The organism is Clostridium sp. HMP27, from assembly GCF_000765165.1.
GTDB lineage: Bacteria > Bacillota > Clostridia > Clostridiales > Clostridiaceae > Clostridium_AK.
In genome coordinates this window covers 57672-115342 of sequence record NZ_JMFY01000002.1, presented here as the reverse complement: position 1 = coordinate 115342, position 57671 = coordinate 57672, and the positions used below count along the sequence as shown (strand labels likewise).

Annotated in this window: 65 protein-coding genes and 2 riboswitches (1 of these 67 only partly in view); of the genes, 10 read left to right on the top strand and 55 right to left on the bottom strand. The window is 32.1% G+C overall.

What is annotated here, in order from left to right:
• The 15 genes from DP68_RS01940 to DP68_RS01875 all read right to left on the bottom strand — a co-directional run.
• Nucleotides 1-21, bottom strand: the 5' end (the start) of a protein-coding gene (locus DP68_RS01940; protein WP_035305295.1) for an ABC transporter permease. Its footprint begins 744 nt before the window's first position; only the first 21 of its 765 coding nucleotides appear in the window; its start codon is at nt 19-21; the stop codon falls past the left edge of the window.
• Complete coding sequence (locus tag DP68_RS01935; RefSeq protein WP_035305292.1) at nt 22-783, bottom strand: ATP-binding cassette domain-containing protein; 762 nt, start codon at nt 781-783, stop codon at nt 22-24.
• A gap of 114 nt (nt 784-897) precedes the next feature.
• Entirely contained in the window at nt 898-1086 is a 189-nt protein-coding gene (locus DP68_RS19125) for a cysteine-rich KTR domain-containing protein (protein WP_081957056.1), read from the bottom strand.
• 112 nt (nt 1087-1198) lie between these two features.
• Nucleotides 1199-1549 (bottom strand): DUF1048 domain-containing protein, encoded by a 351-nt coding sequence (locus tag DP68_RS01930; RefSeq protein ID WP_035305289.1) that lies wholly within the window; start codon nt 1547-1549, stop codon nt 1199-1201.
• Nucleotides 1550-1558: 9 nt separating this feature from the next.
• Nucleotides 1559-1906, bottom strand: coding sequence for a DUF1048 domain-containing protein (locus tag DP68_RS01925; RefSeq protein WP_035305286.1), 348 nt, complete (start codon nt 1904-1906; stop codon nt 1559-1561).
• The gene (locus DP68_RS01920; protein WP_035305283.1) at nt 1906-2229 is read right to left on the bottom strand and encodes a PadR family transcriptional regulator; all 324 of its coding nucleotides are present in this window, start codon (nt 2227-2229) and stop codon (nt 1906-1908) included. Before DP68_RS01920 ends, DP68_RS01925 begins: the two co-directional genes overlap by 1 nt.
• Nucleotides 2230-2634: 405 nt before the next feature.
• Nucleotides 2635-4083 (bottom strand): serine hydrolase, encoded by a 1449-nt coding sequence (locus DP68_RS19120; RefSeq protein ID WP_081957055.1) that lies wholly within the window; start codon nt 4081-4083, stop codon nt 2635-2637.
• 24 nt (nt 4084-4107) lie between these two features.
• Nucleotides 4108-5013, bottom strand: a complete 906-nt coding sequence (locus DP68_RS01910) for a HAMP domain-containing sensor histidine kinase (RefSeq protein WP_035305280.1) — start codon at nt 5011-5013, stop codon at nt 4108-4110.
• Between the two features lie 22 nt (nt 5014-5035).
• Complete coding sequence (locus DP68_RS01905; RefSeq protein WP_035305276.1) at nt 5036-5806, bottom strand: ABC transporter permease; 771 nt, start codon at nt 5804-5806, stop codon at nt 5036-5038.
• A complete protein-coding gene (locus DP68_RS01900) occupies nt 5799-6722 on the bottom strand; it encodes an ATP-binding cassette domain-containing protein (protein ID WP_035305274.1) in 924 nt (307 codons plus the stop codon). The genes DP68_RS01905 and DP68_RS01900 overlap by 8 nt, the downstream gene beginning before the upstream one ends.
• Before the next feature lie 83 nt (nt 6723-6805).
• The gene (locus DP68_RS01895) at nt 6806-7498 is read right to left on the bottom strand and encodes a response regulator transcription factor (RefSeq protein WP_035305272.1); all 693 of its coding nucleotides are present in this window, start codon (nt 7496-7498) and stop codon (nt 6806-6808) included.
• Nucleotides 7499-7812: 314 nt separating this feature from the next.
• A complete protein-coding gene (locus DP68_RS01890; RefSeq protein WP_035305270.1) occupies nt 7813-8676 on the bottom strand; it encodes an AraC family transcriptional regulator in 864 nt (287 codons plus the stop codon).
• 123 nt (nt 8677-8799) lie between these two features.
• Nucleotides 8800-9183, bottom strand: coding sequence for a hypothetical protein (locus tag DP68_RS01885; protein ID WP_291546873.1), 384 nt, complete (start codon nt 9181-9183; stop codon nt 8800-8802).
• 535 nt (nt 9184-9718) lie between these two features.
• Nucleotides 9719-10048, bottom strand: a complete 330-nt coding sequence (locus DP68_RS01880) for a tRNA-binding protein (RefSeq protein WP_035305268.1) — start codon at nt 10046-10048, stop codon at nt 9719-9721.
• Nucleotides 10049-10247: 199 nt separating this feature from the next.
• Nucleotides 10248-10970, bottom strand: coding sequence for an AraC family transcriptional regulator (locus DP68_RS01875; protein ID WP_035305266.1), 723 nt, complete (start codon nt 10968-10970; stop codon nt 10248-10250).
• 302 nt (nt 10971-11272) lie between these two features.
• Here DP68_RS01875 and DP68_RS01870 point away from each other — a divergent pair, with 302 nt between their 5' ends.
• From DP68_RS01870 to DP68_RS01855, 4 genes are all read left to right on the top strand, one after another.
• Nucleotides 11273-12400: a zinc-dependent alcohol dehydrogenase gene (locus tag DP68_RS01870; RefSeq protein WP_035305263.1), complete on the top strand. Its 1128-nt coding sequence runs from the start codon at nt 11273-11275 to the stop codon at nt 12398-12400.
• A gap of 389 nt (nt 12401-12789) precedes the next feature.
• Complete coding sequence (locus DP68_RS01865) at nt 12790-13311, top strand: NAD(P)H-dependent oxidoreductase subunit E (protein WP_291546871.1); 522 nt, start codon at nt 12790-12792, stop codon at nt 13309-13311.
• A gap of 22 nt (nt 13312-13333) precedes the next feature.
• On the top strand, nt 13334-15223 hold the full coding sequence (locus DP68_RS01860; protein WP_035305260.1) for an NADH-quinone oxidoreductase subunit NuoF: 1890 nt from the start codon (nt 13334-13336) through the stop codon (nt 15221-15223).
• A 20-nt stretch (nt 15224-15243) separates the two neighbouring features.
• Entirely contained in the window at nt 15244-17022 is a 1779-nt protein-coding gene (locus DP68_RS01855; RefSeq protein WP_052085591.1) for an NADH-dependent [FeFe] hydrogenase, group A6, read from the top strand.
• 49 nt (nt 17023-17071) lie between these two features.
• Here DP68_RS01855 and DP68_RS01850 read toward each other — a convergent pair whose 3' ends face one another.
• From DP68_RS01850 to DP68_RS18790, 8 genes are all read right to left on the bottom strand, one after another.
• A complete protein-coding gene (locus DP68_RS01850) occupies nt 17072-17974 on the bottom strand; it encodes a multicopper oxidase domain-containing protein (RefSeq protein ID WP_035305258.1) in 903 nt (300 codons plus the stop codon).
• 158 nt (nt 17975-18132) lie between these two features.
• Nucleotides 18133-18735: a DUF421 domain-containing protein gene (locus DP68_RS01845; protein ID WP_035305254.1), complete on the bottom strand. Its 603-nt coding sequence runs from the start codon at nt 18733-18735 to the stop codon at nt 18133-18135.
• Nucleotides 18736-18858: 123 nt separating this feature from the next.
• Nucleotides 18859-20334 (bottom strand): protein adenylyltransferase SelO, encoded by a 1476-nt coding sequence (locus tag DP68_RS01840; RefSeq protein WP_291546868.1) that lies wholly within the window; start codon nt 20332-20334, stop codon nt 18859-18861.
• 188 nt (nt 20335-20522) lie between these two features.
• Entirely contained in the window at nt 20523-21116 is a 594-nt protein-coding gene (locus tag DP68_RS01835; protein ID WP_081957054.1) for a GNAT family protein, read from the bottom strand.
• A 108-nt stretch (nt 21117-21224) separates the two neighbouring features.
• Nucleotides 21225-21524, bottom strand: a complete 300-nt coding sequence (locus tag DP68_RS01830; RefSeq protein WP_035305249.1) for a CD3324 family protein — start codon at nt 21522-21524, stop codon at nt 21225-21227.
• A 400-nt stretch (nt 21525-21924) separates the two neighbouring features.
• On the bottom strand, nt 21925-22695 hold the full coding sequence (locus DP68_RS01825; RefSeq protein ID WP_035305247.1) for a DUF2087 domain-containing protein: 771 nt from the start codon (nt 22693-22695) through the stop codon (nt 21925-21927).
• Between the two features lie 366 nt (nt 22696-23061).
• Nucleotides 23062-24018 (bottom strand): tRNA-dihydrouridine synthase family protein, encoded by a 957-nt coding sequence (locus DP68_RS01820; RefSeq protein ID WP_035305245.1) that lies wholly within the window; start codon nt 24016-24018, stop codon nt 23062-23064.
• 135 nt (nt 24019-24153) lie between these two features.
• The gene (locus DP68_RS18790; protein ID WP_052085590.1) at nt 24154-26232 is read right to left on the bottom strand and encodes a cell wall-binding repeat-containing protein; all 2079 of its coding nucleotides are present in this window, start codon (nt 26230-26232) and stop codon (nt 24154-24156) included.
• Nucleotides 26233-26499: 267 nt separating this feature from the next.
• Between DP68_RS18790 and DP68_RS01805 the strand changes: the two genes are divergently transcribed.
• Nucleotides 26500-27516, top strand: coding sequence for an alpha/beta hydrolase (locus DP68_RS01805; RefSeq protein WP_035305241.1), 1017 nt, complete (start codon nt 26500-26502; stop codon nt 27514-27516).
• A 168-nt stretch (nt 27517-27684) separates the two neighbouring features.
• Here the strand turns inward: DP68_RS01805 and DP68_RS01800 are convergent, their stop codons facing one another.
• The 6 genes from DP68_RS01800 to DP68_RS01780 all read right to left on the bottom strand — a co-directional run bounded on the left by DP68_RS01800 (nt 27685) and on the right by DP68_RS01780 (nt 32440).
• Complete coding sequence (locus tag DP68_RS01800) at nt 27685-28872, bottom strand: acetylornithine deacetylase (protein WP_291546865.1); 1188 nt, start codon at nt 28870-28872, stop codon at nt 27685-27687.
• 132 nt (nt 28873-29004) lie between these two features.
• Nucleotides 29005-29133 carry a hypothetical protein gene (locus DP68_RS19420; protein WP_278281183.1) on the bottom strand — a complete coding sequence of 43 codons (129 nt, stop codon included), beginning with the start codon at nt 29131-29133 and terminating at the stop codon, nt 29005-29007.
• A 49-nt stretch (nt 29134-29182) separates the two neighbouring features.
• Nucleotides 29183-29569: a cytidine deaminase gene (locus tag DP68_RS01795; protein ID WP_035305239.1), complete on the bottom strand. Its 387-nt coding sequence runs from the start codon at nt 29567-29569 to the stop codon at nt 29183-29185.
• A 225-nt stretch (nt 29570-29794) separates the two neighbouring features.
• On the bottom strand, nt 29795-30505 hold the full coding sequence (locus DP68_RS01790) for a 4Fe-4S double cluster binding domain-containing protein (RefSeq protein WP_035305237.1): 711 nt from the start codon (nt 30503-30505) through the stop codon (nt 29795-29797).
• Nucleotides 30506-30578: 73 nt separating this feature from the next.
• Nucleotides 30579-30896 (bottom strand): TIGR04076 family protein, encoded by a 318-nt coding sequence (locus tag DP68_RS01785; protein ID WP_035305233.1) that lies wholly within the window; start codon nt 30894-30896, stop codon nt 30579-30581.
• 143 nt (nt 30897-31039) lie between these two features.
• The gene (locus DP68_RS01780) at nt 31040-32440 is read right to left on the bottom strand and encodes an aldehyde dehydrogenase (protein WP_035305230.1); all 1401 of its coding nucleotides are present in this window, start codon (nt 32438-32440) and stop codon (nt 31040-31042) included.
• Between the two features lie 329 nt (nt 32441-32769).
• Here DP68_RS01780 and DP68_RS01775 point away from each other — a divergent pair, with 329 nt between their 5' ends.
• On the top strand, nt 32770-33873 hold the full coding sequence (locus DP68_RS01775; RefSeq protein WP_035305227.1) for a PRK06851 family protein: 1104 nt from the start codon (nt 32770-32772) through the stop codon (nt 33871-33873).
• A gap of 41 nt (nt 33874-33914) precedes the next feature.
• On the opposite strand, the gene DP68_RS01770 is transcribed toward DP68_RS01775, so the two are convergent.
• Nucleotides 33915-34475 carry a flavodoxin family protein gene (locus DP68_RS01770; RefSeq protein ID WP_035305224.1) on the bottom strand — a complete coding sequence of 187 codons (561 nt, stop codon included), beginning with the start codon at nt 34473-34475 and terminating at the stop codon, nt 33915-33917.
• 338 nt (nt 34476-34813) lie between these two features.
• On the opposite strand from DP68_RS01770, the gene DP68_RS01765 reads away from it, so the two are divergent.
• The gene (locus DP68_RS01765) at nt 34814-36271 is read left to right on the top strand and encodes an NADP-dependent glyceraldehyde-3-phosphate dehydrogenase (RefSeq protein ID WP_035305221.1); all 1458 of its coding nucleotides are present in this window, start codon (nt 34814-34816) and stop codon (nt 36269-36271) included.
• 84 nt (nt 36272-36355) lie between these two features.
• Here DP68_RS01765 and DP68_RS01760 read toward each other — a convergent pair whose 3' ends face one another.
• The 10 genes from DP68_RS01760 to DP68_RS01715 all read right to left on the bottom strand — a co-directional run bounded on the left by DP68_RS01760 (nt 36356) and on the right by DP68_RS01715 (nt 43894).
• A complete protein-coding gene (locus tag DP68_RS01760) occupies nt 36356-36760 on the bottom strand; it encodes a membrane protein (protein ID WP_035305220.1) in 405 nt (134 codons plus the stop codon).
• A 169-nt stretch (nt 36761-36929) separates the two neighbouring features.
• On the bottom strand, nt 36930-37517 hold the full coding sequence (locus DP68_RS01755; RefSeq protein WP_035305219.1) for a hypothetical protein: 588 nt from the start codon (nt 37515-37517) through the stop codon (nt 36930-36932).
• A gap of 59 nt (nt 37518-37576) precedes the next feature.
• Nucleotides 37577-38176 (bottom strand): methyltransferase domain-containing protein, encoded by a 600-nt coding sequence (locus tag DP68_RS01750; RefSeq protein WP_035305217.1) that lies wholly within the window; start codon nt 38174-38176, stop codon nt 37577-37579.
• Nucleotides 38177-38308: 132 nt separating this feature from the next.
• Nucleotides 38309-38629, bottom strand: coding sequence for a quaternary ammonium compound efflux SMR transporter SugE (gene sugE / locus DP68_RS01745; RefSeq protein ID WP_035305215.1), 321 nt, complete (start codon nt 38627-38629; stop codon nt 38309-38311).
• Nucleotides 38630-38733: 104 nt separating this feature from the next.
• Nucleotides 38734-38838: riboswitch (guanidine-I (ykkC/yxkD leader) on the bottom strand.
• A gap of 68 nt (nt 38839-38906) precedes the next feature.
• On the bottom strand, nt 38907-39596 hold the full coding sequence (locus tag DP68_RS01740; RefSeq protein ID WP_035305210.1) for a radical SAM protein: 690 nt from the start codon (nt 39594-39596) through the stop codon (nt 38907-38909).
• 18 nt (nt 39597-39614) lie between these two features.
• Complete coding sequence (locus tag DP68_RS01735; RefSeq protein ID WP_035305207.1) at nt 39615-40322, bottom strand: B3/4 domain-containing protein; 708 nt, start codon at nt 40320-40322, stop codon at nt 39615-39617.
• A 61-nt stretch (nt 40323-40383) separates the two neighbouring features.
• Nucleotides 40384-40479, bottom strand: a riboswitch (guanidine-I (ykkC/yxkD leader).
• A gap of 137 nt (nt 40480-40616) precedes the next feature.
• Nucleotides 40617-41459 carry a nucleotidyltransferase domain-containing protein gene (locus tag DP68_RS01730; protein WP_035305204.1) on the bottom strand — a complete coding sequence of 281 codons (843 nt, stop codon included), beginning with the start codon at nt 41457-41459 and terminating at the stop codon, nt 40617-40619.
• Nucleotides 41460-41641: 182 nt separating this feature from the next.
• Nucleotides 41642-41905: a CD3324 family protein gene (locus DP68_RS01725; RefSeq protein ID WP_035305200.1), complete on the bottom strand. Its 264-nt coding sequence runs from the start codon at nt 41903-41905 to the stop codon at nt 41642-41644.
• Between the two features lie 318 nt (nt 41906-42223).
• The gene (locus tag DP68_RS18785; RefSeq protein ID WP_052085589.1) at nt 42224-42664 is read right to left on the bottom strand and encodes a hypothetical protein; all 441 of its coding nucleotides are present in this window, start codon (nt 42662-42664) and stop codon (nt 42224-42226) included.
• Nucleotides 42665-42700: 36 nt separating this feature from the next.
• Complete coding sequence (locus tag DP68_RS01715; protein ID WP_035305196.1) at nt 42701-43894, bottom strand: hypothetical protein; 1194 nt, start codon at nt 43892-43894, stop codon at nt 42701-42703.
• Nucleotides 43895-43965: 71 nt separating this feature from the next.
• On the opposite strand from DP68_RS01715, the gene DP68_RS01710 reads away from it, so the two are divergent.
• On the top strand, nt 43966-44754 hold the full coding sequence (locus DP68_RS01710) for a hypothetical protein (protein ID WP_035305194.1): 789 nt from the start codon (nt 43966-43968) through the stop codon (nt 44752-44754).
• A 138-nt stretch (nt 44755-44892) separates the two neighbouring features.
• On the opposite strand, the gene DP68_RS01705 is transcribed toward DP68_RS01710, so the two are convergent.
• The gene (locus DP68_RS01705; protein ID WP_035305192.1) at nt 44893-45915 is read right to left on the bottom strand and encodes a 4Fe-4S double cluster binding domain-containing protein; all 1023 of its coding nucleotides are present in this window, start codon (nt 45913-45915) and stop codon (nt 44893-44895) included.
• A 126-nt stretch (nt 45916-46041) separates the two neighbouring features.
• Here DP68_RS01705 and DP68_RS01700 point away from each other — a divergent pair, with 126 nt between their 5' ends.
• Entirely contained in the window at nt 46042-46932 is an 891-nt protein-coding gene (locus DP68_RS01700) for a LysR family transcriptional regulator (protein ID WP_035305190.1), read from the top strand.
• A 159-nt stretch (nt 46933-47091) separates the two neighbouring features.
• Nucleotides 47092-47751 (top strand): type A chloramphenicol O-acetyltransferase, encoded by a 660-nt coding sequence (catA, locus tag DP68_RS01695; RefSeq protein WP_035305188.1) that lies wholly within the window; start codon nt 47092-47094, stop codon nt 47749-47751.
• A gap of 66 nt (nt 47752-47817) precedes the next feature.
• On the opposite strand, the gene DP68_RS01690 is transcribed toward catA, so the two are convergent.
• The 14 genes from DP68_RS01690 to DP68_RS01625 form a co-directional block, all read right to left on the bottom strand.
• Nucleotides 47818-48273, bottom strand: a complete 456-nt coding sequence (locus DP68_RS01690) for a DUF169 domain-containing protein (RefSeq protein ID WP_291546858.1) — start codon at nt 48271-48273, stop codon at nt 47818-47820.
• A 132-nt stretch (nt 48274-48405) separates the two neighbouring features.
• Complete coding sequence (locus DP68_RS01685) at nt 48406-48924, bottom strand: GNAT family N-acetyltransferase (RefSeq protein ID WP_035305185.1); 519 nt, start codon at nt 48922-48924, stop codon at nt 48406-48408.
• 163 nt (nt 48925-49087) lie between these two features.
• Nucleotides 49088-50008 (bottom strand): class I SAM-dependent methyltransferase, encoded by a 921-nt coding sequence (locus DP68_RS01680; RefSeq protein ID WP_035305183.1) that lies wholly within the window; start codon nt 50006-50008, stop codon nt 49088-49090.
• Between the two features lie 185 nt (nt 50009-50193).
• On the bottom strand, nt 50194-50394 hold the full coding sequence (locus tag DP68_RS01675; RefSeq protein ID WP_035305180.1) for a hypothetical protein: 201 nt from the start codon (nt 50392-50394) through the stop codon (nt 50194-50196).
• 319 nt (nt 50395-50713) lie between these two features.
• Complete coding sequence (locus DP68_RS01670; RefSeq protein WP_035305178.1) at nt 50714-51238, bottom strand: VanZ family protein; 525 nt, start codon at nt 51236-51238, stop codon at nt 50714-50716.
• A gap of 108 nt (nt 51239-51346) precedes the next feature.
• Entirely contained in the window at nt 51347-52480 is a 1134-nt protein-coding gene (gene vanS / locus DP68_RS01665; RefSeq protein ID WP_035305174.1) for a vancomycin resistance histidine kinase VanS, read from the bottom strand.
• On the bottom strand, nt 52470-53168 hold the full coding sequence (gene vanR, locus DP68_RS01660; RefSeq protein ID WP_035305171.1) for a VanR-ABDEGLN family response regulator transcription factor: 699 nt from the start codon (nt 53166-53168) through the stop codon (nt 52470-52472). Before vanR ends, vanS begins: the two co-directional genes overlap by 11 nt.
• An 89-nt stretch (nt 53169-53257) precedes the next feature.
• Nucleotides 53258-53818, bottom strand: coding sequence for a DUF1697 domain-containing protein (locus DP68_RS01655; RefSeq protein WP_035305167.1), 561 nt, complete (start codon nt 53816-53818; stop codon nt 53258-53260).
• A 147-nt stretch (nt 53819-53965) separates the two neighbouring features.
• Nucleotides 53966-54226: a TfoX/Sxy family protein gene (locus tag DP68_RS01650; RefSeq protein ID WP_035305164.1), complete on the bottom strand. Its 261-nt coding sequence runs from the start codon at nt 54224-54226 to the stop codon at nt 53966-53968.
• Between the two features lie 172 nt (nt 54227-54398).
• Nucleotides 54399-54950 carry a GNAT family N-acetyltransferase gene (locus tag DP68_RS01645; RefSeq protein ID WP_035305162.1) on the bottom strand — a complete coding sequence of 184 codons (552 nt, stop codon included), beginning with the start codon at nt 54948-54950 and terminating at the stop codon, nt 54399-54401.
• A 135-nt stretch (nt 54951-55085) separates the two neighbouring features.
• Nucleotides 55086-55346: a hypothetical protein gene (locus DP68_RS01640; protein WP_035305612.1), complete on the bottom strand. Its 261-nt coding sequence runs from the start codon at nt 55344-55346 to the stop codon at nt 55086-55088.
• A 183-nt stretch (nt 55347-55529) separates the two neighbouring features.
• Nucleotides 55530-55940: a peptide deformylase gene (locus DP68_RS01635; protein WP_035305159.1), complete on the bottom strand. Its 411-nt coding sequence runs from the start codon at nt 55938-55940 to the stop codon at nt 55530-55532.
• Between the two features lie 106 nt (nt 55941-56046).
• Nucleotides 56047-56460, bottom strand: a complete 414-nt coding sequence (locus DP68_RS01630; protein WP_035305157.1) for a DUF4275 family protein — start codon at nt 56458-56460, stop codon at nt 56047-56049.
• 254 nt (nt 56461-56714) lie between these two features.
• Nucleotides 56715-56960 carry a hypothetical protein gene (locus DP68_RS01625; protein ID WP_035305155.1) on the bottom strand — a complete coding sequence of 82 codons (246 nt, stop codon included), beginning with the start codon at nt 56958-56960 and terminating at the stop codon, nt 56715-56717.
• Between the last annotated feature and the right edge of the window lie 711 nt (nt 56961-57671).

Below are 57671 nucleotides of genomic sequence, written 5' to 3'. Positions count from 1 at the left end.
ATATTTATTTGTAGATTCCATTTATTTCTCCTCCTTTTTACCAATGATTGTTAGGAATATTTCTTCTAATGTAGGTTTCTTCTCAACATATTCAACTTTTGCAGATGGAAATAATTTCTTCAATCCCTCTAGCGTATCTAGAGCAATGATTTTTCCTCCATGAAGAATGGCGATTTTATCTGCAAGTTGTTCTGCTTCATCCAAATATTGAGTCGTTAAGAATACTGTAGTTCCTACAGCTGACAACTCTTTTACAATCTTCCAAACTTCTAAACGTGCTTCTGGATCAAGACCTGTTGTTGGCTCATCTAGAAAAATAATCTTTGGATTTCCCACAAGACTCATTGCGATATCAATTCTTCTTTTCATACCTCCAGAGTAAGTACCCACTCTGCGATCTGCAGCCTGTGACATACCAAAACGATTAATTAAATCATCTGCTACTCCATTTGGATTTTTAAGATGTCTAAGTTTTGCTATCATTTGAAGATTTTCACGTCCAGTCAAAATTTCATCAATAGCAGCAAATTGACCAGTAAGACTGATAGAACCTCTAATGTCCCCTGGATTTTTTTCAATATCAAAACCATTGATTACAACACTTCCAGCATCTGCTTTAAGTAAAGTGGCCATAATTTTAATCATCGTTGTTTTTCCTGCTCCATTAGAACCTAGTAATGCAAAGATACCTCCCTGCTCTACTTCAAAATTTACTCCTTTGAGTACTTCTACATCCTTGTAAGCCTTCTTTACACCTTTAATTTGTATGATATTTTTTTCCATTTTCTTTTCCTCCTCTACAATATAGTAACCTTACTCAAACTTAAGTCTAATCCTTTCAATGCAGCTTCATCAGTTTCATAAATAAAGAGCCGACAACTGTGATTTCACTCACGGTTATCGGCTCTGCGTCTCAACGTCTGGCTCTTTGATAACTGATATATTCAGTTTTTTTACATTGATTATAGTTTCCTGTTTACACTTGGGACAAAATAGCGGGAAGTTTTCAAGTACCGTATCAACGCCTATCTTGACCCTTGTTTTGTTGCCACAGACCGGGCATAATATCCACTGGTATTTACACACTCTACCATCCCCTTACTCGTTGTTGTTGACCGCTATCGATGTCACCGGCTAGTTTCCGTCAAAGGCTCAAACCTTTCACTTCAATTGCTTTTTCCATCCCGCTATCTCTCTTTTACTTTGTTTTATCGGTAACCTTTTTCATGGCCTTGTTAACTTCTTGGTCAACAGACTCTTGATAGATGTCAGCGTAAGTTTTTGAATCTTTGATTAGATCGTCACAAAAGGCCGCTACGTCATTGCCCGTTACTTGGAGCACGCCTTTCCCCAAGGCTGCACCCTCTTCAAAAAGATCGATAATCCCAGAGAGTAAACCTATTCCGTCGGTTAGCTCAACAGGGCCAACCTTAAAAAGATATTTTTCAATCTCTTTATAAACAATTTGATAATCCTTCGGGAGCGCTTTGACACGGGCCACGTGAGCTCTCCACTCTTTTTTTCCTTCGATGATATCTTGTATTCTCATTTTACCCTCCTATTTACCTAATTTTTTAGCGATATTATTGTTGAGTTGCTTGCGCCACTTATCACGATAAGACTTTGCCCCTTCTTCGCCCACCAGCGCTGAACAAAAGCCTTTGATATCGTCACCCAAAACCTCTTGGACACTCTGACCGTCCGCCGCCGTTTCTTCGAGCATGCCAAGCACACCGTCAAGAATTGGCATGAGGTTGCGACCGGTGAAATCTGAGTGAGACCAAAGATTGGCTTTAATTTTTTCCCATGCCGCTTGATAATCAGCCGGTAGCTTTTTAGCTCGGGATTCAAAAGCTTTGAGTTCCTTAGTCATGTCGCTTCCAGTAACCTTTTCCCAAAAATTCATTATTTCCTCTCCTTTAACTCGTTAATTTTTGATGATACGAACTCCCATTTTTTCCAAAATCTCTGCAGCTCCTCACGCCCTGCGTCGTTAAGCGTGAAAAACTTTCGCGGCGGTCCCATATCCGATGGTTTTTTTGTAATTTCTACTAATTTATTTTTCTCAAGTCGCACCAAAATGGTATAAACTGTCCCATCCACAACGTCCGAAAATCCTAGGGCGTTCAGATGCCGCGTGATCTCATAACCGTAGGTTTCCTGGTGGCTGATGATTTCAAGAACACAGCCTTCCAACACTCCTTTGAGCATTTCCGTAAGGTTCTCCAACGTAACTCCTCCTTGCTATTCTGTATCACTGGTATTAAGTATTACTTACTACAGCTATATAGTAACACATAGTAGTGACAGTGTCAATATGATGTATATATATATTTATTTTTATCAATGAAATTTAAAATAATACCAAAGATAAGAATACCCACCTTATAATACAATTGTTTGAACACTTTTATAACACATATCACATGTCTTTGTTGTTTGATTTCTATACTATTTTTCATATACTTTTCATAATGTAAAAATCCCCTATCTCCTGGTGATGAGGAGATAGAGGATTTTCCATTCTCTTAAAAACGCACCTACATTTACTTTTGAAACAAGGCACAAAGCCTTTTAAAAGGAAGCTTTCTATTAATGAAACTCATTTTATTTACGACTTTATATCTAATTCTATCAATTTCTATTTAATATTCCCCTATAATAAACTCTCCTAACTGTAACTATAACTCCAATTAAGAAAACTACAATTAGAAATAACATAGCAGCTGGCCAAATCCCAAAAGCATCTTTAATTGTAGCACTATTATTTTGTAGGTTTGGAACAATAAAAAATAGCCACCCTATAAATAACACTGGAATTACTTGGGGCATTAGACGAAGATAATATCTCCAAGTAGGATGTTGTTTACGTCTATTAGACCACTCCTTACTTCGTATAATGCCCTTTATACCCAAAAATAAGTATATCAATGTAATGAAACCAAGTGATAAATCTGTTATTTTAGGTATAGGCGCTTTAATATCAGGTTTCTGCCCTTCAGTTAGTTTTATAATTCCCGAACTTATCTCATAAGCATGTTCAAAAGTAGTTGTGAAGTTATTAAGCATAACAGCTACGGCATATCCACTAGAAGGTATAATGTCTTGTTGTGCTTGAAAAGTAGATAATGATCCACTATGAGAAATACGTGCTGGTTTAACCTGTGGTGAGCTTAATGACCAGCCAAGACCATATTTTTCGCTTCCAGGTTGGGGAGAATAGGATTCTTCTAACAATGATTTTGATAGTAACCTTTCTCCATTCACATTTTTCCCCTCATTGGTGTGCATGGAAAGCCATTTCCCCATGTCAGATGCTGTAGTAACGATTCCTCCTGAACCACTAAACATTTGTTCAAGCTCCGACCATGGAAGTGCAGTGCCGTATGCAGTTACATATCCTTGTGATAACCCTTTTACAGCATCACCTGAGTTTATAGCTGATATCGTATCATCCATTCCTAGTGGGGAAAATATCTTTTGCTTAAGATATTTTGGAAATTCCATACCGCTTATTACTTCTACCAATCGAGCAAGTATCCAATAATTAGCATTGCTATACAAATATTTGTCTCCAGGTTCCCATTTAAGTTTCCAGTCATGTAGACGATCAACGCCTGCTTTTAAAGTATTTGCTGGTGGCACAATGGTTGGATTAGGAACCCCTGATGTGTGACTTAACAAATGCCTTACTGTAACCTTTTGCAATCTAGTATCATCCATTGTAAGTTCTGGCAAATACTTTACAACTGGATCGTCTAGGTTGATTTTCCCTTCATCAACCAGCTGCAAAACAGAAGATGCAGTAAATGATTTAGAAACTGAAGCTATTCTCATTAATGATTTTTCTGTTAGTGGTTCTCCCTTAGAATCATGTCCATATCCTTTTTCATACATTACTTTGCCATCTTTTACAATTACAATTGAAGCACCAGGTAATCCGTTACGTTCCATATAATTAGTGACAAATTCATCAATGGCTTCTTTTTCTATTACAGTGGCAGCACTAACTGATAAGGGGTAAAAAACTAATTTAATTAAAAATGTTATTAACATAAAGATAATGCATAATCCTTTTTTCATATTACAATCTCCTATCTTCTATAATCATAAATCAGGCAGTGACCAACTACATTTCATATATAGCCAACCATCTTTTAATTCAGCAGAAAATTTCCCATTCATTTTATCCATCAAACTTTTTGCAATGGATAATCCTAATCCCGTACCCTTACCTGACCTAGTTTGATCTGCGGTATAAAATCTATCAAAAAATAGTTCCACATCTCTTTCTGTTAAATTGTGTGCATCATTACTTATTATTAGATTTACAACCGCATTATCCTTTTCAAGGGTTATAGCTACATTTTTATCCGAATATTTTATAGCATTAGTAACTAGATTTTCTATAACTCTTTTTACAGCTGAACCATCAGCAATAATATTAACTTTTCCTTTAGGGATTTTAATGTTCGGTACTATTTGTCGTTCATTAAATCTGTCATATAAATTCATTACGATTTCTTCCGCAATATTATTTATTTTTAAACTTTCAAGTTTCAAACTATAATCAACAGATTCAATTACAGAAAGCTCAAAAAAATCATTCAATAATATCTGAAGTCTCTTTGCTCTATCCTTAGCAATTGTTAAATATTGTTTCTTTTCTTCTTCTGTTACTCCATCAGTTTCCATTAGTTGAATGTACCCTAAAATAGAGGTTAACGGTGTTCTTAAATCATGAGACATATTTGCAACAGCCTGTTTTAACTCTCTTTCAGCGGATTTCTTTTCAATATTAGACTGAAGGTATAAGTCAATTAAATTATTAATTTCACTAGCAAGGTTTTCTGTATCTTTATCTAATAGTGATATATCTATTTTCTTGTCAGTTTTTCTAATATTATAATCTTCTAATTGAGAAGTAATATTCTTTAATTCTTTTTTTATAAATAATAGGCGGGCAAGAAAGACTATAGCTAATATACTTGATACAATTACTGCATAAATCATCTTCTCACCCGCCTTCTATTAATTATTTGATTTCTCTTCTTTTAAAAATCATGCTACCTAAATAAGTCATAATAATAAATGTTGCTGCAGAAATTAATATATTCTTTCCAATTTCATTGAATGTAACAATAGGACTAAAAGCTTCATAAATCTGATAAAATATAGAATTTTCATATATTACTTTAACTATTTCAGAATTAGGAACTAACAACTTTTCTATTGCAAATAAAATAACAGTAGCAATAATAGTAATAATAATAGTTTTTCCACTTTCCTTGGTTAAAGAAGCAATCAGCATTATAATTGATGAATAAGCAATTATAATAAGAGTATATAAACTAAAAACTCTTAATAAATACATAACTGCCATACTAGTATAAATCTTGCTATATCCTAATAAAAGAGTTGTACATATTGCAGTAACTATTGGTAATATAACAGCAGTAATAACTGAACCCAAGGAAAAAACAATTAGCTTTGCTAAATAAATATGACTTCTTTTATTTCCGCTTAATATCTGATTTTTAATAGTACTTGTAGCATAATCTGCATTAATAAAGAACCCAGCTAATGTACTTATAATTAAATTAAAAATTATAGGTACTGTCATCATTGCCATAGCATTATATTCTTTTAACCCTACACTTTCAAAAACTTTATTATTTAGTCTCCACCAGCCTATTATAACTAAATAGTTAGCTAGTGTATAAACCGCAGTTACTACTCCAATCAAAACCCAAAATGTATGCTTTCTTTTTAACTTGAATAATTCAGCTTTAATTAAATTAATCATAGTCTACACCTCCCACAAGTTTTGTAAAATAACTTTCCAAGTCTTCTCCCATTTGTGAAAAGTGCTCAATAATAAGATTGTTTTTAGTTATTGCCATTGATACCTTTTGTATATCATTAAGATGACTATATAACTTTATAGTACCATCGGGCATAACTTCAAAATCTGTTGCACCAAGTTCAGCTTCTAGTACAGTAACACCTTTACTTGGATCATCAACTTTTATACGTAAATACTGTCTACATTTTTCATTTAGTTCTGCTGATGTAATCTGCTCCAAAAGTTTTCCCTTATGAATAATACCATATCTTGTAGCAACTTGGTGCAGCTCACTTAATATATGACTAGACATTAAAACCGTCATTTCTTTTTCTCGATTTAGCCTTTTTATAAGTTCACGAAGTTCAACAATTCCCATAGGGTCTAACCCATTTGTAGGCTCATCTAGAATTAAAAATTCAGGGTCACTTAAGAGCGCAATAGCAATACCCAGTCTTTGCTTCATACCCAGCGAAAAATTCATTGTCTTTTTTCTTCCAGCACTTTGCAATCCAACAAGTTCTAAAGTTTTATCTATACACTTCTTATTTGGAATACCCTTTTGTAACCGATGGAGTTCCAAATTTTCGTAAGCTGACATATTCGGAAATAGAGCAGGATTTTCAATAACTGCTCCTATTCTCTTAATAGATTGTATTAAACCCTTCTCACTACCTTCTCCAAACAACTCCACATTTCCCTTGGTTGGAAATGAAAGGCCTGTAACTATCCTAAGTAATGTTGTTTTCCCAGCACCATTTTGTCCAATAAAACCATAAATCTCACCTTTTTTAATCTCAAGATTCACATTGTTAAGAGCAAAATCTTCTTTATATTTCTTAAAAAGATTATTCGTTCTTAGTATATATTCATTCATTTAATTTCCCTCTCTCTCTTATGTGATAGTTTTAGTATAAAAACAAGACCATAAGAGAAGTTAAAAAAAACATTAAGAAAACCTTAATTTTTTAGTCTGTATCCCATACCCCAAATTGTTTCAATGTATTCAACCTCTGGATTAACTTCTGATAACTTATGTCTTAGATTGCTCATATGAACATTAATTGTATTGTCATCACCTAAGAAATCTTCACCCCATACACTTTCGAAAATATTTGACTTGGTAAAAATCTTTTTAGGAGATTGCATTAAAAGTAATAATATCTTATACTCACGAGCTGTTAATGTAACTACCGTATCTTTAACAGTCACGATCTTTGACTCTAAATCAAGTCTTATATCTTTATGTTTTAACACATTACCTGAATCATGTCCTATCACCTGTTTATATCTTCTTAATAAAGAATCAATTCGTGCAGAAACTTCTTCAATATCAAAAGGTTTTGTAATATAATCGTCTGCTCCTGTTCGCAAAGTATTTACCTTAGTTTGAGCTTCACCTTTAGCCGAAATAATAATCACAGGCACTAAACTGTTTTCTCTTATCTTTAAAAGAACCTCTTCTCCTGTAATTCCTGGAAGCATTAGGTCAAGAAGCACCATATCCCACTCTTGTTTTTCAATATAAATCATTGCTTCCGTTCCTGAATAAGCAGATTGCGTCATATAGCCACTTTTTCTTATAATATCACATAATAATTTGTTAATATCGTTATCATCTTCTACAACCAAAATATGTATTTCTTTTTCCATAGTATCCCCCTATACACCAGAATCACCATTGTAATCCTATCTCTATTACATAAGTTTATTATAATAATTTACTGTTTTACTTATTCAACCTTTTCTAAATATATAATATTTTGTATTTCACATCAATAAAAACCATCTCGGCATAAAATGTGACAAATGTAACTACCAAATTGCAGCAAAAATTCCCCCAAATATTTAATCTGGGGGAATTAGGAATATTACATTATCAGTTCATATCTTTAAAAAGTTTATTGCTCCCTTTGACTCTAAAAACTTAATAGAACAATATATAATGATTTATGTGTCTTTATTTTTTATTTTTTCTGAACAGGAACCCAAACTTCACTATAAGCGTAGTTCTTTTTATGCTCATTCATTTTAGTAAAAGAAAAAGAAGGGGCATTGATTATTTCATAATCGGAAGAAGGAAACCATTCTGAATATATTTTTGCCATTGTTTCTTGCAGCGTAGAAGGAAATAGTCCCTCATTTAGGAATACTTCCCAAGTGCAGGCTTCCACTGCCACTTTTTCCAATAAATCACTTAATTGATTTTCAGTAGTTAAAATACCTATCAAGTGAGTTAAACCTCCCTCTTCTTTTAAGAAATTAGCGTCAGCATCATAAGAAGCATTTATAACTTCATAAGGCTCCATATTTTGAAGAGCATGCATTTCTTTTCTTTGTTCCTCAGTTATACTTTGCGCGAGCTTTACAATCTCATTATTAACGCCTTCAAATTGCATAGGAACACGCTTGCTTACACCTACTAAATTAAATGCTGGTTTGTTTTCAATTCTAAATTCCATAGAAATTCCTCCCTTAACAGTTATTATGAATGAAAGTTTGGGAAATGATTTGCTTATGCCTTTTTTTATTACATCTGAGGGTAAAAATCCACTCCATTTTTTAAATGCTCGGGTAAAGCCATCTATTGACTGATAACCATATTTAAAAGCAACATCCGTTACTTTTTCTCCATATAACAAATCCTTATTTGCTTCTGATAATTTTCTATTTTTTATATATTCACTAAGCGTCAATCCTGAAAGATAAAAAAATATCTTTCTAAAGTGATAGTCGGAAACCCCAGCATATTCAGAAATTAATTCAATAGATAGGTCATCAGTTAAATACTCCTCAATATAGTCAATCACATGATTTAATTCCTTTAACATTATCTCCCTCCTTTTCATGTATACATAATACCAAAGTTATTTTAAGGATGCTCGACCTTTTTAACATAAAAAATATCGAATAATCTAAAATCACTATATGTAATTAGTTTTATTTTTCCAACTTCACAAAAGTATTAATTGACCTATTTTATTACATTCCTCAGCAAACCAAATAGCTTTATCTGCTCCTACTGCTATTCCATGGGGTTCTGAATTTGCTGTAGGAATCTCATATTCAATAATCTCTCCACTTGTTGTAATCCTACCTATTTGATTGTTTCCCCATTGTGTAAACCAAAGTGCTCCATCACTACCAGTAATAATTGCATGCGGTCTGGCATTTGCAGTTTTCAAGTCATATTCATTAATAGTTCCTTCTGTCGTAATTCTACCTATTTTATTCGCTTTATTTTCTGTAAACCATAGAGCTTTATCAATACCTACAGTAGTTCCATATGGACCTGATTGAGATGTCGGAATGGAATATTCATTAATCTTTATATTCATTAAATTGTAACTCCTTATATTTCATAAATTTTCTCTTATTGAACAATGTCAAATAATTTTTTCCTAAGCCATATATAATTTATTAGAAATTATATTAAAATGTTTATTAAGTTAATAATGAAATCATAAAAAATCCCCTCCATATTTACTGGAGAGGATGTCAATTGTTTTCATATCTAAAAATACCCTTAAATGCTATAGAATGTACGTAATCCTATAGAAAAGCTGATAACTCAACTTTAATCCATTAATTTTCTCACACTTCTTAAAATAGCAAAAATATTATAATAGTGCTATACATAAAAGGTATATTATTAACTAATCATCCACTCCAGCGCATAACAAAAAAACACAACCTTGTGCTTATTATAAAATTAGGCTTCAAAGTGAATTAGTAAACCATAGCTAATATAATACCTCCCATTCTTAAAACTTAAAGAAATTATATCAATAATAAATTTGATTTGTCAAATGCAAATTATTTCTCCAACTATAATTCTACCAATGAACTTTTCTATATTAATAAGATTATTCATTAACCTAATTTATCACCCTTTTTGACAGACTGTTCTGGTTGGATTAATACCACTCCTTGCTCAGCATAAATTCCTAGTACTAATACTTCTGACATAAAATCGGCAATTTGTCTTGACGGAAAATTTACTACTCCCAAAACTTGTTTATTAATAAGTTCTTCTTTTTTATAGCATTTGGTAATTTGAGCGCTTGATTTCTTTATACCAATTTCATCACCAAAATCTACCCATAATTTGTAAGCAGGTTTTTTTGCTTTTTCAAAAAATTCTACCTTAACAATTTCTCCAACTCTAATATCCAATTTCATAAGATCTTCAAAGTTAGCCATATTAACACCCTCCTATAAACATTATAAGTTTCTAGATTTAAAATCGCATATAAATTAGTGATTTATTAACCGGAATATATAAATTCAATCTACTGCGAAAAGTAAACAACTCTTTAGTTCAAATATTACCTCATATAAATCTCATGAGATTTATATTATATATTAAATTTAAGTAGATTTCTTTTCTCAAATCAAGTTATTACTTATCTGTTTTTCGGGCCTTCATTCTATAATCTAATGGTGTATTCTTCTCATACAATTTAAACACTCTTGTAAGAGAAGAATTGTGATTATAACCTACTTCATTTGCAACTTGTATTATACCTAAATTAGTATCTCGTAAAAGTTCTTTTGCTCTTTGCACCCTCAACCTTTGTATATATTCAGTAGTTGAAACACCCATATTCTTTTTAAACCATTCACTATAATAAGTAAAATTATAATGTTCAATATTTGCCAAGGCTTCCAAATCAATGTTTTCATTGTAATGTTCATGAATATATTTAACTGAACTTGGCAAGTTTTTTTCAAATATAAAAGGACTAAAATAATGGTATAGCTTCGATAAGCTTTCACCATTATAACAATTATCCTCGAGTTCATTTAGTATTAAAAACCTAATTGCTTTCCATTTCTCATCTAAAGAAAGTTCAATACCATCTCTAGCTATAGTCATATCATTGGCGTTAAGCATATAATGTGGTATATCTAAAACCAAAAACTCATTAGGTTTGCCTGATTTAAATGTATGTGTATTACTTGGAGGCAAAAAAAACAAATGTTGGTCATCAAGTCCAAGTTTTTTATGTTCAGTTTTAATATCCATACTTCCACTAATGGGCAGTATTAGTTGAGCATAGCTATGTAAATGAGTAATTATCATGTCCTTATATACTCTGCGTTCACTAAAAATACCGTTCAATTAAACCACCACTATCCCTTCAAAGTATAAACTCTCAATCAGCCTATCTGATTATTATTTTAATTAATTTTAGTTTATCTCAACAACTTTAAAAAAACTAGTTAGAATAGTTTTTTAACTATTCCAGCTAGCTCTTTTGCATTTTCCTCTTTCATTCTTTTGCGAAAACAATTCTATTTCACTGCTTGTAGGAATGCTTCATATTTTTCCCTTTTTATAGAAATATTTAGAATAAAATTTTGCATTTAAACAAAACTAACTTTGAAGTTATACAAAATAATTTTTGAAAGGAGATCTAGTTTATGAAGGCTCTCGTTTATAACGGATATAAAAACGTTCAGGTTGATAATGTAAAAGATCCAGTAATAGAAAAAAATGATGATATTATTGTCAAGATAACCTCTACAGCTATTTGCGGTTCTGATCTTCACTTAATTCACAGCAGGGTTCGCAATCTTCCCCATGGTTTTGTATTAGGTCACGAAGCCATGGGAATTGTTGAGGAGGCAGGCAAGGATGTAGTTAATGTTAAAAAAGGAGACAAAATAATCGTGCCATTCCCTGTTGCCTGCGGTCACTGCTGGTACTGCGAACACGGTCATTGGAGCCAGTGTGATAATTCAAATCCAAATGGCGAGGCAGGCGGAATGTTTGGCTATAGTGAATCCTATGGTGGATACGATGGAGGTCAGGCGGAATATCTTCGTGTGCCTTATGCTAATGTTGGTCCTAAAGTAATTCCTGAGGATTTAACTGATGAGCAGGTTTTATTTTTAACAGACATCTTGCCTACCTCATTTTGGGGAGTAGATATGGCAGGAGTAAAGCCTGGAGACACTGTTGTAGTTTTAGGCTGTGGCCCTGTAGGATTATTAACTATAAAATGGTGTATTTTGAAAGGCGCTAAAAGAATTATTGCAGTAGATAGAGTTCCCTATAGACTTAACCACGCCAAACGCTACGGAGTTGAAATTGTGAATATCGAAGATCATGATAATACTGGGCTTTATCTTAAGGAAATCACTCACGGAGGCGCTGATGAGGTTATTGATTGTGTAGGAATGGATGGAGCAATGTCTGTAGTAGAAGCTGCAGAAAGCTTTTTAAAGCTTCAGGCTGGCTCAAAATCTGCCATAGAAATAGCCTCGGAGGCAGTACGAAAGTGTGGAACTGTTATGATGGTTGGAGTTTATGGAGGAAGATACAATCTCTTCCCTCTTGGTAATTTCTTTGCAAGAAATATAACCTTAAAAATGGGTCAATGTCCTGCTCATGCATATGTAGACCCTATTCTTGAACTTATAAAACAGGGAAAATTTGATGCCACAGATATAATTACTCACAAACTTTCTCTTGATAAAGGAGATCATGCTTATAAAATATTTGATGAAAAGCTGGATAACTGCATAAAAGTTGTTTTAAAGCCTTAGTTAATACCTATAAAAAAGGTCAATCTAAAAATGTAGATCGCAGAATTGTCATCTTTATTTGAAGAAGCTGTCACATTAGCATGAAAACTTGCTAACGCGACAGCGTTTTTTAGATGTTTTATAAAAATTTTAACTATGCTGTAATGCTATTGAATTTTATCCTATGCCACCTAAGTATTCTTCACACACTCCCTCCTAGCATCTGCAGCTTCTTCTTCAGCTATTATTAGCTCTCCGATTTCACCTTGAGGCACATAAAAAAACACATCTTAAAAAACAAATATTATTCTAAAATATAACTTTTTTATTACTTTTAGGTTTAAAATCTCATTTTTTAGCAAACCATATATTGTGTTCGCAAATATATGCAAAAGGAAGGTGTATCGCCTGTGTCTAAAGAAGTTGAAGTTAGCAAATATAATTTGGATCAGGAGAAGCTAAAAAAACTGGAAGAGTATATTGATGGTCTTGAGGTAAAAGAAGGTGAACTCATAAACATACTTCATGAAGCTCAAGATATTTTCGGATACCTACCAGAAGAACTCCAATTATTTATTTCTAGAAAACTTGGAATTAGTGCAGCAAAAGTTTTTGGTGTAGTAACATTCTACTCCTTCTTCACTATGGAGCCAAAAGGAAAGCATGTAATAAGTGTTTGTATGGGAACTGCTTGTTTTGTTAAAGGTGCGGATAAAATACTTAATGAATTTAGAAAGCTCCTTAATATAAAAGAAGGAAGTTCAACCAAGGATGGAATGTTTACAATAGATACCTTAAGGTGTGTTGGAGCCTGTGGCTTAGCGCCAGTTGTTATAGTTGATGGAAAAGTGTTTGGAAGAGTAAAGGTTGAAGATGTTCAAAATATTATCAAGCAATATAGTACAGAAGATGCACTAGTTGGCTCAAAGTAGTTTCTCGAAGGGGAGGATTAAGATGGTAAAAATAAATTCATTTCAGGAATTAAAGACCTTAAGTGAAAAATCAAAAGCCTTACTTGCAAACCGAAGCAGAGAAAGTGGAAAAAAAGATACTGATGATAAGACTATAGATATAATGGTATGCGGCGGAACAGGATGTCAGGCCTCTGGCGGTATTGAAGTTGTAAAGGTTTTAGAAGAAGAACGTGATGCAGCAGGGCTAAGAGACAAAGTAAAAATTGTTACTACAGGTTGTTTTGGCTTTTGCGAAAAAGGCCCAATAGTAAAGGTTATGCCAGAAAATATTTTTTACATAGAAGTTAATGAAGAAAAGGCTAGAAAAATATTTCAAGAACATATACTGAACGGAAAAGTTGTTGAAGACTGCTTATACAAAGACCCTGCTACCCATCAGCACCTTGATAAACAAAATGATCTTCCCTTTTATAAGAAGCAGATTAGAATTGCTCTTAGAAATTGTGGACTCATCAATCCAGAAGATATTCATGAATACATTGCAGTTGAAGGATATCAGGCACTTGGAAAGGCACTGTTTGAAATGACTCCTGATACTGTAATTGATGTAGTCAAACGCAGCGGTTTAAGAGGTAGAGGGGGCGGCGGATTTCCAACAGGAGTAAAATGGGAAATGACAAGAAAGTCTGAAAACAAAGTAAAGTATGTAATTTGTAATGCAGATGAAGGTGATCCTGGTGCTTTTATGGACAGAAGCATCCTTGAAGGTGACCCCCATTCTGTAATTGAATCAATGATGTTAACAGGTTACTGTATAGGTTCTTCTCAGGGCTTCATATATATTAGAGCAGAATATCCCCTTGCTATACAAAGACTTAGAATAGCTATTAAACAGGCCTATGATTTGGGTCTTCTTGGAAAGAATATACTTGGCAGCGATTTTTCCTTTGATATAAAGCTTAAATACGGGGCTGGTGCTTTTATCTGCGGCGAAGAAACTGCACTGATTAATTCTATAGAAGGAGGCCGTGGTGAGCCAACAGTGAAACCTCCATTCCCATCACAGATTGGTCTGTGGAAACGCCCTACAAATATCAACAATGTTGAAACTTTAGCAAACATCCCTCCAATTTTATTAAAAGGTGCCGAATGGTTTAGCTCTATAGGTACTGAAAAAAGTAAGGGAACTAAAGTTTTTGCCCTGGCAGGAAAAATTAATAACGTGGGACTTGTGGAAGTACCAATGGGAATTACTTTAAGAGAAATCATCTATGATCTTGGAGGAGGCATAGTTAATAACCGTAAGTTTAAAGCAGTTCAAACTGGAGGTCCTTCAGGTGGCTGCATACCTGCAGATAGCCTTGACACTCCAATAGATTACGAAAGTTTAGGCGACATAGGTTCAATGATGGGCTCCGGTGGTATGATAGTCATGGATGAAGACGATTGTATGGTTAATATATCAAAATTCTACTTAGAGTTTTCAGTTGATGAATCCTGCGGCAAATGTACTGCCTGCAGAATCGGGAACCAAAGAATGCTTGAAATTTTAAAGGATATTACTGAAGGCAAAGGAACAATGGAACACCTTGAGGGTTTAAAAGACCTTGGATATATAATAAAAGATTCTTCATTATGCGGACTTGGTCAATCTTCTCCAAATCCTATATTAAGTACAATGAAGTTTTTCTGGGATGAATATGTGGCTCATGTAGTAGATAAAAACTGTCCTGCAGGAGTGTGTACGGCACTTTCAAAATACCACATCGACCCTGAGAAATGTATCGGCTGTACCGCTTGTTCAAAGGTATGCCCTGTTAATGCAATTACAGGATCATTGAAAAAAGCACATGCGGTGAATAAAGATATATGTATAAAATGTGGTGCTTGTGAATCCACCTGTAAATTTAAGGCCATATCCCGAAAATAGTAACTTAAGGAGGAAAAATCATGGAAAGTAATTTAGATAAACCTACGGAGCTTAGTACAGAAACTGTATCTTTAACTATAAATGGTTATAAAATAACCGTGCCAAAAGGTACTACAATTCTATATGCTGCTCGTCAGGCTCAAATAAATATCCCTACACTATGCTATCTTGATCTTCATGATATCAAGATGGTAAATAGAACTGCTTCCTGTAGAGTTTGCCTTGTAGAAGTAGAGGGACGTAGAAATCTTGCACCTTCCTGCTCAACTGAGGCCACAGAAGGAATGGTTGTAAAAACGGATACTCCTCGTGCAATAAAAGCTAGGCGCGCCATGGTAGAGCTTCTACTGTCAGATCACCCTACTGACTGTTTAGTATGCGAAAAGAACACAACCTGCCAGCTTCAACAATTGGCAGCTGATTTGGGCATAAGAAAAATAAGGTATAAAGGAGAAATGTCCAATTATCCAAAAGACTCTTCAAGCGGTGCTCTTTATAGAAATCTTGATAAATGTATAATGTGTAGAAGATGCGAAACAATGTGTAATGAGGTTCAAACTTGTAACATATACTCTGCCGTTGACAGAGGTTTTGAAACCGTGGTTTCACCGGCTTTTGGAAGACCAATGCTTGATACAATGTGCACATTTTGCGGCCAATGTGTTCAGGTTTGCCCAACGGCTGCACTAACTGAAGTCAGCAATGTATCAAAAGTGTGGGAAGTACTTGCTGATCCTGATAGATATGTTATAGTTCAGACTGCACCAGCTATCAGAGTTGCTTTAGGTGAAAAATTTGATATGGAACCAGGAACTATAGTAACAGGAAAAATGGTAGCTGCCCTTAGAAGATTAGGTTTTAGAAAGGTATTTGATACAAATTTTGCAGCAGATGTTACTATTGTTGAAGAGGCACATGAGTTTATGGATAGACTTCAAAATGGAGGAAGACTTCCTATTTTAACAAGCTGCTGTCCTAGTTGGGTAAAATTCATAGAGCATCAGTTCCCTGATCTCTTGGATATTCCTTCAACCTGCAAATCTCCTCATATCATGTTTGGAACTATTGCTAAAACTTATTTGGCAGAAAAAATGGGTATTGATCCTGAAAAAATTGTAGTTGTTTCAGTAATGCCATGTATAGCAAAGAAATATGAAATAGTAAGACCGGAACTTGAACATAATGGACAGAAAAATGTTGATCTTGTTATCACCACTAGAGAGCTAGCAGACATGATTATTGAAGCAGGACTTAAATTCCCAGATTTACCTGACGAAGATTTCGATCATCCTTTAGGAGAATCTACTGGAGCATCAGTTATATTTGGAGTAACTGGTGGAGTTATTGAAGCAGCACTGAGAACAACCTATGAATGGATGACAAAAAAGCCTCTTGATAATATTGAATTTCATGAAGTTAGAGGATTGGACGGCTTGAAGCAGGCTACGGTTAATATAAATGGTAAGGATATAAGAATCGGTGTGGCTCATGGTCTTGGAAACGCAAGAGCTCTTCTTGAATCAATTCAATCGGGCAAAGAAGAATACCATGCTATCGAAATAATGGCTTGTCCTGGTGGATGTATAGACGGAGGTGGGCAGCCATATCATTTCGGTGACATAGAAGTGGTTAAAAAGAGAATGGATGCAATATATAGAGAAGATAGAAGCAAACCTATTAGAAAATCTCATGAAAACCCTGTGGTTCAGCAAATGTATAAAGAGTATATTGGTGAAATCGGAGGAGAAAAAGCCCATGATTTACTGCATACTCATTTCTATAAGAGAGAAAAGATTTAAGAAAATAGGACTTGGATAATATCCAGGTCCTATACTTTGTATATTCCTTTTATTTCTTATATATAAGTCTGGTAATCATGCCTCCAGGAGACTCTCCATTATTGGACTGATGGAAAGTTTTTGTACCATTAATAGGCCATATCCCTGGATTGTTAGATAAAAATTCAATATCAATTCTTCTACCTGAAGCAACATCAATCGTATCATCACATTCTCTTCTTGGAAACCCATCGATAGCAACTATAACGAAATCATGACCGTGAATATGCATTGAATGTGAATTACTAGACTTATTTATGAATCTCATTCGTATTTTCTCTCCATACCTAGTATAAAGAGGTGTTGTGTCAGGAAATGCTTTTCCATTTATAGTAAAGAAATTTGGATTTCTATCAAACTTATTTGGTTTGTATATTCCAGGATAAACTTTTCCTAAGCTTGGTTGAGGTATTTCCCACTGCTGTAAAAACAATATATAATCCATATACGGAAGTTCCATATTTATCCCATTATCCTCTGAAGGTAATACTATGAATGCACCCATAAGCCCTTGTGATGCTTGCTGTTCCATAGTAGAGTGATAAAAGAAAGTCCCTACCTGCCATGCTAAAAATCTATAGGTAAAGCTTTGTCCTGGCATAATCTTTGGCGTATTAGGTTCTATATCTGGTGCACCATCCTGAGAATTTGGTTTTGAAAGTCCATGTACATGTAACGCTGTAGGTTTATCTAACCTATTTTCTACAGTCAAACTAATCCATTCACCCTGCTTAATTACAATTACAGGACCAGGTGTTGATCCATTATACCCCATGGCATATATAGATAGATTATCAAGTATATTATGTTTGATTGGTTCTGCAACTAAATGAAAGTGTCTTGTGTTATTTTTTAAAGAATATTTAGCAAAGGGAACATCAGGAGATGAAAGCCTGCTCTCCCACGTATCCATTTAACAGCCTCCTCACAATATTTCTATGCAAAAACTTTTTAGCAGTCAGTACATATTATGAGTTAACAGCGCTATTTGTTACATCAAATACCGATTTTAGTAATTTCATTTGAATACATAATATCTATTTATCAGTATCATTAAAACTAACATACCGTCTAGGGTTCATTTTCGTTTCCCTCAAACTTTTCACTTTTTATCTCTTTAAAGATATTATTACTTTTATTATTCTGGAATTGTGCTCCTCCAGTAATCATTTCCCTAACCTGAGATATTTCGTTCATTAGTTTTACAAAATCTTCCTGAGTTAAAGGCTTTTTATTATCTTTTAGTTCATACCCAAGCTGCCCACTCACTTCAATAGTTGCATATTTTACATCTTCTATAGAAGATATCCCTGCTTGCCTCAATCGTGTTTCAAGTTTGTCGATTGTCATCCTAATCTTTTTTAAGTTCTTAATATTAAGTTTACCATTTTCAATAACAATTACTGATTTCCCAGAAACCATAGTCTCTAAAAAATCCACTTTAACTTCTAGATATTCGGTAATTATCATCAATATTGTTAGCACCGCTGCTACTAAAAAGGTAATAAGAAGTCCTTTTCCAGATACAGGCTGAATAAGTAAAGATCCTAATCCTATCATTACTATAGTTTGAGATATTGTCATTTGAGAAATTGATTTTCTTCCACCTACTCTTAAAATGAATGTTCCTACAATAAATATTAAAACCGACTGCCATATCCAGTTTAAATTCATGATTTTACCTCCTTAAACAATCTTTAAATTTTATATCAGGAAAAAGGGCACGCTTGAATGCCCTCCTTATATAATAGTTATTAAAATTCTTATTTTACATCACTTGGATAATTCAGAAACTACTTAAGTACCACAAAAGGTTCTGTAAGGATTATCTGATTCCTTAGGCAATGCGCAGTAATCATCCTGTTTATCGGAGTATTCGTAAGGATTTGAAAGAATATCTAGAAGCCTCTCCATCACACTGTAATCTCCATAGCTTACCGCAGCCTCTAGTGCCTCTTCCACCCTGTGATTACGAGCAATAACTGCAGGATTGCTCATTTGCATTAATTTTTTAACAGAAGCCTTTGACTCCTGCTGCCTGCTAAGTCTTGCTTGCCACAGCTGATTCCACTGAATGAATTCTGTGGTGCCAAACAGCGCAGTATCCTCTAACTTATCAAGTGTTAATGCACGGAATGTATTTGTGAAATCAGCACCATGCTTATGCATCATATTAAGAAGACCTTCAATAAGAGATTCATCCTCAGGCTCTTCATCAAAGATTCCAAGTTTTCCTCTCATTCCTGCTATCCAATTACTGTGATACAATTCTTCAAAACTCCCAATTGCTTCTTCAGCAAGTATAATGGCATCCTCCTCGTTGTCATGCATCAGCGGCAACAAAGTTTCAGCAAATCTAGCTAAATTCCATGCTGCAATATCTGGTTGATTACCATAGGCATATCGACCCTGCATATCAATGGAACTAAATACCGTTGCTGGATCATAAGTATCCATAAAGGCACAAGGTCCATAATCAATAGTTTCTCCACTGATAGTCATGTTATCTGTGTTCATAACACCATGAATAAAACCAACTAGCTCCCATTTGGCAATGAGTACAGCCTGCCGCCTTATGACTTCCTTAAGCAGAGAAAGATAACGATTTTCATCATTCTCTATTTCCGGAAAATGCCTTTGCAATACATAGTCTGCCAAAGCTTGAAGGTTCTCCGTAGCTGTAAAGTTTGCAGCATATTGAAAGGTGCCCACACGTATATGACTAGCAGCTACACGGGTAAGAATTGCACCAGGCTGTTCAGTTTCACGCATTACTGGTTGACCAGTTGTCACCACCGCCAAGCTTCGGGTAGTAGGAATATTAAGTCCATGCATTGCTTCGCTGATTATGTATTCACGCAGCATAGGTCCAAGTGATGCTCTCCCATCACCTCCGCGAGAATATGGAGTTTTACCCGAACCCTTTAGCTGAATATCAAATCGCCTGCCTTTAGGCGTTATTTGTTCTCCTAAGAGAACAGCTCGGCCGTCTCCCAGCATAGTAAAATATCCAAATTGATGTCCTGCATAAGCCTGTGCAATAGGCAAAGCACCCTCGGGAATTTTGTTTCCAGCAAACACCTCTACACCATCATTACTTTCCAATTCCTCAGCACTCAACCCCAAAGATTCTGCCAATGTATGATTGAAAATTATAAGTTCTGGAGAGCGTACAGGAGTTGGCCTTTGCCTTGTGAAAAATGTTTCTGGCAGACGAGCATAACTGTTGTCAAAGTTCCATCCTGTTTCAGTTATTACTTTTTTATCACTCATGATATCTCCTTTTTCCTTTCTATATTTTTGTGTCCTAATTTTTTTACTTAAAACAAAATCATAGCTATTCTATGATATTTTTAGTATCTGCTTCTGCCATCTTATTATACTGTTACCATGAACTTTCCTAGCAATATAAAAAGCTGCTTGAAAATAATCAAAAATCATTTTCAAGCAGCTTTTTATACCTAATTGTTAAGAACATCTAACAATTCTCCAGTAATATTATATTTTTCTCTAAACTCATCTTCCAAAATACTCATTGTAATCATGTCATAGTATTTACTATTAAAGTAGCAGCCATGTCTTTTGATTCCTTCTCTTACAAAACCCATTTTTTCATACACATGAATTGCTCTTTGATTAAATGGAAATACTTCTAGTTCAATTCTATGTAAGTTAAGCATTCCAAATCCATAATTCAATGCTAATATCAATGCTTCACTTCCATAACCTCTACTAAAATCTTCTTTTTTATTTATCAAAATTCTTATATTAGAATTTCTATCATTTCTATAGATGCTATTAATAACAACTTCCCCTACTATTTTGTTAGATTCTTTTGATATTATTAAAAAATCAACTCTACTGTTATCTTGAGCTATATTTTCTAAATATCTTTCAATCTCTGACTTATTAAATATTTGTTGAGTTCCTGTAAAAATCATTGCTTCCACACTGCTATTATCCATGCTTTCCCAATATTCTTCAAGGTACTCTTTGTCCAGTTTTTTTAGATATATCAAATCTCCCTTTAGCTCTAAAAGGTTTCTTGTATTCATTTATACTCCATCCTCCCTTAACTTTACCAATATCAATCTTCTTATCCCTAGATATACCATGTCTCAACATATCATCATTATATAGTAGTTAAAAGGAGGCTTTCAATCTCACTTATCATTCTGTTTTAATTTCGAGCACAATTTCCTTTGCTCAGTAATAATTCTTCTAATACTCTTATCTGAAAGATAGTATTCCTCAGCTAAATCCAAAACCGTAGTACCATTTTTATACTTATCATAAATTTCAGCGTTTCGCATATTTAATTTATCTCTTGTACCATTCTTTTCTCCCCAGGTCTTTTGTTCTCCATCTTTTCTAGGAATATATAAATATTCACCGTTCACATATTCTTGAATAATTTTTATTATTTCATCTGGTAATATATTTTGTGCATTACTATATTTCATATCTTTACTCCTCCAAAAATTATTTTTGGTTGAAGCAAAGACCATAAAAATCTACTTATAATCAATATACTTGCAACAGATGCGATTCAATAAAAGAAATCAAACTCATAAACCACTTTATTAAACTATATAATGCTGAAAAACTGTACACTAAATAAGCCCAATTTATATAAATTATAAAAAAGAGCGTAAAGGTGCCTTTGTATTTTCAACATCAGCTACTTTAATAAAATAGTCTCCAAGCAAAGCATAGCCGATTTAGTTCTTATGGCCTTTGCAAGGAGTAATTCGACCTCCAAATTCACATCTATAATTCATTATAAGATTCCTTTCATGTAAAATTTATAACTTGCAAATGATATTATATACTATTTTTGTTAAAGGTTCAATATGTTTAGATTTATTCCTTCACCCAATAGCTATTGCAATCATTTGTTCTTTCAATAAATCCATATTCTATTAAAGCTCTTCTGATGGTTACATAATCTTCATATATTCTTTTTAAAATCCTATTAATTTCTTTTTCTGAATAAGTCTTTCCTTTAGTAAAGTTCTTAGTGATTTCCTGTAATATAATAATCTTCTTCTTTTCCTTAGAAGGATAAATTTTTAATGCACCTGTATCATCCATGTGTATTTTTATAGTATCCTCTTTTTCCTTATCAGTAATGTTATATCTATCATCTATGCTGATTGCTGTTTTATGAGGATCACATATAACTTCTTTTTCTAGCTTATTAATTTTGTTCTTTGTGCTATTTGTGAGTAAGTTCATCATTGCTAAAAATAACTTTGCTTGCTTTTCCTTTTCTCGTAATTTGTAACGATGATTTCTAATAGTTGATTGTGCAACTCCAAGATTTGCTGCAACTTCTTTATCGGATAGCCCCTGGGCAATTAATGTTAATATCTCTCTTTGAACACCTGACACTCCTGTAAAAGCTGAATTCATCCCTAATAAGTACCCAAGCATAGAATCATGTCTTTCCTCTATGTGAATTTCTGCTGCCTTTTTTGCATCATAAAGTTTTGACTCTATTTCATATATACGTCCCTTTTCAAATACCTCTTCACAAATTATACATCTATACTCTTTATCGTTTTCTACAAACCCATTTTCCACTTCATCTATTGTGGCATTCCAAAATAATTCATTTGATTTCGTATCCATTAGAGCTAACCCCTTTCAATGTTTATTAATTATCATCATTTCAATAATACACCCTTATCAAGCATATGTCTATATATAAATAGATATTTTTAATATTTGTCTACGTTTTATCATATTTTATTTTTGGAAGTTTTTTCAGTAAGCTTTTCGCTTGCGCCTAATATATAATTTTTGTGTAAAATGAGAATTATACTGCATTAAAATTTTATCAAGGAAATTTTTTTAATCTATATAATACAAAAGCCCTCCTGCACTACTTTATTTCATGCAGAAGAGCTTTTATATATTATTTTGATTTAATCAGTTTGCCATTCTTGAATTCCTCATTATGATGCATCATAATGATAAAACAATCCATCGTATCAATTAAAATCCGCGTAAGGGTGTTCGTTCTATATCAAGTTCTTGAAACAACTTTGATATAACTGCCTCATAATCGCATAATCTATCTGTCTTTCTTATTTTCTTAACATATTTATCACTGTCTGCAAACAGGTGTATCATATAAAACCAAAATTCTTTCATTTTAAATAACACATTTCTATCTCCAGAAAGAATTCCCTGATAACCTTCATAAACTGCATCGTGAAATGCCTTCATTACCTGTTTATCTACCATAGGGTTATCCTTAATTTCTCCAATTAATGCTGGATTTGCAATAAGTCCTCGACCTAGCATTACTGCATCTAAACTTGGATACGTTTCTACCAATTCCCTATAGTCCGATAGATTAAAAATGTCCCCGTTATAACAAACAGGATTTTTACTTAATGCTAATGCATCTTTAAACACCGACCTATTTGGCTTGTTATTGTAAAAGTCCGTTTGTATTCTTGGGTGAATAATAAGTTCCTCTAAAGGGTACTTGTTAAAGATTTTAATCAGCTCATAAAATTCATCTGAAGAATCCTTTCCAATCCTTGTCTTTATAGAAATCTTTGTTGATGCTTTTGAAAATATATCCTCTAAAAATTCATCCAGCTGTTCTCTTTGTGCAAGAAATCCTGAACCTTTATGTTTTGCAACAACTGTACCAGAGGGACAGCCCAGGTTTAAATTAATCTCATCATAACCAAACTTAGTCAAATCATTCACCGTACGAGTGAAATACTCAGCATTATTTGTAAGTATTTGAGGCACCACAGTTAGTCCTTCATTGTGTTCCGGTAATATATCATTTAATTCTCTGGAAGTAAAGCCCTTATTAATAGTTGGTGAAATAAATGGGGTAAAGTATTTGTCAATTCCACCAAAAAAAGTTTGATATGCATTTCTATATATATATCCAGTAACACCTTCTAAGGGTGCAAAATAGTATTTCATATTATAAAACTCCTCATCATAAGTAATTTCATATCTATTTTATCTAATAAATATATTTTTGTATAGTCATCCCCAATGCTATTCTTAAATAGAGCGTAAAATTAAACCCTAGAGAATATATCCCTAGGGTTCTTTTTACTTAGTAGAAATTAATGTATTACTGCTATCATACAAACGTGCTTGGTCGCCACTATTGTTCCAGATATAAGCTCCGGTCCATTTTAAATCCCCTATAGCATTTCCGCTAGCTATTCTTATTGTAGCTCCGGCCTTTAAAATATAACCACTTGGGAAATTATAAGTTTGATTTCCTTCTACACTTACAAGCTTCCATCCTGTCATATCTGTATTTTGAGTTCCATTGTTCTTTATTGTAACTATTTCTTTACCTAAATCTACACTTATTATTTGTATACTTTTATTAGTTATTACAGGAGGAACAACTCCACCATCATTAGATCCTGTTCCGCTGCCGCCATTGTAACTTCCTGGCTTAGTACTAAAAGTTATATTATTTCCATCACAGGTAGCTACTATAGTTCCTAATTCATCTGTTCTATAAACAGCTGCACCAATATTTTTAAGTTTATCCAAAGTAGTTTGTGTTGGATGTCCATAAGTATTGCCTTTTCCTACACTTATAACAGCATACTTTGGTGATACTGCTGATAAAAACTCACTTGTAGTTGATGAATTGCTGCCATGATGTCCAACTTTTAATACATCTGCTTTTAAATTATATCCTGCTCTTAACATTTCCTGCTCAGATACATCTTCAGCATCCCCTGTAAACAAGAAAGATTTACTTCCATAAGTAAGCTTAAACACTATAGAATAGTTATTTAAATCTTCATAACTATCCCCATTAGGTGCTAATATTTCTAAGCTTACATCTGAATCTAAGTCTACAACCTCTCCAGGGATAGGAGCAGCTATTGTCATACCTTTATTATTTATAGCTGTAACCACATCTTGAAAAGTTTGAGTAGTTGAAGTTACTTTTGGCATGTAGACCTTTCCTACTCTAAACATATTTATCACTGTATCCAATCCACCAATATGATCTTCGTGAGGATGAGTGCCTGCAATGATATCAAGCTGAGTAATCCCCATATTTTTTAAATATGAAACTACTTTATTTCCATCATCATTGTTTCCTGCATCAATAAGCATATTTTTTCCGTTTGGAGTTTGAATTAATATACTATCAGCTTGTCCTACATCTATAAAGCTAACTTTTAAATCTTCTTTTCCAGTTACAATTTTATTTACTACTGAATCAGAAACTACTCCAGTACCACCTAAAATTATTACATTATTATATCCATAATGCTCAGCTCTTATTGAAGCCATTACTAATGGATCAATAGAGCTTCCTACTAAAATTAGCGGAGAGTTACTTAAAGCTGCTAGTGCACTTCCAGATAAAGCATCTGGGTAATTTTGGCCTGATGCAGCATAAACTTTATCGTAACTAAACTCACTTGCAAAATGATTTAATACTGCTGCATTAGTTCCATATCTGCTGCTTCCACCAAGTCTTGTAACACTCTTTAATTGTGAAGCTATTTTATCGCTTACTACTCCACTTCCTCCAACTATGTAACTTTTTTCATAAGACTTATTTGCTAAAAATCCTTTAACTTGATCTGATAAATCAACTTTATCAGTAAGAAGTATCGGCATTCCCTTTTGAGCAGCAACTGGTGCTATAGATAAAGCATCAGCAAAACCAAATCCATTGGTTACAACTACACCGCTGCTTTCTCCTAGATATTTAGCTACTTGCAGTGATGTTTCAAATCTATTTGGGCCAGATATTCTAGTAATCTCAATGTCCATCCTTCCTATTTCAGAAAGTACATTATCTGATACAACCCCAGATCCTCCTACTACAAATACATTCTTTACGTTAAGTCTTTCTAATTGATTTTTGGTATTTGGGTCTAAAGCATTTTTTCCAGTAAGTAAAATTGGTGCATTGTATTTTTTGGCTAAAGGCGCTGCACAAAGTGCATCTGCAAATCCTTCTCCACTAGCTATTACTGCATAATCAGAAGTTGTCCATCCATTACTTACAATTTCAGCTCCTGTTTCATACCTATTGTTTCCTGCCAGCCTGTCCTCTAGTGTTGCTGCACTAACTTGAGATGTTAAAATCACAGCTAACGACAATGTTAGTGCTGAAACAATATTTAGCATTATTTTCCTCATTTTTGTCCTCCTTTATTAACATTTTATGACTGTTTCATTATATTTTATTTTCCTTTTTTCGACAAGTACATAAAACTGGTAACAAGATAGGATTGAATAATAGGGTATATAAACTAAAGTTATTTTCTAAGGTAAGCAAAGGTTGTAATGTAAAATCTAGAAAACCATGATATAATTGTAATTATATTTAATAAAAGTTATATATTTCAGATAGAAACTTACAATACTAACTGAAGAAACTCTATATGATTTTAAGGAGGTCCAAAAATGTATCCAAGTAGAATAGAAAAGAGAAGAAAAGCTAAGCTAAAAAGTAAAAGGCGCTTTAAAAGATATATATTTTCAAGCTTGATTTGTGTAGTTTTTATTTTATTAATTGGTTTATCCTATGAAAAAATTGGAGAATATAACGATTCTAAAACCTATCCTCAAGTAGGGAAAATGGTTGATGTAAATAATCATAAAATTAATATATTTAGCAAAGGTGAAGGAAATACAACCGTAGTATTTACTGGAGGATTAAATAGTCCAAGCTCTTATGCAGATTTTTATCCCCTTTATAGTGTAATTTCAAAGCACGCTAAAATAGCCGTTTATGATAGACCTGGACATGGCTGGAGTGAATTAACAGATGCCCCAAGAGATATAGATTCTATTGTAAAAGAAATGCATACAGCCCTTTTAGAATCTGGGCAAAAGCCTCCATATATACTGGTTGGACATTCATTAGCATCATTATCAATAATGAGATTTTCGCAAACATATAAAAATGAAGTTTCGGGTATTGTACTAATTGATAGTGGTAGTCCTGAATATTATTTTAAAAATAGTGCTGCATCTAGCAGCAGTACTGCGTTTAAGTATCAGATGCTAAAATCTTTAGGCATAGCTAGATTAGCGCTTTACCATTCAAATTATTCTTCGAAATTTGTGTCAGGACAAAATGATCTTAAATTATTACCTAATGAGTTGAAACAGTTATACTTTTCAATGACCCTTAAAACTATGTATAACAAAAATATTATAGATGAAGGTAAAATGATAAGCAATAATGCAAAAACAATTTTAGATAGCAAAAAATCAGGTGATATTCCACTTAGAATATTGACTTCTGAGAGTAATACTTTATCAATTCCTGGGTGGGAAGATAGTCAGATAGCTTTCAAAAATTGGTCTACAAATAGTACACAAAGGGTTGTTAAGGGTTCAAGGCATTCTATACATCAGTTTGCCCCTGATGTTATAAATAATGAAATAATAAAACTGATAAAAAATCAAAAGTAAAATATTTATATTATTACAAAAAAGTAGAGGCTATTTTTAGTCTCTACTTTTTTAGGTATATTCCCTAGTACTATATGAAAATCTCTATTTTAAAAATAGGATAACTTATATGCACCATTTTCCCATAAACTCTAAAAGGATAGCACTATAATCAAGAAGCTGTTGTGCTTATACGCACTCATCTACTGAATGTGCCTGCTCTGGAAGACCTGGTCCATACAATACTGCTGGAATTCCACCATGCGCAAGCCATCCCACATCTGTTACACTAGGATTCATATTTACATTTGGTTTTTCATTTAAACAAACTTCATGTACGCTGGAAAGAAGTTTAACTGCTTCACTATCTTTATCAATTTCAGCAGAAGGAAAAATTTCTCCTCTCTCCTCAATCATTGACTTTCCACCCCATTTAAATTGTATGGGATTTTCTCTAAACCAAGGATCTTTATCTGCTAGCTTCTGCAAATGTTCCTCAACTTCTTTTATAACTGACTCATAGCTTTCATTTGGATAAAAGTGTACAGTAATCCAAAGTTTACACTCATCTGCCACAAATGCTGCATTTCTTCCACCTTCTATTACTGCAGGATTTATTGTATTTACGCCTCTTTCAAAGCCTGGATAAGTTTTTGTTTCATACCAAATTTCTTCAAGCTCACGAAGTGACTGAATAACATTTTGCATTTTTTCAATAGCACTTGCTCCAAAAATTCCACCCTCTGGATGAATTAAATTTCTTCTAACTGCATCATGAAAAACATCTTTACTCTTCACTGTTACCCAAGCTGTGATCACTCCACCCTGACCCTGAATTTCAAGATTGCTTGTGTCCATACATATTCCAAAGTCAGCCTTGTATCCACGATCCAAAATAGCACGAGTACCAGCCTCTCCTGCCTCCTCACCAATTACTGACTGAATCTGCAAGTCTCCATCAAGCTTAACCCCATACTTTTTTAAAAGCCAAACGGAATACAGAGCACATGCCATTGCTCCTTTCATATCAGCAGTTCCACGTCCATACAAGAAACCATTTTCTTTAGTAAGTTCAAATGGTGGATAAGTCCAATGAGTGGTATCACCTACAACTGCAACATCCACATGACCATTTAAAATAAGACTTTTGGCCTCTTCCCCCTTCATTCCTGGAATAATTCCAACTAACAAACTGTCACCAGGATACATCTCCCATTGATTAAGATTGGCTCCCAATTCACTCAAAAAATTATATATGTAAGACTGTGCACCATCTGAATTTCTTCCAGGAGGACTAACTGTCTCAAAAGAAATCAAATCCGATAATATCTTCCATAGCATTTCTTGATTTTCATCAACACATCTCATCCAATTCATTTTCATTCTCCTTCAAGTATCAATTGTCTACGGTTTAATTATACCTTACTTCTAAACGACGTGTCAGCTAAGAGGTACAATCAATTACTGTTTTTTTATTTTCATATAGAGTAAAAAAAGAGCCAGACGGCTCTATTTCTTTGGTAATCCTCTTACAGGCTTATTCATATTTTTGTCTGCTTCCCATGTAAATACATTTGGAGATTTTGAATTATTTTTCTCATTATCATTTCTTTTTTTATTTTCTGATTTAGATTGCATTGTACTCACCTTCCTTAGTAATTTTATCCCCAAAGGTTGATAAAATTATTCATTGCTTATTATGCCAACGATTGGGTAATAAATCACTAATAGTAACTATTGTACTCTTCTCTAACATTACCTCGCATTTATAGTTATCATCATTAATTTGACAAATAAATTCTCTGCATCTTCCACAAGGCGCAACAATTGTTCCATCTTTATAAACTACTACCAATTTAAGCATCCTGCTTTCACCAGCAGTAATCATTGAGGCAATAGCCGCATGCTCTGCACAAAACCCCATGGAACAAGGTGTATCTATACATACTCCAGTGTAAACTTTGCCGCTTTCACTTAAAATTGCTGCTGCAACATGACCTGCACGTGAGCTCTTTGAAATTTTTTTAGGATTTAATGTATTTTTGGCAATATCATATAGTTCATCAAATGTCATGATTATTCTCCTTTCAAATGTATGATATAAATAATATTCGCCATCAGACAATTATGACACATTATAAGAATATGACATAGTATTGCTATTCTAACGGATCTTTTATAGATAACCTTCTTTGATATTTCTATATAATACATAGATTAAAAATAATAGAGGATAAATAGCCTATATACTATTTATCCTCTATTGTTTTGCCATATAAAAATGTTTGTAGTACACTTTCTACGCCCATTTGCTTCCTTTCAACTTTAAATATTTCTGTGTCCAAGGGCAAACTAGTATGCACTTCCCACAAACTCTTTCTTCTACTCCAAGTTTATCGCTTCTTCTTCGTCCTTCATCCCTGCACTTAAAAGCAGCAAAATAACTATCCCTATCCATATTTACCTTCCAATTGGTTCCTAATACAGCACTGCTTGGACATAGATTCTTGCACGTATTGCAGGTTCCACATTGCCCTTCATCTATTGGTAATCCTACATCTAGCTCTGCATCAGTTAGTACACTGGATAACCTTACAGCTGAACCAAACTCTTTTGTAACCAGTAATGCGCACTTTCCAATCCATCCAATTCCTGCTCTAGTTGCTACTGTTTTATGAGGCAAAGTAGTTCTTAAAATTGTTTCATCTGTAGTTATGCTTCTTTTCACCTTAGGTAATGCTCTAAATCCATGGTATTTTATAATTTCAGCTGCATATTCATCAAGTTCATCTAAAAGTTTATTTACCCTTACATATTCATCATAATAATCTTTTGTTGGTCCATTCTCTATTCCAGTAATTATAAATGGGTTAAGTGCTACTGCAATTGAAATTCCGTATCTATAACCCTCCCTTTGGTTTTCTGGGATGTCTTTTAAATCTGCAAATCCAACTATTGAAGCACCTTTTTCAATAAGCCGTTCCCTGATTTCTATACTTAAAGAATTCAATTTTACCCCCCATTTCATCTGTAATTAATTACTTTACTATGAATATGACATAGTTATTTAAATGGGCTAAAAACTATGCTTCTATTCTTTCTAATTTATAAATAACTGGATGAAGCCCATCATTACATGAATGTATTGCTGTTCCATCTTGTTTTACATAAGGGCTGTTGCCACCTGAAGCTAAAAGAGCAACCTTACTTTTGAGTCCTTCCCAAGCACCTGCACAAAATTTATCTGGCATCTCACAATTCTTCGATATATACTCATCACCTTCTTGTCCCTTTGCACAAATCACAGGAATATTATCCTTTGCATAATCTTTATGAATATCTTCAACCTTTAACTTCTTTAATATTGTAATTTTAACATCATAACATTTTTCAGTTTCCATATTTATACCCCCATTTTAAATATTACTTTATTATAATTTCTTATAAATATGACCTCATAAATATTATAACATATTTTTACTTGTTCCCCAATTGTATGGAAATACGGGATTTTTAAAGATTCATGATTCTAGTGAATAAAGCTCTATTTTAAAAGTTTCTTAACTAACTTTAATTGCTTCTCTGTAAATGATGGGTATGTGATGGAACTATTTATGCTGGCATGCTTCTTTAATATTCCCTTTCTATGTGAAAATGTAATAAAACTATCCTTACCATGATAAGCACCTATTCCTGCATTACCAACGCCTCCAAATGGAAGGTATGGATTTGCAGTATGCATAATTGTATCATTAATACAGGCATTTCCAGAACTTATCTCGCTTAACACTTTACTTTCAACTCTTTTATTTCTTGTAAATAAATAAAGCGCTAATGGTTTAGATAAATTTCTAATCTTTGTTACTATACTATCTAAATTTTTATATGTGATAATTGGAAGAACAGGTCCAAATATTTCTTCCTGCATAGTAGCTGCATTTTCAGAAGATATTTCTATTAACGTTGGTTCAATATACCTCTCTTCTTCATTCCAATGCCCCCCAAATACAATGCCATCCTTATCCTTCTCAATCATAGCTTTAATACGATTAAAATGTCTTCCATTTACAATCCTTCCAAAGGAATCATTTTTCTCTATATCTTCTCCATAGTAATCTTTGAGTGCATTCTTCATTTCCCTAACAAGTTCATCTTTTACCCTCTCATGTACCACGACATAATCAGGAGCAACACATGTTTGCCCTGCATTAGCTGTCTTTCCCCATACAATTCTTCTTGCTGCTTCTTTGATGTTAGCACTTTCCTCAACAATAACTGGGCTCTTCCCACCAAGTTCAAGTGTAACTGGAATTAGATTCTTAGCTGCTGCCTGCATTACTATTTTTCCTACAGCAGGGCTGCCGGTAAAGAAAATATAATCAAATTTACCATTAATTAATGATGTATTTGTGTCGATTCCACCTTCCACGCACCCTATATATTCCTTATCAAAGGTATCTTTAATCATTTCCTTAACAACCTTTGATACATTTGGTGTCATTTCAGATGGCTTTAAAAGTGCTGTATTCCCGGCCGCCATTGCCCCTATTAATGGTTCAATAAGTAATTGGAATGGATAATTGTACGGTCCTATTATAAGTACAGATCCATAGGGTTCACTTATAATATAGCTTTTTGCAGGCATTAGATAAATTGGTGTTGGCCTTTTTTCAGGTCTTGCCCATTTCTTTAGATTTTTTATCACGTGTGTAATACTATTATATACATACCCAACTTCCGTCATATAGGCTTCATTTTTATGTTTACCAAGATCCTTATTAAGTGCTTTTAATATCTCTTCTTCATACTTCTTTATACTTTCTTTTAGTATCTTCAATTGCCTAATTCGAAAATCAATATCCTTGGTAACTTGTGTATCAAAATATTTCTTCTGTTCTTCTAAAATAAGTTCTACATCTTGTAGACTTAGCTCCTCGATATTCATAATACTTTCCCTTTCACTTAAAAAAATCAACCATCTTATTAATTATTATAGACTATTACTATTCATTAGATACTATGAAAAAGCAATGGAAATCATCATTTGCTTTTTCCATAAATGAAGTAATACAACAATTATAATTGAAATCCGCTCTGGAATTCCAGTTGATTTTTATACCTGTTGAAATTTTATAAATGGCTGCCAATACTGTAAACATTTATCTATTTTTAAAGTCAAAAAAAGATATTTTTTATATGTATGGAAGTCACCTTTTATCAAACTTCTACATAATATATGATATATGAATTTATGAATTTATGGAGTGTGAGTTTATGAAAGGTAAAGTAAGAGATGTCTTCCCAGGAGGAAACACATCAAAAGGTTTTTATTCATTTTATAGGTACATTTTAAGTCAGGAGGAAGCAAGAAGAATAATATGCATTAAAGGTGGCCCAGGAACAGGAAAATCTTCATTAATGAAAAGTGTAGCAGCTTATTTTAATGATAAGGGATACGATGTTGAATTACATCATTGTTCTTCAGATAATAATTCTCTTGATGGTGTTGTAATAAAAGATATTAATGTTGCATTACTTGATGGAACAGCACCACATGTGGTAGACCCTGTAAATCCAGGAGCAGTAGACGAAATACTCAATATGGGGCAATGCTGGAATGAAGAAGGATTTAAAAATCAAAGGCGAACTATTATCGACATAAACAAAGAAGTAGGAAAAACTTTCAGACGAGCTTACAGATATTTGGGTGCTGCGAAAATGGTTCACGATGATTGGAGCAATTTTAATAATGAAGCACTAAATATATCAAAGCTCAATGCTTTAAAGGAAGACTTAAAGGAAAAAATACTTGGTAAGTCCCCTATTACCCGCCAAGGATTTGACAGACACTTATTTGCAACTGCTTTTACACCAAATGGTATTATAACCTTTGTAGATACTCTCTATAAAGATTATAAAACTATTTATGTTTTAAATGGCGGACCAGGAACAGGAAAAAGCGAAATAATGAATTATATTTCTAAAGGAGCATTAAAACGCGGTTTCTATGTTGAAGTATTCCATGATCCATTTATTCCTGAAAGAATAGAACACATACTTATTCCAGATTTAAGTGTTGCTATTATTTCATCAAACGAAATAAATCAAAGAAGCTTTGAAGGAATTCAAATTTCCACTGAAGATTGCCTAAACTCTAATGTTATCAATAAATATAAAGACGAAATAGAAGTATGTAAAGATTATTTCTATAAGCTTATAAATAAAGCTCTTACGCTTATTGCCAGTGCTAAATCACTTCATGACGAGATGGAGAAAAGCTATATTCCAAATATGGACTTTGCAAAGCTTGATTTAGTTAAAGAGGACATCATAAAGAAACTTGAAATATATGAAAAAGAATATTTAGAAAGTAAGTAAAACAAAATGAGGGTTGATTTAATCAACCCTTTATTAATTTATCATTTTAATGATTTACCTATTTCATATGCATTTTTCATTAATTTCATATTGTTTCTTGAAACTTCTGGAGTAAATGCTTTTGTTGCTACAATTCGTTTTACTTCCTTAAACCCAATACCTTTTAAACTTTTAGATAAATATCTAAAATACTTATGGAATATAAGTTTAAATGGTGCCGCTTGAGAATAAACCATTATTAACTGTTTTTCACCAAACCTTGGTATATGTTTTCCCATATCTATTTCTGTTAAGGGGTAAAGTCTGTCCAATAATAATTTAGTTTGCGCTGATACTTGACACATATATACTGGCGAACCAATTACTATGATATCTGCTGACTTTATATCTACATAAGCCGATTGCATATCATCGTTAATACAGCAAGTATCATGTTTTCTACAGTATAAGCAGCCCTGGCAGCCTTTTATGTTCATATCATTTAGGTAATATATTTTAGTTTCTAATTCATTTTCCCTTGCACCTTCTAATATCTTTTTTACAATGCTATCAATATTGCCATTATGTTTTGCACTTCCAATAAAAGCTACTATTTTTTTCATAATCAATTCTCCACTCATATCCTATCTTAAACTTTCCTATTATAAATCAATTTATATTTCATAGTTATTAATAAAATTTTTACTATATCTTTTTCTATTTTGAACATGTTCTAAATTATATTTTAGCATATTTATCATTTAAATAAACATATATCTTTAATATCTGTCTTATGCTTAATTGTTTTATTTTACATAAATCTCATTGAATTGTAATAAATTATATTAAGTGCAGAAGCGTCTATTCGTTAAAAGAATAGTTACTTACTACTATATTTAAAAACTTTAAAAATAGCTAAACTATCAAGTGTAGTAATTATGTAGAAATAAGAGGTGATAATATGTTCAAGAAGATTTTTACCAATGATATGATCTATAAAAATCTTTACAATGGTAATTGGATTGAAAGCTCATCAAATAAATTAATTGAAATAAAATCTCCTGTAGACGGCTCCTTAGTTGGAAAAGTTCAGGCTATGAACAAAGAAGAAATTGATATAGCTATAGCAAACTCTAAAGAAGCAGGAATAAAGTGGGCTGAAACCCCTATTAATGAAAGAGCTGAGATTCTTCATAAGGCAGCAAACATATTGGAAAAAAACAAAGAAGAAATAGCTGAAATATTGGTACATGAAATAGCAAAGGATAGAAAATCATCCATTTCAGAGGTGCAAAGAACTGCTGATTTTTTTAAATTTACTGCTGATGCAGGAAAAAATTTAGAAGGTGAATCAATTATGGGAGATAAATTCCCAGGTGGAACACAAAATAAAATTTCAATTGTAATAAGGGTACCCCTTGGAATAGTTCTCGCAATTTCACCTTTTAATTATCCAATTAATTTATCTGGCTCAAAAATTGCACCAGCATTAATTGGAGGAAATACAGTTATATTAAAACCACCAACACAAGGTTCTATTAGTGCTTTATACTTAGCACAGGTATTAAACGAGGCAGGTCTTCCACCAGGAGTAATGAATACAATAACAGGAAGAGGCTCAGACATAGGTGATTATATACTTACACATCCTGGAATTAATTTTATTAACTTTACTGGTAGTACGGAGGTAGGAAAACATATTGCCAGCATTTCTACTATGGTTCCGCTACTTATGGAACTTGGAGGAAAGGATGCCGCTATAGTCCTTGAAGATGCTGACTTAGAGCAAACTGCATCTGATATAGTCTCTGGTGCCTATTCTTATTCCGGCCAGAGATGTACTGCTGTTAAAAGAATACTTGCCACTGATGAAGTAGCTGATAAATTAGTTCCTTTATTAAGAACTAAGATTGAAGATTTAAAGGTGGGAAATCCAGAGGATAACTGCACTATTGTACCTTTAATAGATACCAGATCTGCAGATTTTGTTCAGGAATTAATTGATGATGCAATTAATAAAGGAGCAACCTTAGTTACAGGAAATAAACGAAAGGGAAATTTAATCTATCCAACGCTATTTGATAATGCAACTATAGACATGAGGCTTGCATGGGAAGAACCCTTTGGCCCGGTTGTGCCTATAATAAGGGTGAAAGATATAGATGAAGCCATAGAAATAGCAAATAAATCAGAATACGGCCTGCAGTCTTCTGTATTTACAAAGGATATTAACAATGCCTTTTATATAGCAAAAAAACTAGAGGTTGGTTCTGTTCAAATTAACGGTAAAACTGAAAGAGGACCAGACCACTTCCCCTTTATAGGAGTTAAATCTTCTGGTATGGGTACTCAAGGTATAAAATATAGCATTGAAGCTATGACTAGACTTAAAGGTATAGTTATAAATTTAGATAAGTAAATATTTAAAAGCTGCTGATAAAACATGTTTGTCAGCAGCTTTATTATTTTAATTAGTTTTTAAAAAATCATGCAGCGTTTTAAATTAAAATTGCACATGATTTTTTTTATAAAAATTCCTTTTTAAAATATATTCTATAGTAATATATACTGCAACTATTATTAGGCATTGAAGCTCTAATAATTTAGTACCTATACTATAAACTGTAGACTTATTTAATATTATAAATATCATAGTGAGTAGTAATGTACATGCTCCTGAAATACTCCATATCAAGCCACATTTCCTATTAACAAATCCCAATGTATTTGTGTATTTAGAAAAATCATCTGTCTTATCATCTGAAAGTCCAGTAAAAAGCATTGCTGTAGGTATAATTAATTCTAATATTTTATCCGTCTTTTTATATAAATTATATTTATATAAAATCCCTATAAAAATCATTACTGTAGGAATACCTATATTGAAAATCAATACTAATGCATTCATATCAAAACCTCCATGTAATATTTAGTGCATTTTCTTATGCATTTGCTAATTTTACCAACCTCATACATATATTATAATACTATATATAATCTATATAGTATATAATTTATTCCTTTGTGTTTAATCTTATGATGCTTACCCTTGCTCGAATATTATACGTGCATATGCATTATCTATAACCTTTAAATGGTTTTTGCTCTGCATAATACGGAGATATATTGCCGTCTATTTTAATTAACTGTTTACCATCTGCTGAAAGGCCAATGATATCAAAATCTGAACCTTGAAATTTTTTCATATATACAAGCCATATTTTAATCCCATCTGCATTAATAATTTTTGCTTTCTCTTCAATATTTCTTTTTTTCTCAATAATCTTTACTTCACTAATATCAGGATTCCCAATTACCCCAAAATATATTGGAAGTGCGGTTTTTTCTACATTAGGAAAGTACATATGCGATATATCAAACTTACTTGAAACAAGTCTTATATCCCCTTGTACACCACTGCAAACAGTTCTATATCCACCTATACCTTTTCTCAAAACCGCAGTATATAATCCATTGCCCTCTGAAGTATAGCTAAATACTATACTTCCTTTATTATTTTTTTCTTCATGAATAATAGTTATTGGATTTGTGCCAAATGGATTTATTGCCTCTCCTATTGTTTTTGCACCAGTATTAAATTTAATAGCCAAAAACAACGGGACAATCATTAATACTAATACAATGAATATCACTTTCTTTTTCATAAACTCTATCCCCTTTTACCCCAAATTCATTATATAATTTATCATCATATAGTATATAGTTATGTTGACACATAAGAAACTTGTGTCTTATTTTTTCTTTTCCGAAAAATATAAGTAATAAAAAATCCCCTATCGTCTTGATTTTCAATACACTCAATTAACTCAAAGAACTTTGATATATCTTCAAAATCAGTTGGTTGGATTAAATCTTCCTTTCTAATTTTAAAATCAGCTTTATGCTTATGTCCAAAACCACAAACAAATAAAATACCTCCGTCAGTTATATGGCTTTCAATATTTTTAAGTTGATGTTTATTTAATCTATAATGATTAATTAAAATGTTATCGTAAATTCCAATATCATCTAAACAATTTGGCATAGTTAAATCAATTTGCATTGTATTTACTAAATAACTATTTCTTTTAGCAAACATATTCAAGCGTTCAAGCGCTTTACTGCTAAAGTCTACTCCTGTAACTCTATAACCTCTTTCAAGTAAAAATAAAGCGTTCCTACCATCACCGCACGCTATATCAAGAATAGTCCCTTTTTTAAAGTATTTTATATTGTCAACTATTGATTTTTCTGGACTTAATGGATTGTCACTTCTATTAGCAAATTTTTCATCCCAATATTCTTCATTTCCCATATACTCCATATCATAGCCCCCTGTCTATATGTTTTGCCTTTTTTGCTCTTATATTCCAATTATAACATTGTTTTAAAACAATACCAAAATGCTGAGTCAAGCCATACCTAACTCAGCATCCTTTATTTTTGAGTTCTTAAATTAATGAGGTGATACTAATTTTAATCCAATAATTCCAACTATTATAAATCCAATGCAAATTACTCGAGTTGTACTTATTGGCTCCTTAAATAGTATTATTCCTAAAATTACAGTACCAACCGTACCAATCCCAGTCCAAATTGCATATGCAGTCCCTAATGGAAGATCTTTTAATGATAAAGATAAAAAATAAAAACTTGCTATCATACCTAATATTGTAAATATACTAGGTACAAGTCTTGTAAATCCTTGTGAATACTTCAAACCTATAGCCCACCCCATTTCTAAAAGTCCTGCTAATACCAAAAATAACCACTTCATAATTTTCATTCCTTCCTAATCTTAATATTTAACATTATTTTTAAATCTAATGTTCATTCTTGTTAAGTTAAAAAATAAAAAAAGCCAAGGTCGATATATAAAATATCTCCCAGGCTTTTATCCTTCCGTGAACACAGGTGTACTGTGCGTTTTATCTCGGACCAGACCAGTTTTTGATTTGAAACTGCGGAACCCTATAAAACTTTTAAAACATACATATTTTTATGTTGCTTAATATACATAGTTGCGCTTATAAGAATATTATTTATTAGTATAGTTATATATTTAGTAATGCCTTTGAAATTTCATCAAAGCTTTCATCAGATATGCCAAGTTTTTTCTTAAACTTTTCATCATTCATTCTTTCAACAATTATCTTGTCTGGAGACAACTCCTTAATAATATTTTTTATCTTATTAACAGACTCGTCTGTATCATTATAGCCCTTGATGATTGTTACTTCTAAGATAAAATTTCCTTTATATTGTTTATTAAATAAAATCATATTTGAAATATATTCTTCTAGTGTATATCCTTCAATTGGTCTTTGAATCTTTTGGAAATCTTCTTCTGAAATCGCTTTTATCTCTCCAATAACTTCTTCACACTTATTGGCTATTTGTATATATTCATCCCTGCCTAATAAATAGCCGTTAGATAGCAGCCTTACAGGTACCCCCTTACTTTTGATTAGATCAATAATATCACTAACTTGGCTATTTACAAGAGCTTCTCCCTTTGAGTTAATAAAAACTAATTCTATCTTATTATTTTCTATCATACCTTCTAATTCTCTTAATGAGTCATTCATTTCATCAAATGACTGTTGTGTATGTACTTTATTATATGACCTTCCAATAGGACAAAATATACAGTCAAAATTGCAATACTTTTCAGGCAGTATATTTACCTCCAGTACTCTTTTACCATCTTCAATATAAATCTCTTTGTAACTAAAACCAGCCATTTCTATCCCCTCCCAAAATTACTCTATTACTACTTCTTTATTATTAATATCTAAAATTGAAATCTTGCTTGTACCACCTAAATTATCTTGTACTGTCTTTGATAGTTCTTTTAACGCGTTCTGAAATTCTATTAATCTACTTTCATCAATTAATTCAATACATAAAAAAGCATTAGTTGTGTTTTCGGTAAGCATTGTTCTTACTGCTTCACGCCAGTTCCAGCATCTGCAAATTGCTCCTTCATTATCTTTGTATATTATTTCACCTTCATATGGTGGTTCACTTTTATCTGTTCCTAATGTAACAAAATCTTCATTACCCTCAGCCGTAGTCAATCTTATACTCCCTGCAAATGTATCAATGTCCTCACCACCGCATGGTAATGCGTATCTTAGTGAAATAGAATTGTAAATATCAACTAGTGGGTTAATAGTTCCTATGTGATTTCCATTGTGAACTCTTTTTAATAATGCCTCTATGGATGATCTTGCACCTTTCTTTGTCTTAAATTTTTGGAATGCTTCTCTCCATACTTTTATTACACTATTTTTACTAAATTCTTCATTTTGTAAATGCTTTAATGCTTCCTTTTCTGCCTCTGAGATCATTTCTGCATATTGACCTTTATCTTTTATAGAATTATCTATACCACGACAAATAACAATTCCGATTTTTGCATTAGGAAATATACTCCAAAAATAATCTTCAATGACAAACTTTTTCATCAAAATACCTCCAGTATTAAAAATTTAAAAATAAAAAAAGCCCATGGAAATATTATTAAATATCTCCCAGGCTTTTATCCTTCCGTGTACACAGTAAACTGTGCGTTTTCTCTCGGACCTGCCAATGATAAATTGCGGAACCCTAGAAAACTAAACTATATAATTAAATTATAATTTACAAGTCAAAAATTATAAATGAAGTTTAGCACATTCCGAAGGTTAAGTCAATTATATATTTTTCTTTACAAAATAAGGATATTACGAAACATTATATTACAATATTAATGTTGAAAGTTATATGTATTTATTGCACAAACCCTCTACCTCTTTAACAATACTTGATAATTCATCAATAAGATTATTCATATTTTCGGTATTCTCCGTTAATGAATAGAATATATTTTCTATTTTTTTCTTGAACTCTTTTGGAATAATTTTGAATGCATCTATATTATCTAAAGAACCTTTTTCATTCATAATGTAAGTTTCATTCAAGGCATATATAACCTGAGTAAGACAAGAGATAACACGATAAATACATCCAGTAGTATATACAATATCATCTTTTAGTAGTCCTTTGTGTGCAAGTGCAATAGAAAAACCCGCTTCCCATAAGAACTTATTTACAATGCCCGTTTTTATAGATAAAGGGTATGGAGTAATTTTATCTTTAAGATTTGCTAAATTATTATTGATACTCCAAAGTATTTTACAGTAATAAGTCTCTGCTACATAAATGCTATTCACAAATCCATGAGGATGACCAGGTTGATAGTCTATTGTTATTATCTTATTCAAACAATCGTCTATAACAGTAGATACTTTATTTAAATCCCTCAATAAAAAATCTGTTGATAATCCGTCTATACACAGCCATCCTCCACCATTTATCCATGGACCCCATTCTCCAATCTTAGTTATAAGATCAGAACGGTGCGTATCATCTAATTCGGTGGCTACTCGATTTAATCCTTCTAAATCTAATTGAGAACTATCACTATAATATATACCAATATCTATATCCGATTTTGCCGAATAATTACCTTTCGCTCTTGAGCCTCCAAGAACAACGGCTTCAATACCTTTAACTGTTTTTAATGAGGTTAGTATTTTTTTTGTAATCAAGTTAATCTCCATAACAAATTTCTCCTTCTAATAAAGTCCCGTAACTTATGCCACAATAACATTACGAATTGTTCTAGATACAAACACTATTTTATTCTTACTATATTCTATTGTTTCGCTATATTGAGTTCAAGATAAAATTTATTTCTATATCGTTTTATATAAAGAGGGTTACCTATTGGCAACCCCCTTAGTTATTTTTTATAAATAATTTGCTTTATAGAATGTATAGAAAGACAATATTCATCTGCTAAATCTATCATCTTATATCCATCTTTATATTTTTTTATAATTTCTTGATTTCTATTAGATAAAATCTCACGAATTCCAGATTTTTCTCCCCACTTTTTATGACTAGATTGTTGTGCAGGGATATAAATATATTCTCCTTGAATATATTTCTGTATTTCAAGAATTAAATGTTCTGGTAATACATTATTTGCTTTCTTATATTTCATACTGGCTTCACTCCTACATACTAAAATAAATAGGATACAAAGTCGTATGTATAGAATTTTTAGCGGCTTAATACTCCATACAAACACCACTACAAACACATACTAACTTTGTATGGAGTAAATTTCTACCTATAATCATATTCCCACCTCCTAAAATTATTTATTCCTGCTTCTTTTCTCTTTTAAATACAAATATCATCATAGAACCTAGTCCACCTACACATTGAAAGTTCACAAGCTCCCACCCTTCTTCCCCATACTGTTTAAGCACTTTATTGCTTCTTTCCTTTAGACAAATACTATTCCCCTCACAATAAATTACAAAGTGTCTATATTGACCTTATTGCTCTTATAAAAACTTGTGATAATCGAGTATCCGAATATTATTTGAAAAGCAGTTATAAAATTTGTACCATCTTTTATTAAGACCTTAATAGGAAATAATAGAACATCTATATTATTATAATAGATAAACATAGTAAATGAAAAATATAATGAGGGTACGGCCATTAATGCTATTTTAGGAAAATTCACTGCCCAAGGGCCTTTCTTTCTTTTTTCATGAATAAAATGCTCTAAGCCTAATAATAAGCCAATACTTCCATAAAAAATAATCATGAAAATATCATAGTAAAGTCTAGAATCAAATGTTTCTTGAATACTTTGTTTATAGACTCCAAAAACATGCTGTCCCAAAAAAACTATTATTATAATTAAACACATATAAATAAAATATTTTATCCATGACTTAACTCTCATAATAATATAATTCTCCTTTTAGTTAGATTCGTCATTTTATAATAACATCTCACTAATATCCTTAAATAAATTCCCTTCAGTGTCACAAATCTTTGTGTGAATTTTATTCCCTTCATAGGTGAAGTATAAAATAAGTTTTTTTCTGTTATTTTCTTCGTACCTTTGGCTAATTTTAACTTGGCCAAATAAATTTTTATCCTCTACAATAGCTTTTGGACTTCCGTTATAATTGACAATTTTTATTTGTCCTTCATGCTTCTCATTATAAGAAGTATAGATTAAAGAATAATCTTCATTAAAGGTAATTGAATCAATAGAAGGAACTGCTCCAAATCTATCTAAGTTAAAAGGAATTGTATCTAATTTTAGGAAACTACCTTTATCTTCAATATTTCTTCTAATCATAAATATATTTAATTTATTATTTTGAGAGCTATCGTTTAGATTCATACCAACATAACCATCACTAAAATGCCCTATATCTTTAGCAGCAACAATATTTTCTATATTAGGTTTATTTAGCCTAACAGCTGGAGTACCATCATATTTCATGGAATATAGATGCATTCCATCTTTTTTTAAAGAAGTATAAGTTAAATATCCGTCTAATCTATTAGCAGAAACTATATAATAAGGCTTCTTATAATACTTTGTAAAATCTGGCGGTGTACTTTGATTACTAAAAAATGGAAAACCCCCACTATAAAATTGTTTAACATATATGAAATTATCATTAGGTTTTGTAAAGAAAAGACTGCCTTTAAAGTCCATGCTATTTGCATTTTCAAAGTCTTCTATAGTAATCAAATCATAGAAACAATCTAACTTTTTATTTTCATTTAAGGTAATGTTAGTTTTAATAATACCTTTGTCAAAGGTAGTGATTATATCCTTACTTGAAAACGGGTCATCATGAAATATAACGTTGTTTAAAATTTTATGAGAAGGAAACCCATGCAATGATTTTGATTCTCCAGTATCAATATCTAAACAATGTAAATACGACATAGGTATGCCGTTTTCTTTTTTACTTGATAATATTAAAAGAATATTTCCTGGGTAACCTTCCAGCCACGTTATTTCTTTTATTTCTCCAAACTTTTTTGAATCTATATTGATGCTGGGCTGTTTGTATTTAGGTGCTTCTATATTAAAGTTCTCATAAGCGTAAGATAGAACAGTTAATATAAGCATTATTAATGTGAAAATGAACATTCCAAGTTTCTTCATTAAATTACCTCCATAATGTGGTATAATTTAATTATATTACAAAAAGCTATAAAAATAAAAGGAGATGTCATATGGAGCTAGGAGATAGATTTAGAAGCGGCAGAGAATTTATAAATAAATTTCTTTGGATTATAGGCATTCCTATAGTTTTAAATCTAATACAGCTCTTTTCATATCAATTTATTTATAAAACAAGTTATTTGCCAATTACAAAACTATTTACAATAAAGATAGGTATTATACCAGCCCCCCCAAGTGTAAGCTTTTTATTAGAAGATTTTCCATCTCCACTATTTCAGTATAATAGTATTAGTGGGCTTAAAGGCATCATATATGAGTTCAATTTGTTTAATGTATTTCTTATGATTACTTTTATTTTGATAACAAGCTTCATAAGCAGCGGATATTTCAGTGTCATCAGTGCTAAAGAGGAATCTAGACCAGGGATTAGAGATTTTTTTATAAATGGAAATGAAAATTGGTATAAGTTTTTTATACTTCATATTATTGAATTTATGCCTTTTGCTTTCGGAATTGTTAATAAAAACTTTGCATTCTTAGCGCTTATAAACTTTATATTTATGTATGTGGATTATTCTATTGCCGCTGATGGCGGAAAGTTACTGGATAATTTTAAAAAAGGGATTTCATTTTTATTGGGTAATTTAGGATTAACAATAAAAATGGCATTTTATTATGGAATGATTTTTTCATTATTAAGTATAGTTATATATTTTTTAGGAGGCTTAGGAACCACTGGAATTATAATTGATATAATCATAGTTGCTTACTTTGGAGCAGCAGTTAATAGAGCAGTTTTAGAATTATACACTTTTGTGAGCAAATATGAGGTAAAATAAAAATGCGGCGTAATTTTTACGCTGCATTTTTAGTTATTCTTTAATTCAAAGCCTATATCCTTATGCTCATGTATGATTCCACTAAAAAATTAAGGCTTGAATCAAAGCTCATTTATGTATTTATGGTTTATCATAAATTTATAACTTTGACAAAACCCACTTTGCCATATTTCGCACATTCTCATTTTCATCCTTACAGGCTTTTTCAATGAATGGCAAATACTCAGGTTTGTACCCATTTAGCATTGCATTAAGTGCATTGGTTTTATAACGCCAAACCTTTTCTTGTGGAATATACCAAAGTTTTGGTTGTACAACATTTTCTAAAAAATCATAATTCGCTTCAATTATTTCCTCAAGGGATAACCTTTCACTGAGTTCAGAAAGAACTGGAAATTCCTCATCCTCTGTCCATAAATTTTTATTAAAAGGACAAGCATCTTGACAAACATCGCACCCAAATACCCAGCTCCCCATCTGCTCATTAAATTTTTCATGTGGTAAATCCCAACCTTCCCATGTAGTAAGACAAGAGATACAACTTGATCGGTTCATAGTATAGGGCTGTGATAAAGAAGAGGTTGGGCATGATTTAATACATAAATTACAGTGTTCAGGACATGGCTTCAATGTTGGTATTTCAACAGATTCTAACTCCTGGTCTATAAGCCATGCCTCTAAATACACCCACGAACCGGATTCTGTATAAAAGAAATTATTTTTACGTACTAATCCAAGTCCAGCTTTTAATGCCGCCCATCGTAATGCAGTAATACCAAATTTCCTTTCAGTAACTGTTTTAATCCCCATTTCTTGCATATATGCTTCAAATTTTAAGCTATCTTGATAATCTTGAGAGTTTTCATCCCTTCTACTATCTACTAAATAATACTTAGCAATAGAACCTTTCAAGTGCTCAGGGATATGATATTTTCCATATTGTCTTACACAGATAACAATTGATTTTGCCCAAGGATATGTATCCTGCAAGTGAGCAAAACGATAAAATCCCTCGTAATAGGGCTTCACTTCCGGAACACGCTCAATTCTTTCATTAAGTTTTTCCTCATAACCTAACATATCAGATATTTTAATAATACCGCACTTTTCATATCCCATGCTAAGCGCTGCACTTTTTATTTGTTCTGCTAATAAGTTCATTTATCTACACTCCTTCCATAAATTAATCCTATCAAACAACTATATATTTGTAAAATTGATATATTCGAATTGACAATTCATTTTTTTAAATATATTATTTATAATATGTAGAATGGAGTGAAATAAATGGACATTAGGCACTTTAAAACATTTAAGAGCATTATAGAGGAAGGTAATTTTTCAAATGCTGCAAAGAAACTGGGCTACACACAGTCTACTGTTACATCACAAATTCAGCAGCTAGAGCAGGAGCTCTCAATCAAGCTATTTGAAAAAATTGGGCGTAACATGGTATTAACTGCCTTAGGAAAAGAATTAATACCCTATACAAATGAATTACTTGATACGGTAAAAAAAATAGAGAGTATCGGCAAACATGGTGATAAGATTACAGGAGAGTTGAAAATTGCAGTTGCAGAATCATTGATGTCTTATAAGTTGCAAAATGTACTGAGCCTATTTAAAGAAAAAGCTCCTAATGTAAAACTTTCTATCATTTCACTCAATTGCTTTGCCATAAAAAACATCCTATCTAAGGGTGAGGTAGACCTTGGTTTGATGTATGATGTAGGGAACCAAAATGATAGTTTGATTACTAATAAAATAGCTGATTTCACTTTAGCTTTAATATGTTCACCTTTATTAGAGAAGAATAAATTTGACTTTTTTAAATCAAATCAAGAAATAAATACAAGCCTTATTGTTCATGAGGCTGAATCCGTTTATCGAAATATAATTGAAGATTATTTTTGTGGTAATGAGATATTATTAAATAATACAATTGAACTTGGCAGCACTGAAGCAATCAAAAGATGTGTTGCAAGCAATTTAGGAATTTCTTTCCTGCCTCGTTTTGCAGTGGAAGAAGAACTGGAAAACGGTAGGCTAAAAGAACTTGAGATAGGCTGCTCTGATAGCAAAATCATAGCAATTTACGCTTATCATAAGAACAAATGGATTACTCCTGCAATGTCACTATTTATGCAATTAGTGAGAGAAAACTTTAATATTGATTAAAGTGATTTCATAATATTCTAATAAGCTGATTATTGATACATTATAGTATATATGCTACAATATAGGCCATATGTACAAGTTTGGGGGTCGTAAAGTGATTGTCTCAATTAAGACAGCCTTCTAAAATCAATCAACGAAACTTTTTAGGAGGCTAAAATTATGAAATTTAATTTAATAGATACTGAACATTGGAACAGAAAACCATATTTTGAACACTATTTAAATTCTGTTAGGTGCACTTATAGCATCACAGCAAATATAGAGATAACAAATTTATTGCATGATATTAAGCAAAAAAAACTTAAACTATATCCTACATTTATTTATATCATTGCAACTGTGGTTAATACTCATAAGGAATTTCGCACTTGTTTTGATGAAAGTGGTAATTTAGGATACTGGGATAGTATGAGTCCAAGTTATACTATCTTTCATAAGGATAACGAAACATTTTCAAGTATCTGGACAGAATATGATAAAAGTTTTTCATGTTTTTACAGTAAGTATCTTCATGATATTAAAAACTACGGGGACATTATGAGTTTTACTCCAAAGTTGAATGAACCCGCCAATACATTTCCTATATCCTGCATACCTTGGGTGAGCTTTACTGGATTTAATTTAAATATATATAATGATGGAACCTATTTAGTTCCTATTTTCACAATTGGAAAATACTTTAAACAGGCTGATAAAATACTTATTCCTATATCCATACAAGTTCATCATGCAGTTTGTGATGGTTACCATACCAGCAGATTTATTAATGAGGTACAAGAATTAATATTAAATTATCAAACATGGTTAAAGCATAAATAAACTATGCCATTCTTATAATTAAAATAAGGGAAGCTAGATAGCTTCCCTTAAAAATTGATTACATAATTATATTTTATTTGTTTTTTCCATTCTCGCCATTACTCTGTGCCATAGATCTTTCTCCAAGAAACTTCCCTCTACATTTTCCTCCATATCTAAAAACATCTTGTAAGGAACAGAAAATGAAAGCATATCAGCTTCGACCATAGGACGTATCGTAATATCAATCAATCCCACTACTGCTCTCGGGTTTTTCTTCTTAGATTCAGCATATGGAAGAAGAAAAAGAGACTGACATCCTGATGAAAATGGCATCATAACATTTTCATATCCAGGTCTATAATAGTTTGCAAGTACCGTAAGTGCTGATAACTGATTAGTATTAACGTAAAATATAATTACCTCAGGGTTTTCTTTAGTAATATCAACTTGCGACAAAGGTTTGAATATAACATACTGGTATGGAATATCAGTTATTAGCAGACACTTAACAAAGCCATCCCCTAGTTCTGATTTTTTCATATATCCTTCCCCTTCAAATTTACCTTCTTTACCACTGTCAAAAAATATTCAATTCCACCTGGATAGTTAGGAGGTTACCCAAAACCCGTTGAATATTACTCCTATATATTTTCTATTTGCTATAAATAAGCTTTACAATATGAGTTTCATTAAATTATCCATCTGTTCATCTTCACCCAATTTGAAAATATGTGTATCAAATTTATTAAATCCCTGCTTTTCATAAAATTTTATCGCATTGATGTTGTTTTCCCATACACCTAACCAAATGTAATCAAGATTATTACTTTTGCCAATTTCTATAGCCTTTTGTATTAGCAATTTGCCAACATGTTTACCCTTGTATTCCTGCAATACATAAATTCTTTGAACTTCTAATGTATTATCATGCCCTGCCTCTGTTTGAGCTTTGTCAAAATTAACTTTCATATACGCAGCTACTTCTTCATTATTTTCTACTATGTAAAATTTTGAACCATTATTTTTGATTTCGCTATCTAACTTCTCATAAGAAAAATTTTCTTTTAAATAGCTTTCCATATCTTCTTTTGTATTATCATTGGAAAATGTTTCATAGAATGTTTTTTCACCTATATATTTAATTTTTTCTATATCCTTTAAACTACATTCCTTAATTACTAAATTGTCCATAATCCTTATTCCTCCAATTGCAATGAAATATGATAATTCTTCCAATGAATATCCGATATATACACCCTTCTTACTTAAATAAAAACAATACTGAGTCTCCTTTAGATATCATTGATTTATAATATATAGTTATACTATTACATTATAATAATTCCAATATCCTTTATTTTTTAACCGCTAAACAATAATTCACATTATCAAATGCTGTAATTGGATGCTCTGGATTTGCTTCATTATACTTTTTGAAATACTGCTCTGTTATTTCATTTGGTGTCAAATGCTCATATATCAAGAAATTGTTATCAGCTAATATCTTTTCCAATTCCATATAAGAATAACTCGCAAGCATTTTTTCATTTGCCGCACCAGCCATTAATGCCTGCTTTTTGGCTCGTTCTCCCGCCTTGTCAGTATAAGTATATTCATCTGGATAATCGAAAACTATACTACTACCTTCTGGCACAAATTTTGAAATCGTTCTGATTATTTCTATAAAAACCTGTTTAGTCAAATAGTAGCTTATTCCAAGCAAACTGCAAAAGCTTATTTTACTTTGATTAAATTGTGTACATTCAAGCAATTTGCTCTGCCAGTTGTCTTTGGTAAAATCCGCAGATATATAGTGCAAATTCGCAGGTTTATGCGTTACTAATGACTGAATGCGTTTTTGTTTGTCTGCACCAGTAGCAGGATGGTCAATTTCAAAGATTTCAATTTTTGATGCCCAGTTGGGTTGTCGATATGCAAATGTGTCATATCCTGCTGCAAAAATCAAATACTGCCTTGCACCCATACGAACAGCATTTTCAAGCAGTCTCTCTGTAAATACTGCTCTTCCTAGTGGAGAAGGAGATAACTGATTATCAACAACCCATCGCAAAGCCTCGTCCTGTGTGCCCACAAAAGTTGGATTGAAGAAACCAATTCCTTTTGACATATTACTTTCTATTTGTTCGTACTCATGCTCCGTTAAGATTTTCCTTGCCAAATAATCATCAAATACTTTTACTTTCTCTGTATTTTGTGTTGAATGGTAAGCTCTCGAAAAGGCACTTACAAGTGCTGTGAAACTTTTTTGTTTCATAAAATTATCACCTCTAATACTTTATACTACTTTGATACCCCGACTACAATACTTGACTTTTTTTGTATTTTATGGCATAGTAAAGACATAAAAATAAAAAAATATGTAAAATTTTTAAGGGGAGTCATTATGACTTCCCTTAATTTACTTCCTAAAATATTTTAATGCTAAATGATTTCTTTACGTTATGGCCAAAAATGAAATAAATCCAGTACAGATGTAAGAATTCCATTACGCCAACTTTTATAAAGCCCTATACCGAAAGATATCGCACCAACTATTGTTAATGGCACCCCTAATGTTGCATTCGTGTTATCTTGAAATGCAAAGTAAAAGCAAATCATGCCCAGAGCAATAAATGATAAACATACAATTACTTTCTTCATTAATACATTCCCCTTCTAAATTATTAAGCAATAAATACCCACTTATACATTAATTATAACCTTAATTACAATCTAATGCATATAACTAAACAAATATAAGATTAACAAGCTCTTTTTCATTTCTACATCCCATACAATTAAAATTTTCTTTGTAATTCTTACAACCTCCACAATATAAACCACAAGATAATAATCTTCTACTTTTCCCAAAGAAGAACTGCTTTTGAGGAATCCTTTAACACTTCTTCTTTAATCATATTTGTAGACATTTTTCTCATATCTGGGTAAACCATAATTCACAGTTTGAATAGAGTTGGATTTAAAATCTCATTCTCATCATAAATAAATAATATAATATACCAGGTAATCCCATCACAGATAGTATTGTGATTACATTATGTACTTTTTTCTCATTTCGCAATATAATCAATAAAAGCTTATACCCTAAAATACCAATCAGTCCACCCAGACAATTTAGAATTATATCATCAATGTCTGATGCTCCAATGCCTAAAATCCCCTGAATGATTTCAACAAACAAACTCACTATGAATATAAACAACAAATTGGTTATTACTCTTTTATCATTTTTGAATAATAACAAATATGCCCCAAGTGGAATAAAAATAACTATATTGCCAACCACGTTGCCAAAAGCAAATGCTCTTATATTCGCAGAACTACCAGATACATATTCCATTATACTATAAAAAGGAATGAGATTTATTGACCTATGCTCCAAATGCGAAATTCTTGATAAGAACAATATTTTAATTAATAAAAGTATGTAACAAATGAAAACACCATATAAAAAGACTGTTTTAATTCTCTCCCGTTTATTCATAATACCTCCATCTTTCATCTAATCTCTGCTTATTTTGCGCTGATATTATTTAAACACAGAATAAGGAGCTATATTGGAATTCTATCTTATGAATTTCTTAAGATTTTCTTATGACGGAAGCTTTACTGTAAATGTAGTATTTTCCGAGTTACTTTCCACAGAGATTGTTCCATGGTGAGCCGTGACAATTTCTTGTGCGATTGCCAAACCTAACCCTGCTCCACCGGTGTTTGTGGAACGTGCAGAATCTAATCGATAAAACTTTTCAAAAATAGTTTCAAGCTTTGCCTGCGGGATTGGATTTCCCTGATTCGTAAAAGTTATAACAATACCTTTCTCCTGCTGCTGAGCAGAAATGTCAATGACGCTGTTTTCATAGCTATAGGCTATGGCATTTTTCAAGATGTTATTGAACACACGAGCCAGTTTGTCTGCGTCTCCACACAAAGCGAGGTCGTCAGGCACATTTACGGACACCTGCTTTTCTTGCGGAGCCAGCATTGGATAAAATTCATCTGCAATCTGCTGGAGCATGAAAAGTAAATTGATTTTTTCTTTATCCAAAACAATAGTTTGAAGATTAAATCTTGTTATCTCAAAAAACTCATTTATAAGCTGCTCTAATCGATAAGCTTTCTCCAAGGTAATACCGATATACTTTGCCTTCTGCTCAGGAGGCATATCAGGAGCTTCATCAAGAAGACTTAAGTATCCTATAACAGAGGTCAGAGGTGTTTTTATATCATGCGCCAAATAAACTACCAAATCATTTTTGCGCTGCTCGGCCTCAAGTGCAGCTTTCTTTTGTTTTTCCAGGTTGTTTTTTATCTGATTAAGCTTGTTTTCTATAAAATCCAATTCTGGTGATAACGTAATTTCATCATCGGATTCCTCAGCAAGTCTATCCATTCCGCTACTTACTTCATCAAAATATTTTGTAAACCAAGAAATTGAAACCTTAAGTAAAACAACCAAGAATACCAGAATCACAATAAGTGTAATAGCTTCCATATTATTAAGAAATAGAAGATGAGAAATCATTACAGCATCTCTATCACGCATATGAAACGTATTTTTTAAAAATTGTACAATACTATCTCCAACACTGAAGTTTTCTTGAATGAAAAAACGCAGAAAGTAAACTGTTGCAGCTGTGGTAAAAATAATTAGGAGCATTCTGAAAAATATTTTTCTTTTTATTTTTGTATAATCATTCCTTCTTTTATCCATCTTACTTTTCAATTTTATAGCCAACTCCCCATACAGTTTTGATATATTTGGGATGCTCTGCACTGTCCTGCATTTTTTCTCTTAAATGCCGGATATGGACCATTACCGTATTGTTGCTGTTGGTAAAATACTTATCTTTCCATACCTCACGGAACAATTCTTCCGAACTTACCACCCGTCCGCGATTGGAGCAAAGAGCCCAAAGAATTGAAAACTCTGTAGGAGTGAGGGATAGCTTTTTTTCATTCAGAGTACATTCATGGGTATCCATGTCTAGTACCAAGCCAGAAAAGGCAATCAAATGTTCTTCCCGGTTTGGCTCTGAAGAATTATATTTGGTAAATCTACGGAGCTGTGCCTTTACACGGGCAACAAGTTCCAAAGGGCGAAACGGTTTAGTGATATAGTCGTCCGCACCTAATGTCAGTCCGGTAATCTTATCGATTTCTTCTTCTTTAGCTGTCAGCATGATTACGGGAAAATTATGTTTTTTCCTAATTTTCTGGCAGAGAGTAAAGCCATCAATATCCGGCAGCATGACATCTAGTATCGCAAGCTCTAACTGTTCCGACTCAACACACCTGAGCGCATCTTTACCGTTATAAAATTTGTATATTGTAAAACCTTCATTTTTTAAATAAACTTCAATTAGATCTGCTATGGACTGCTCATCGTCTACAACCATAATATTCATACTCATGAGTTCTATCCCTTCTTTCTGCTTATAAACAAAAACACCTACTATTATATTACCGTTAAACAAAAATTTATATAATAATACTTTTCTTTTTATATTTCCATAGCTTTTGCTAATTCATTAAGTTTGCTTAATGTTTTCCAATTACGCACAGTTATTGGTACATCTAATTTGTAAAGATTATTAGCAAGTTTTGAATTACGAATACTATGATGAAATAAAAGATATACCTCTCTTCCTATAACTTGATACTTATCACTTTCACTTCTGTAAACATCTAAGCACTCAACCTTCTCTTTTAAAGGAGTATGCTTCATTAACGCAGCATACAGAGTCTCTACTTCGGATAACGCCTCTGCTTCTATTAATTCATCCTTCGAGAATGGGCAATTCAAAATAATTTGTTCTAACTCAGTGGATGTCCTTAAAATAACTTTTACAGCAATCCCAAAGACAGCCTCAATCTCATGTTCAATTTTATTGCAAAGAGAATTCTCTACGTCATTTGATTTGAATAGAACATTTCCACTTTGAATATATGTTTTTACTTCACAAAGTCCAATTGATTCAAATACTCGTTTCAAATCTGCCATCTTAATTATATTTTTTCCACCTACGTTAATACCTCTTAACAATGCTATATAAACAGTCATATTGTAAACTCCCCTTTATATGAAAATAAATCGTAATATTATACAAAGTCGCCTTGATTATATGCAAAAAACAAGGCTAACTTTCTCACAGTTAGCCATAAAATCATTATTGAATTCTAACTTATCTTCCATTTAACCTTCAAATTCCTATTTGCCCTTATGCCAATTATAAAAGTCTTTTAGATTTGCTTTACGTTCCTGTGGTAACTCTATTTTCTTAACACCGTGAATTGCGCCTTCCAGTGCTAACAATCTGTGAATACATGCAGAAGCATCAATTTCTTGTATCTTCAGCCATGCCTGTTCTGCACCAATATCTTTTAATTCATCATAAGTAAATATACCTACTTTATTCAACTGACTTTCAACTTCTTTTCCGATATTAGGCAGATTTGATAATTCTCCCATAATAAAACTCCCTTTCAAAATAAGATCCCAAACAAAGCATTATGGTTCATATCCTAACTATAATCACATTTTACCAAATTCTTATTTTATATTCCATAGTTCTTCAGAATTAAGCAAGTTATATAAAATATACCTTAATGTATCCTTTTATGAAAAATATACATTATCTTTACTAAACCTTATCATTTAATAAAACCATATGTATATGATCTTCCCATTTCCCATTTATCTTTAAATATTTGTATGCTAATCCCTCGTTATAAAACCCTAACTTTTCAACCACCCTTAAAGAACGTTTATTCTTAGGCATGATATTTGCTTCGATTCTATGCAATCCAAATTCATTAAACATGATTTCAATACCCTTTTGAATTGCCTCAGTTATATATCCTTTATTTACTTCTTCCTTGTCCAATTTGTAACCAAGATGACAGGATAGAAATGCTCCTCTTACAATATTATTAAAACCAACAGAACCTATTATCCCATTATCATCATCTTTTTTGAAAACCCATAACCTAAAAGATCTTTTATTTTCAATATTAGATAACTCTTCACCCAATTGTTCTTCCTGATATTTATTTGTATAAAATTCTTCACGCTTCACTGCTTCCCACTCTTCTAAAAAAGACTTATTTCTCAAATAATAATCTATGACCAATTCCGCATAGGAATTGTCCAATATCTTTAATATAAGTCTTTCAGTTTCATATACTTTTTGCATTAAATTCCCTCCACAAATTACTATTTATATTCCTTAAATATTGTAATTAAGACGGAGTGTTTTAAAAAAATCATAAAAATTCTTAAAACCCAATTTTATTTTACCAGTAACATACTTCATCACCAATACGTCTATCTATTCAGCATCAAAATCAATAAAGTAATTTCTCTCTGATGTATGTATCGTGAGGGTTGCTAAATTAATATTGTCCTCTAAAATATCCACTCTGTATTCGAACATGATATCATCATCTTGCTTCTTCATGAATAAGTAACTTCCTTCTTCTTGATCCTCGGCCTCATCACTTATTTCAGCGTAGATTTCTTCGCCACTGACTTCTCCAGGATATCCTGACTTTCTTATCTTTTCCTCTATTGCTTTAAAAAACTTTTCCATTTTTTCGCTCTCTTTCTTTTTTTTAATACCTATTTCTCTTCTAATCAAGTATATATTATATTTCTAAATAACAGTACCCCTAATTATTATTAATTAATGATCAGAGGAAAACCTCACTTATCAAACTCACATGGTTCTCAATGACCTCTAGGTTAATAATTACTTCATATTTTAATTATTCAATTAGATTATTATACCTTCAAAATGATCCATTTCATGTTGAATTATTTGTGCTGTAAATCCAGTAAACACTTGCCTTTGCTTCTTAAAATTTCTATCAAGATACTCCACTTCTATCTTTTCATATCTCTTTGTTTTTCTAAAGCCAATTAAAGATAAACAACTCTCTTCAGTTTCATAAATCTTTTCTTTATTTAATATAACTGGATTTATCATAGGCACAATAAGGTTTCCTACAGCAAATACTAATATACGCTTTTTTACTCCAATCATATTACCAGCCAATCCAACACAATTCTCAAGGTTTGCTCTTAATGTATCTATTAAATCATCAATTACTACTATATCATTTTTAGTTGCATCTTCTGATTTTTGTCCTAAAAACAATATATCTTTTATAATTGGTCTTATCATAATTTATACCTCTTTTTCAATTATATCTTTTATAAATCATACTATATCATATATAAAATTAGCACGTCTAGTCCAAACACCAAGTTAGCAGTTCTCAACCACTTATTTAATTATTTATTCTGCAAAAATATGGCCCGCAATAATCTTCATGTGTGTGAACAAATGTCCAAGACATGTTATTATCAACTATATAAATATCATGTTCACTATTAAAATCTTCAGCCTTAATATCCTTTGAATTCGCTAACTTCAGAGCTTTGTCATCATTTTCATAGAACGCATAGCATTCCTCTTTCTTAATGTTATTAAACGCATCTATAGCGTCTTTTCCGCATAGGTGTTGAACCTTTTCATAACTAAATATATGCCATAGATATTGATCTAAGTATATCTTATGCTTTTGGGAATTATTCAAATCACCTGCAAACTTCTTTTCCCATTGTTTATGCAAGTGTTTCCCTATATTGTCCAAAGTCTCAACACGGACATTTCTTAATTCTAATTTATCCACCAAATCCATTCTCATCCCCTCAACCAAACATCACTCTATTAAGAAAGCATGATTTATTATTCATATTCTACTATTTTGTGCATACAAATATGTTCTCAAATCTCATTGAAAGTTCCTTCGATTATTCCATTCTTTCCAAAACTTGATATATCTATCTCGGTCAAAGTCATCGGCTGGAATATTCTTTGCTTCGCTCTTCTTATAAAACTCCTCTACTTTATCAACAAAGTTGAATACTGTTTTAATATAGTCATTAAGACAAATCATTTTTCAAAATCTGATATATTCCAATTCCATTTTGCATTAATAGTGTCCATAAATGTTCTAATTTGTTCTTCAGTTAAATTCTTTTCGCCAGTTAAAATATTACAATATGATTTTAGTTCCCAAGTTTCATCATAAGGCTTTTGAGGGGCTTTCCACTTTACACCAAATCTATAATCTGTTCCATCAATTCTAGCTTGTAAAGATAATATATCTCCATGAAGTATAAATTTACTCATCTCCATTCTACTTAAACCTCCAATAAAATCACTATAATAATGCACGATTAATCATCTAACTTGCTTCGTCATATATTACAATTGTTTATCATTAAAAAATGTAAACTACTTATAGTTAATAACTCATCTGAATTTCTCACTATATTTAGTGCTTAACTTCCAAAGTGCTTTAGTTGATACAACATTTCTGCTGCTTGTAAAAAAGATACTAAAATAATTTATAAATATATTTATCTTAAAACCTTTGATATTAATACAATCAAAAGCCCTATAATAATTCCGATATCCTTTGGAATACTGCTATCTTTTTTACCCTTTTTAATTACAGTTAATATTTTTCCTAGTATGATAAGAATAAGTGCTGTGCTAATAATTATTTTGCTAACAAAGGAATTGAAACCAGTTTCTGTAACAAAGACTATGGCTATAGGGATAAATACCAACAATGAAGCAATTATATACAATACGTAACTTAATCTGTTAGTGCTAATATTAACCTACTCCCTTCTATCAGATGCTTCTTTTATATAAAGTGCGGTAAAATAAATTGCTGTTACATATCAAAATTTTAATATCATGAATCAATTATCGCATTTTGTTAATCGCTATTTTTTTCAACTCCTAATTCTCCAAAAGTGAATAAAAAAGAAAGAATTATGGAATTGACAATCCTATCCGTTATTCTTAATTCACCTTTAATTAAGTAAATAAATAAAA

Bases quoted from the DNA above. Each gene is read 5' to 3' on its own strand.
- DP68_RS01935 (WP_035305292.1), bottom strand. From the start codon at position 783: ATGGAAAAAAATATCATACAAATTAAAGGTGTAAAGAAGGCTTACAAG.
- DP68_RS01930 (WP_035305289.1), bottom strand. From the start codon at position 1,549: ATGAGAATACAAGATATCATCGAAGGAAAAAAAGAGTGGAGAGCTCAC.
- DP68_RS01925 (WP_035305286.1), bottom strand. From the start codon at position 1,906: ATGAATTTTTGGGAAAAGGTTACTGGAAGCGACATGACTAAGGAACTC.
- DP68_RS19120 (WP_081957055.1), bottom strand. From the start codon at position 4,083: ATGAAAAAAGGATTATGCATTATCTTTATGTTAATAACATTTTTAATT.
- DP68_RS01910 (WP_035305280.1), bottom strand. From the start codon at position 5,013: ATGATTTATGCAGTAATTGTATCAAGTATATTAGCTATAGTCTTTCTT.
- DP68_RS01905 (WP_035305276.1), bottom strand. From the start codon at position 5,806: ATGATTAATTTAATTAAAGCTGAATTATTCAAGTTAAAAAGAAAGCAT.
- DP68_RS01900 (WP_035305274.1), bottom strand. From the start codon at position 6,722: ATGAATGAATATATACTAAGAACGAATAATCTTTTTAAGAAATATAAA.
- DP68_RS01895 (WP_035305272.1), bottom strand. From the start codon at position 7,498: ATGGAAAAAGAAATACATATTTTGGTTGTAGAAGATGATAACGATATT.
- DP68_RS01890 (WP_035305270.1), bottom strand. From the start codon at position 8,676: ATGTTAAAGGAATTAAATCATGTGATTGACTATATTGAGGAGTATTTA.
- DP68_RS01885 (WP_291546873.1), bottom strand. From the start codon at position 9,183: ATGAATATAAAGATTAATGAATATTCCATTCCGACATCTCAATCAGGT.
- DP68_RS01880 (WP_035305268.1), bottom strand. From the start codon at position 10,048: ATGGCTAACTTTGAAGATCTTATGAAATTGGATATTAGAGTTGGAGAA.
- DP68_RS01870 (WP_035305263.1), top strand. From the start codon at position 11,273: ATGAAGGCTCTCGTTTATAACGGATATAAAAACGTTCAGGTTGATAAT.
- DP68_RS01860 (WP_035305260.1), top strand. From the start codon at position 13,334: ATGGTAAAAATAAATTCATTTCAGGAATTAAAGACCTTAAGTGAAAAA.
- DP68_RS01855 (WP_052085591.1), top strand. From the start codon at position 15,244: ATGGAAAGTAATTTAGATAAACCTACGGAGCTTAGTACAGAAACTGTA.
- DP68_RS01850 (WP_035305258.1), bottom strand. From the start codon at position 17,974: ATGGATACGTGGGAGAGCAGGCTTTCATCTCCTGATGTTCCCTTTGCT.
- DP68_RS01845 (WP_035305254.1), bottom strand. From the start codon at position 18,735: ATGAATTTAAACTGGATATGGCAGTCGGTTTTAATATTTATTGTAGGA.
- DP68_RS01840 (WP_291546868.1), bottom strand. From the start codon at position 20,334: ATGAGTGATAAAAAAGTAATAACTGAAACAGGATGGAACTTTGACAAC.
- DP68_RS01835 (WP_081957054.1), bottom strand. From the start codon at position 21,116: ATGAATACAAGAAACCTTTTAGAGCTAAAGGGAGATTTGATATATCTA.
- DP68_RS01830 (WP_035305249.1), bottom strand. From the start codon at position 21,524: ATGAAATATAGTAATGCACAAAATATATTACCAGATGAAATAATAAAA.
- DP68_RS01825 (WP_035305247.1), bottom strand. From the start codon at position 22,695: ATGGATACGAAATCAAATGAATTATTTTGGAATGCCACAATAGATGAA.
- DP68_RS01820 (WP_035305245.1), bottom strand. From the start codon at position 24,018: ATGAAATACTATTTTGCACCCTTAGAAGGTGTTACTGGATATATATAT.
- DP68_RS18790 (WP_052085590.1), bottom strand. From the start codon at position 26,232: ATGAGGAAAATAATGCTAAATATTGTTTCAGCACTAACATTGTCGTTA.
- DP68_RS01805 (WP_035305241.1), top strand. From the start codon at position 26,500: ATGTATCCAAGTAGAATAGAAAAGAGAAGAAAAGCTAAGCTAAAAAGT.
- DP68_RS01800 (WP_291546865.1), bottom strand. From the start codon at position 28,872: ATGAATTGGATGAGATGTGTTGATGAAAATCAAGAAATGCTATGGAAG.
- DP68_RS19420 (WP_278281183.1), bottom strand. From the start codon at position 29,133: ATGCAATCTAAATCAGAAAATAAAAAAAGAAATGATAATGAGAAAAAT.
- DP68_RS01795 (WP_035305239.1), bottom strand. From the start codon at position 29,569: ATGACATTTGATGAACTATATGATATTGCCAAAAATACATTAAATCCT.
- DP68_RS01785 (WP_035305233.1), bottom strand. From the start codon at position 30,896: ATGGAAACTGAAAAATGTTATGATGTTAAAATTACAATATTAAAGAAG.
- DP68_RS01780 (WP_035305230.1), bottom strand. From the start codon at position 32,440: ATGAATATCGAGGAGCTAAGTCTACAAGATGTAGAACTTATTTTAGAA.
- DP68_RS01775 (WP_035305227.1), top strand. From the start codon at position 32,770: ATGAAAGGTAAAGTAAGAGATGTCTTCCCAGGAGGAAACACATCAAAA.
- DP68_RS01770 (WP_035305224.1), bottom strand. From the start codon at position 34,475: ATGAAAAAAATAGTAGCTTTTATTGGAAGTGCAAAACATAATGGCAAT.
- DP68_RS01765 (WP_035305221.1), top strand. From the start codon at position 34,814: ATGTTCAAGAAGATTTTTACCAATGATATGATCTATAAAAATCTTTAC.
- DP68_RS01760 (WP_035305220.1), bottom strand. From the start codon at position 36,760: ATGAATGCATTAGTATTGATTTTCAATATAGGTATTCCTACAGTAATG.
- DP68_RS01755 (WP_035305219.1), bottom strand. From the start codon at position 37,517: ATGAAAAAGAAAGTGATATTCATTGTATTAGTATTAATGATTGTCCCG.
- DP68_RS01750 (WP_035305217.1), bottom strand. From the start codon at position 38,176: ATGGAGTATATGGGAAATGAAGAATATTGGGATGAAAAATTTGCTAAT.
- sugE (WP_035305215.1), bottom strand. From the start codon at position 38,629: ATGAAGTGGTTATTTTTGGTATTAGCAGGACTTTTAGAAATGGGGTGG.
- DP68_RS01740 (WP_035305210.1), bottom strand. From the start codon at position 39,596: ATGGCTGGTTTTAGTTACAAAGAGATTTATATTGAAGATGGTAAAAGA.
- DP68_RS01735 (WP_035305207.1), bottom strand. From the start codon at position 40,322: ATGAAAAAGTTTGTCATTGAAGATTATTTTTGGAGTATATTTCCTAAT.
- DP68_RS01730 (WP_035305204.1), bottom strand. From the start codon at position 41,459: ATGGAGATTAACTTGATTACAAAAAAAATACTAACCTCATTAAAAACA.
- DP68_RS01725 (WP_035305200.1), bottom strand. From the start codon at position 41,905: ATGAAATATAAGAAAGCAAATAATGTATTACCAGAACATTTAATTCTT.
- DP68_RS18785 (WP_052085589.1), bottom strand. From the start codon at position 42,664: ATGAGAGTTAAGTCATGGATAAAATATTTTATTTATATGTGTTTAATT.
- DP68_RS01715 (WP_035305196.1), bottom strand. From the start codon at position 43,894: ATGAAGAAACTTGGAATGTTCATTTTCACATTAATAATGCTTATATTA.
- DP68_RS01710 (WP_035305194.1), top strand. From the start codon at position 43,966: ATGGAGCTAGGAGATAGATTTAGAAGCGGCAGAGAATTTATAAATAAA.
- DP68_RS01705 (WP_035305192.1), bottom strand. From the start codon at position 45,915: ATGAACTTATTAGCAGAACAAATAAAAAGTGCAGCGCTTAGCATGGGA.
- DP68_RS01700 (WP_035305190.1), top strand. From the start codon at position 46,042: ATGGACATTAGGCACTTTAAAACATTTAAGAGCATTATAGAGGAAGGT.
- catA (WP_035305188.1), top strand. From the start codon at position 47,092: ATGAAATTTAATTTAATAGATACTGAACATTGGAACAGAAAACCATAT.
- DP68_RS01690 (WP_291546858.1), bottom strand. From the start codon at position 48,273: ATGAAAAAATCAGAACTAGGGGATGGCTTTGTTAAGTGTCTGCTAATA.
- DP68_RS01685 (WP_035305185.1), bottom strand. From the start codon at position 48,924: ATGGACAATTTAGTAATTAAGGAATGTAGTTTAAAGGATATAGAAAAA.
- DP68_RS01680 (WP_035305183.1), bottom strand. From the start codon at position 50,008: ATGAAACAAAAAAGTTTCACAGCACTTGTAAGTGCCTTTTCGAGAGCT.
- DP68_RS01675 (WP_035305180.1), bottom strand. From the start codon at position 50,394: ATGAAGAAAGTAATTGTATGTTTATCATTTATTGCTCTGGGCATGATT.
- DP68_RS01670 (WP_035305178.1), bottom strand. From the start codon at position 51,238: ATGAATAAACGGGAGAGAATTAAAACAGTCTTTTTATATGGTGTTTTC.
- vanR (WP_035305171.1), bottom strand. From the start codon at position 53,168: ATGAGTATGAATATTATGGTTGTAGACGATGAGCAGTCCATAGCAGAT.
- DP68_RS01655 (WP_035305167.1), bottom strand. From the start codon at position 53,818: ATGACTGTTTATATAGCATTGTTAAGAGGTATTAACGTAGGTGGAAAA.
- DP68_RS01650 (WP_035305164.1), bottom strand. From the start codon at position 54,226: ATGGGAGAATTATCAAATCTGCCTAATATCGGAAAAGAAGTTGAAAGT.
- DP68_RS01645 (WP_035305162.1), bottom strand. From the start codon at position 54,950: ATGCAAAAAGTATATGAAACTGAAAGACTTATATTAAAGATATTGGAC.
- DP68_RS01640 (WP_035305612.1), bottom strand. From the start codon at position 55,346: ATGGAAAAGTTTTTTAAAGCAATAGAGGAAAAGATAAGAAAGTCAGGA.
- DP68_RS01635 (WP_035305159.1), bottom strand. From the start codon at position 55,940: ATGATAAGACCAATTATAAAAGATATATTGTTTTTAGGACAAAAATCA.
- DP68_RS01630 (WP_035305157.1), bottom strand. From the start codon at position 56,460: ATGGATTTGGTGGATAAATTAGAATTAAGAAATGTCCGTGTTGAGACT.
- DP68_RS01625 (WP_035305155.1), bottom strand. From the start codon at position 56,960: ATGGAGATGAGTAAATTTATACTTCATGGAGATATATTATCTTTACAA.